The organism is Halorhodospira halochloris, assembly GCF_002356555.2.
GTDB lineage: Bacteria > Pseudomonadota > Gammaproteobacteria > Nitrococcales > Halorhodospiraceae > Halorhodospira > Halorhodospira halochloris.
The window spans coordinates 2,691,967-2,749,637 of the sequence record NZ_AP017372.2; the positions used below are offsets into that span (position 1 = coordinate 2,691,967).

Here is a 57,671-nt window from a genome sequence, read left to right on the forward strand (position 1 = left end):
TACGGCGTTGGTCAAGCCCTGGCCCAGCGGCCCGGTGGTCGTCTCCACCCCCGAGGTGTAGCCGTACTCCGGATGCCCCGGGGTCCTGGAGTGGAGCTGGCGGAAGTTTTTCAGATCATCGACAGAGAGGTCGTAGCCGCTCAAGTGAAGCAGTGAGTAGAGCAGCATCGAACCGTGGCCATTGGAGAGCACGAACCGGTCGCGGTCGATCCAGTCCGGCTGCTGCGGGTTATGGCGCAGAAAATCGCGCCACAGCACCTCAGCGATATCGGCCATGCCCATCGGGGCCCCCGGGTGCCCGGAGTTGGCACGTTGCACCGCATCCATGGATAGTGCGCGAATTCCGTTAGCCAGTTCCCGCCGGTTGTGCTCGGTCGACGCCATGTTCTACCTCCCTCTCTCAAAATTTAGTTGTTCGGCTCACGTGATGCTAGAGAAGCCGCCTTTTATTGTCGTGTTCTGTGGCAACTCTACGGCTGACAATAGATAAGCAAAAGCAAATCGTTTTGATAGTTAGGATAAACTACTACTTAGTAAGCTGCGCAAAAACCCCCGGTAATCGCTCCGGTAGCCGCTCTACTTGATCGACTACGGAGTAGCTGTTGGCACCAAAGATCCTTGCGACGTAGTCATCAGCCTCTCTATCCAAGGTCAAGCAGTAGCTGCTAACGCCACGGACTGCTAAGTCTTCGACAGCCTTTTTGGCATCGTGACGCAGATACTGCGGGTCGCGCACATCAACATCGTGCGGCTCACCGTCGGTGACGATTAGCAGCAGCTTGCGGCTTTGCGGGGCACGAACCAAGTGGGTTCCGGCGTGGCGCATTGCCGCACCCATTCGCGTAGAGTAGCGTCCTTCCATCCCGGCTAGGCGCGCCTTGACGTCGTCATCCCAGGGCTGGGCAAAGTCCTTAAAACGGAAATACTGGATATCGTGACGGCCATCGGAGCAGAAGCCGTGAACCGCAAACGGATCACCGATACCGTCTATAGCCCAACCGAGCAAGGTCGTCGCCTCGCGAGTCAGCTGCACTATGCTCTTATCACTGCCGTTGACCTGCTCATTGGTCGACTCTGATAAATCGAGCAGCAGCAACACCGCCAAATCACGGGTTTTACGAATATAGCGGGTATTGATGCGCGGGTCCGGACTCATTCCCAAGCGCAGATCGACCATTGATCTAACCGCCGCATCTATATCTATTTCATCACCATCTTCCTGCCGGCGCTGGCGAATAAGCCCTTGCGGCTGCATGGCATCAATCAAGTAGCGCAGCCGGCTGGCCACCGGACGGTACTCGCTAAGCACCCCGTCAACCGTTTCGGGATCGCCACGTTTTGGGCGACGCTCGACCACGGCTGTCCAATCCGGGCGATGGAGCTGGATTTGATAGTCCCACTCAGAGTAGTGGAAAGGCGGGCTTACCGGCTCTACCCCCTCCATCTCATTGTAGCTGACCCCATTATCCTCATAGGGAAATAGCTCGGTAGGCAAAACCCAGATCTCCTGGGCATCATCACCGGCTAGTTCACAGTCCACCTCGTTAACAAACTCCATGAGGCTGACATACTTACGAACTTGGCGCTGACTAGCCGGAACATACTCGGCCTCCAACCAAGCGTCGCGGTCTTCGGCAAAGAGGTAGCGATTATCATCGTGATGGGGCACCCCGTAGGCTTCCAAAGCGCGCGCACTGGGCACCTCGTGTTCCGCCTGCCAACGCGCATGCAGCGCCAACCCCAACTCGCGGACCCAGGCCTGCTCTTCAGGCTGCTTGGCGAAGTAGCCTTCAAAGCGCTCGCCGACCCAACGCACCCATGGGTTGTCCGCCGCGCTTTCCGGGGCGATCAAGGCGTGGGCAATGCGCTCCAGCCATAGGACATAGGGATGGACGGCCAATTCATCTTGCCGGCGCTGTTGCTCGCGACTGGTATGACAGCTCTGCCACAATTGTTGCAGGCCGGGAAAACGCTCTAGCGCCAAGCGCTCCACCCGGGCATCCTCCAGGACCCCGATCATCGCCTGCTGGGCGGCACTTAGCCCCTGCGGACTCAGCGGCTCGGCGGTATAGATAAGATGCGCAGCGGCGTGCGCGGCACTAGCCCGATAGAGGTCCTTGCCGGGCAAGCCGTAAAAGTCGTCGTAGGCGTCGGGCAGGTGGATTACCCGCTGCTCGATAAATGGACGGTAGCCCTCGCGGGTCTCGAAATCGCCCGAGGTCGGGCGCATGAAGAAATCCCGCCCCCACAGCGCCCGCAGATAGAAATTGAGCTTGCGTTGATTATCTATAAACAGGGTGCCGCGCCGTTCTTGCTGCAGCATGGCCTGACTGTCCGCCGACTCGAGCGCAAAGTAGGCGCGCTGCTGCCCAAAATCACTGGCATGCGCCTGCGCCCCCCACAGCGCCCAGCGCCGCAAACCGCCCAGGGTCAGCTTGGAGAAGAGCTCATCAAGGTTCTCCAGCATCGGCCGCAGGCCCCGCGGCGCCTTACCCGATAATTGGTGGATGAGGTTAATATACTGCTCTACCAGCTGTGGATCACCCAGTCGCCGGGCTGCGGTCGGCATGCCCGCCAGCATTAGCGCGATGACCTGACCGCTTACCATTGACGCCAAACGCAAGGCGGCGGTCTGGACCGGCATCAGTATGTCCTCGCCAACCTCCTTGACCACCTCCGGCATTGCTTCCAGCCAAGTCCGAACCACATCGCTGCCGCGCCCAAGCTCGGCCAGCGCTCGCGCCCCCTCCAGGTAATTATGCTGACCCAAAGGCGACATTAGGCGCGCAGCCTCAGCGAAATTGCTATCCAGGACATCGCCGATGTGCGGGTCGCACGCCTCCAGGGTCGCGCGATAATCGTCAAGCTTTACCGTCATCGCAGATCCTCCCGACGGTTCCAGGACGCGCCACTCAAAACCCTAATCAAAAGTAGGTAGCAACCGCCTGATCAAGGGTTTCGCGCATATCTGGATCATCGGTAAGTGGGCGCACCAGAGTCATGGTGCAAGCCGCTGCCGGCGCTATACCCTTAGCAATCAGGCTCGCCGCATAGACCAACAGCCGCGTAGAGATCCCTTCATCTAGCCCATGTCCTTTAAGGTTGCGGGCACGATGGGCAATCTGCACCAGTTTATCGGCAGTTTGGGCATCAACCCCGCCTTCGTGGGCAACCACCTCAGCCTCAACTGCAGCTTCTGGATAACTGAAATCGAGAGCCCCGAAACGCTGTTTGGTCGACTGCTTGAGATCTTTCAGCAGCGACTGGTAGCCGGGATTGTATGAGATCACCAAATGAAAATCTTGATGGGCATGCACCAATTCGCCCTTTTTCTCCAGCGGCAGGGTCCGCCGATGGTCGGTTAGCGGGTGGATTACCACGGTAGTATCCTGCCGCGCCTCAACCACCTCATCGAGATAGCAGATAGCCCCAATCCGGGCTGCAGTAGTAAGCGGCCCATCCTGCCAGCGCGTCCCATCAGCATCGAGCAGGTAGCGCCCGATCAGATCGGCAGCGGTCATATCCTCATTGCAGGCGACGGTAATTAGCGGTCGCCCCAACTCATAGGCCATATACTCGACGAACCGGGATTTACCGCACCCGGTTGGGCCTTTAAGCATCACCGGCATGCGCGCGTCATAGGCTGCCCGGTAGAGTTCTAACTCATCGCCAACCGGACGGTAATAAGGGGCTTCGTGTACCCGGTACTGCTCAATATCTTGTTCACTCATCGCCACCCCTCCGATCCTGCAATCTATAGTCAGCCCCCCGGGGCATGATGCGCGCCAACATCTGCCCGGGATTACAGCAGAGTGCATCCAAATGGGTCGGTATGCCGTAAAGCATCCCCGCCGTGGAGGTCGTGGCACCAAGTCTGGCGCCACGACTCCGATCTACATGATGGGCCTACGTCACCCACCCCTGGCGGGGTTACTTGGCTCAAAACAGCCCGACTTCAGGAACTCCCTCAGTCTTGCGGCCCGCGGTAAATCACCATCGCCAGGCCTTGGGTTTGACGTTTCCAGTCGTAGCCAATCAGCTTCACGTGATGCTCCGGGTGCTCCTCATGGCACTTTTTAGCCTCAGCGAGCACCGCTTCCACATCCGTCTCGCCGAACATCGGCAGCTTCCACATGTACCAGAACTGATCCATGGCATTTTCCGGCTCGGTATGCTCTATGGCCGGCTGCCAGCCTTGATCAATGATGTACTTAACCTGATTGCGGATTTCTTCCTCGGAAAACTCTGGCAAGTAGGAGAAGGTCTCGAATTTGCGGCTACTTGGGTCAGAGAGCTTCGACTTATAGTCTTGAATCTCGCTCATGGTTTATCTCCTCAAAATTCACTCAATTCGGCTAATGGCCCATCCGCTGAACTTGGCAGTCTTGCTGCAGGGCATGGGAGCGAAACGTGTAGATTGCGCCCGCCACACCCCTTTTAGACCAGCCCTAGTTAGCGGTGCGCAGTATCCAGCTTATCGACGGTATCGAACTCGAAGGTGACCTCCTTCCAAGTCTCCATTGCCGCCTTAAGTTCGGGGCTCTTCTGAGCTGCTTCGGTCAGGATCTCCTTACCTTCCTTTTCGAGCACTCGGCCCTCGTTACGCGCCTTCAAGCAGGCCTCTAAGGCTACGCGGTTAGCGCAGGCACCGGCCGCGTTACCCCAGGGGTGGCCGAGCGTACCGCCGCCAAACTGGAAGACCGCGTCGTCGCCGAAGATCGACAACAGCGCCGGCATGTGCCATACGTGGATACCGCCGGAGGCAACCGCAAAGGCCCCTGGCATGGCACCGAAATCCTGATCGAAGAACAGGCCGCGGGAGCGGTCTTCCTCGATGTAACGCTCACGGAGCAGGTCTACCCAGCCCAGGGTTGCCGCGCGGTCACCCTCGAGCTTGCCGACCACTGTGCCGGTGTGCAGCTGATCACCGCCCATCAGGCGCAGGATCTTGGTCAGCACACGGAAGTGGATGCCGTGCTTGGGGTTGCGGTCGAGAACGGCGTGCATGGCGCGGTGTATGTGCAGCAGCATGCCGTTGTCGCGGCACCAGTGGGAGAGCCCCTGGTGGGCACAGAATCCGGCTGTGATGTAGTCGTGCATGATGATCGGCGCACCGATCTCCTTAGCGTACTCAGCACGCTTATACATCTCTTCCGGGGTCGGCGCCGTAACGTTGAGATAGTGGCCCTTGCGCTCGCCGGTTTCGGCCTCGGCCTTCTCAATCGCCTCCATGATGTAATCGAAACGCTCACGCCAGCGCAGGAAGGGCTGCGAGTTGACGTTCTCATCGTCCTTGGTGAAATCGAGGCCGCCGCGCAGCGCCTCATAACAGGCGCGGCCGTAGTTTTTCGGCGACAGGCCGAGCTTCGGCTTGAGCGTACCGCCGAGCAGCGGCCGACCGTACTTGTTGAGCTTGTCGCGCTCTGACTTGATGCCGTGCGGCGGGCCTTGGCAGGTCATAACGAAGGCCAAGGGGAAGTGGACGTCCTCGAGGCGCAGCATGCGTACGGCCTTAAAGCCGAAGACGTTACCGACGAGCGAGGTGAAGACGTTGACGATAGAGCCTTCCTCAAACAAGTCGATCGGATAGGCGATGAAGGCATAAAAGGCCTCGTCGTCACCCGGCACGTCCTCGATCTTGTACGCCCGACCCTTGTAGTACTGGATGTCAGTCATCAAGTCGGTCCAAACGTACGTCCAGGTTGCTGTCGACGACTCTGCTGCAACAGCCGCGGCAGCCTCTTCACGATCCACTCCCGGCTGCGGCACTATCTTGAAAACCGCCTGCAGATCGCTGTTTTTGATCTGGTAGTCTGGCTCCCAGTACTCGTCGCGATAGGTCTTTACGCCCGCAGTGTATGTTCTGCTCGCCATTGTTTGCTCCTCAGAGTTGCTACATTAAGATCAAATGCAGTCTATTTATCGTGTGTGAGGAAAGCGCATCCCCACTCTCAACTCGAACAAATCACCCCTTGCGTGATCTACTATAAAAGCATAGCCTTAGAAACACAAAAGAAAAACAAATAGTTTTTGCATGCACCATAAGATTGCATTTATGGCTTGGCCGAGGAGGAGGCAGGAGGATGAACATAACTTTACGTCAACTTAAAGTGTTTGAGTCTGTAGCTCGACACCTGAGCTTCACCCGCGCCGCGGAAGAGCTCTACCTGACCCAGCCTGCTGTTTCTATGCAGATCAAGCAACTTGAGCAGCAGATTGGGTTGCCCCTGTTTGAGCAGATCGGAAAACGCATCTACTTGACTGAGGCGGGCAATGAGGTCCGGCGCTATGCCCAACGTATAGCCACCGAACTGATTGAGCTCAGTGATGGCTTAGAGGCCTTACGCGGACTCAACAGCGGACGCTTGCGGCTCACTGTCGCATCTACCGCGAATTACTTTGCTACTGATCTCTTAGCGACCTTCACCAGACGCCAACCTGGGATTACCTTCCAACTTGAGGTAACCAACCGTGAGGGGGTAATTCGTCGCATCCAAGACAATGAAATGGATCTGGCGGTCATGGGCAAACCGCCGGAGGGTCTCGACGTTGTGGCCGAACCGTTTATGCCCAACCCCCTTGTGGTAATAGCCTCACCTGATCACCCACTTGCCAGCGGCGAGCAGATACCCTTAGAACGGCTACAAGATGAAATCTTTGTGCTCCGTGAAACAGGCTCAGGGACGCGCAATACGGTAGAAAGATTCCTTGAGCAGCGTGGTCTTACGCTGCGCGGCGGACTCCAGATGAGCTCCAATGAGGCCATCAAGCAGTCTGTCCAGGCTGGTCTGGGATTGGGGGTAGTCTCCATCCATACAGTCGCCTTGGAACTCGAACTAGGACGCTTGAGCATCCTCAACGTAGAGGGCTTCCCCTTGGAGCGCCACTGGTACCTGGTACATCGCGCCGGCAAACGTCTATCTCCAGCTGCCGATGCATTCCGCCGCTTTATAATCGAAGAGGCGCATCAGCACTGGCGGCCGCCGCAAAATAATGCAGCTGTAGAACCCCCGCAGCAGAGCCCAGGACTAGCGGCAACGGGCGGCTGACAAGATATTTATCAAAACAATCATGAATCTTTAATTTTCCGCAGCTCCTCTGCAGTCGTAGCTTTCAGTTCGGCTGCGGAGGAGGCATCGGGAATGGAGGAACTAATCTATGCACAACCCCCTTATAGCGCCATCGATATTATCCGCTGACTTTGCTCGCCTCGGCCAAGAGGTAGAGGACGTAGTCAATGCGGGAGCGGACATTATCCACTTTGATGTGATGGACAACCACTACGTGCCCAATCTGACAATTGGCCCCTTGGTGTGTCAGGCACTGCGCGATTACGGCATAAAAGCGCCGATCGACGTCCACCTGATGGTTAAACCAGTAGACCGGATCATTCCCGATTTTGCGGCTGCCGGTGCTGACTGGATCACCTTTCACCCTGAGGCTAGCGAGCACATTGACAGGACCCTGAGCCTAATCCGCGAACATGGTGCCAAAGCTGGCTTGGTCTTTAACCCGGCAACGCCGCTCGACTGCCTGCGTCACGTTGCTGACAAAGTAGACATGGTCCTGCTGATGTCGGTTAACCCCGGATTCCCAGCGCAGAAATTCATACCCTCCGCGCTGGACAAATTACGCCAAGCGCGCCAGATAATCGATGAACTCAACAGTGATATCCGTCTTGAAATAGACGGTGGAGTCAAGGCTGAGAACATTGGTGAGATTGCTGCAGCGGGAGCCGATACCTTCGTCGCCGGGTCGGCGATTTTCGGGGCAGACGACTACGGCGCGGCTATAAAGAAGATGCGTGAAGAGATTGTGGCGGCTCAAAGTAAATAGTTTCACTAACGCCAAAGTATCTTCACCGGCTGCGTTTGGGCCCTAAAGCCGATGGACAAAAACTATAACCGAACAACTCAAAATCAACACAATCTATGAGGTGAACTATGTCAGCGAAACACCCAATAATCGCCGTAACCGGATCATCCGGCGCCGGAACCAGCACAGTAAAGGTCGCTTTCGAGCACATCTTCCGTCGTGAAAAGGTTGATCCAGCGATAATCGAAGGTGATGCCTTTCACCGCTACAACCGCCAGCAGATGCGCGAAGAGCTGGCCAAGGCCGTAGCCGAGGGCCGCAACCTCAGTCACTTCAGCCCTGAGGCCAACCTCTTCGGCGAGCTCGAGGCTTCGTTCCGCAAATATGGTGAGAAGGGCATATGTGATCGCCGCCGCTATTTGCACAATGACGAGGAGGCCGAGCCCTATGGACTCAAGCCAGGGGAATTCACCGACTGGGAGGAGGCCGGTCACGGCTCTGATCTGCTCTTTTACGAAGGGCTGCACGGCGGTGTAGTTACGGAGGAACATAACGTCGCACAGCACGTCGATTTGTTGGTGGGGGTTACGCCGATTGTCAACCTAGAGTGGATTCAAAAGATCCACCGCGATGCCGCCGAACGCGGCTACACCGCAGAGACCATCGTCGATACCATACTTCGACGCATGCCAGATTATGTTAACTACATAACCCCGCAGTTTTCGCGCACCGACATAAACTTCCAACGGGTACCGACCGTGGATACCTCCAACCCGTTTATTGCCCGCGACATACCCACGCTGGATGAGTCATTCACGGTTATTAGATTCCGTAACCCGGAGCGCTTTAGTATCGACTTCCCATACTTGCTGAGCATGATTCCCAACTCGTTCATGTCGCGGCGCAATAGTATAGTTGTGCCCGGCGGCAAGACCGGCTTCGCGATGGAACTCATCCTCACGCCAATTATTCACGACCTGATTGAGAAGAGTCGGGAGCTAGGCGGGGGGCGGAGCTAACTAACTTGGTGAGTGAGCCCAACCACATGAGAGAGACACGCGGATGCCCCGTTTCGAAGGCCTGGCGCCACGGATGGCGCCCCTAGTCCTATGGGGATTACCTTCGACTTCCTTCACAACGGGGCAGCGCGGCTTAAAGGAGGCCTCTTAAGGGCTTTTATGCTGCGCCCTTAGGCCTCGGCTGGTCACTCAAAGCCCTCTAAATCACCTTCCATGTCACCTTCGTCGAAGTCGTCGTCGAAGTCGTCGTCAAAATCATCATCGAAATCGTCATCAAAGCCGTCGTCGAATTGATCATCAGCTGCCGGATCCTGCTGCTCAAAGCCCTCCATCTCTTCCATCTCTTCGAAGTCATTCTCTCCCGGGCAACCGGCTAGCAACAGGCCAACAGACAGAGCTGCTGCTCCAAGCCAAACTACACTCTTACGCATCGCTTCTCTCCTTTCTCCATAAGATTTCACAGTAGGGGTGTTCACCACAACGTGTGCGACAATAAAATCGCGGTTCAGGTTCCCATGTCAACTTACCTCTTGGGCAAAAAGGCACAAGTGGGCATAATCACCTGCAAACCCCTGGTAGCGCAAATGGAGGTAGTCGTGACACGCACTAATATTCCCTACAGCATAGGCGGATACCCTGCCCGGCGCCCTCGCCGAATGCGGCGTAACGAATTCTCCCGGAGGCTAATGCGGGAGACCAAAGTCACTGCAGATGATCTCATCCAGCCGCTATTCGTCCTCGATGGTGAGGGGCGCAGCGAGCCAGTCCCATCTATGCCAGGAATCCAACGACTCTCCATTGACCTGCTGATAGCCGAGGCGCAGACCATTCATCAGCTCGGCATTCCGGCAGTGGCAATTTTCCCGGTTACACCCGCAGATGCCAAATCCGCCGATGCACGAGAGGCTTATAATCCAACTGGCATAGCCCAAAGAGCTGTGCGTGCAATCAAGGACGCCATCCCCGAGCTCGGCGTTATCACCGATGTCGCCCTCGACCCCTTCACCAGCCACGGCCAGGACGGGCTTATCGACGAAACCGGCTATGTCCTCAATGACGAGACAGTCGAGGTGCTGGTACGCCAAGCACTCTCTCACGCCGAGGCAGGCGCCGACGTGGTGGCACCATCCGACATGATGGACGGGCGTGTGGGCGCAATCCGCAATGCGCTCGAAGCGCACAACTATCGTAACGTGCGCATCCTCTCCTACACAGCCAAGTATGCTTCCCATTATTACGGACCATTCCGCGACGCCGTTGGCTCGGCCGGTAACCTTGACTCCGGCCCTTCCGGTCCTGGTAAGGATAGCTATCAGATGGATCCCGCAAACAGCGACGAGGCCATCCATGAAGCGGCTCTAGATATCCAGGAGGGGGCCGACATGTTTATGGTCAAGCCTGGGTTGCCGTACCTGGACATAATCCGCCGCATCAAACAGGAACTCGGCGTGCCCACTTTCGCTTATCAGGTAAGTGGTGAATACTCCATGCTCAAGGCCGCCGGGGAGCGGGGCTGGCTTGATGAACGCAAATGCGTGCTTGAAGCTTTGACTTCTCTGCGCCGAGCCGGGGCGGATGCAATCCTCACCTACCACGCCCGGGCCGCAGCCGACTGGCTTCAGGAAGAGGATTGAGGCGGTGAAAAACTATTTCGCCCGTATCTTTGGCTCCTCACCTGTCGCGCCTCTCCAACGTCACATGGAGGAGGTAGTAGAGTGCGTAGATGTATTGCCCGAACTCTTCCGCGCCTCTACTGCGGGCGAACTCCAACGCATGCGCGATGCTCACCGGCAGATCGTTAGCCGCGAGCATCGCGCCGACCGGATCAAAAAAGAGATACGCTCGCAACTCCCGCCTGACCTTTTTATGCCCTGGGATCGCCGCGATTTTCTCGAACTGCTGCGGGCCCAAGATCGTATCGCCAACAAGAGCAAAGACATCGCTGGCTTGATGATCGGCCGGCAAATGCAGTGGCCTGAAGCATTGGTAGAGCCCACCCTACGCATGCTTGATCAGGGCATGGAGGCCACCCGGCAGGCCATGTTAGCTGTGCGAGAACTGGAAGATCTTGTCGAAACCGGGTTTCGGGGCGCAGAGCTGGAGCTAGTCGAAAGCTTACTGAATAAGCTAGATGACATTGAGGCTGAGACTGATCGTAGCCAGATAGAGCTGCGTTCGGAGTTATTCCAGATTGAGAGGGAACTCTATGCCGTTGATGTTATGTTTCTCTACCAAATAATCGAAGCGATCGGCTCGCTCGCCGATCGCGCCCAGCAGACCGGGGCCCGCTTCCAGATCTTGCTAGCCCGCTAAGCGATGGAATACGCCACAATCTATATCATCCTGGCTGCCAGCCTCGGCCTATTCATGGCCTGGGGTATCGGTGCCAACGATGTCGCCAACGCCATGGCGACATCGGTCGGCTCGCGCGCCCTCACCATCCGTCAAGCAGTAGTGGTTGCAGCGATTTTCGAGTTTGCCGGTGCCGTACTGGCAGGGGGCGCTGTAGCTAGCACCGTGCGCGGTGGGATCATCAAAACCTCAGAGTTAGCCGGCGCCGAACAAACCCTGATATTTGGCATGCTGGCGGCCCTTGCGGCGGCCGGGGTATGGTTGTTGATCGCATCGTGGCGTGGCTGGCCCGTTTCTACAACCCATTCGATCATAGGCGCGCTGGTCGGCTTCGGTATTGCCGGACTGGGCTGGGGGGCTATTTACTGGCCAACCGTAGGTCAAGTGGCGGCCAGCTGGGTGACTTCGCCGCTTATTGCCGGGCTAGTTAGCTTCCTGCTGTTCCGCTCGGTACAGCTGCTAGTTCTTGATCGGGCCACCCCCCTCGAAGCCGCCAAAAGATGGGTGCCCTACTATATCTTCCTGACCGGATTCTTTGTCTCACTCATCACCCTACTCCGCGGCCTTCAGTACATCGGCCTAGAACTTAGCTTTTGGGAAGGATGCGCCCTGTCGATTGTCTTCGGCTTAGCCATGACCCTGCTCGGCAAGGTCATGATAAATCGGCTTAAACTCGACACACGATCCCACCGCCGCTACCAGTATCACAATGTCGAACGCGTATTTGCTGTGCTCATGATCGTCACAGCATGCGCGATGGCCTTTGCCCACGGCTCCAACGACGTTGCCAACGCTATAGGGCCGGTAGCTGCCGTAGTTGCAACTGCCACCAGTGGAGACATTCAAGCAGAGGCGCCGGTGCCACTCTGGCTCCTTGTCATGGGCGCCTTTGGCATAGTAGTTGGACTACTTATGCTCGGCAAACACGTCATCGCCACTGTTGGCCGCAACATTACTCAGCTGACCCCGAGCCGGGGATTTGCCTGTAATTTGGCCACAGCCGGAACTGTAGTGACGGCCTCCGGGGCAGGAATGCCAATCTCGACCACGCACACCCTCGTCGGCGCAGTACTCGGTGTTGGCCTCGCGCGCGGCCTGGCCGCCATAGATCTGCGCGTTGTTGGCACGGTCTTTATGTCGTGGCTGGTTACCCTGCCAGCAGGGGCAATACTAGCGATACTGTTCTTCTATCTCTTCTCCTGGACATTGGGCTAGAGGATTTGGGCTAGGGATGCCCTCCACGGCTCACCCCAAAACCCTCAACGGGCCCCTAGCAGCCCAATGGATTGGAGCATAACCTCGCACTGTAGAGGGCCTGTTAATACTGCCAATTAACCCCGCAAGGCGTCGATTACCGGCTGAGTATCCGGCCTTACTCCGCGCCAGAGGAAGAATGACTCGGCAGCCTGCTCAACCAACATCCCCAAGCCATCAGCGACCTGGCCCGCATGGTGGCGACGCGCCCATTCCATAAAAGGGGTATCCGTGTCGCTATAGACCAGGTCATAACAGGCTCCGCCGTGGCGCAGTAAACCATCGGCCAGGGCAGGCATACTTCCCTGTAAGCCGGCCGCGGTGGTGTTGATAATCAAGTCAAATTGCTGCCCAAGGATATTATCCAGACCACACGCCTTAACCCCGACAAAACGCTGCGCCAACTCATCCGCCCGCTGCGCAGTGCGATTAGCTATAACTACTTCGCTAGGCTCGCCAGCGAGTATATCCGCCAGTACTCCTCGCGCCGCACCACCGGCACCCAGTATCAACACCCGCTGTGCCTCTATAGCGATGCCGAGATTATCGTGCAGATCGCGATAGAGGCCAACACCATCAGTGTTATCGCCCCAAATCAAGCCATCATCATCTAACCGCAAGGTATTAACCGCTTCAGCCACGCGGGCTCGCTCGCTTAATTTGTTGGCAAACTGCCAAGCTTCCTCTTTAAAGGGGACGGTCACATTCAGCCCGAGTCCTCCGCCACAAAAGAAGGCCCTAACGACAGCTGCAAAATTATCTTGTGGCGCCCACAGCCGGCCATAACTGAGCTGCTCTCCGGTCTGTTCGGCAAACATGGCATGAATCTGCGGCGACTTACTGTGTTCTATTGGGTTACCAACGACTGCGTAGTGACCTTGCAATTTTGCTCCTCCTTTGGGGCACCTATAAAAACCGGCCGTATTAAGTGCCTATCGTCTCTAGGAACCTCTAACCCCGGAGCCACTCAACTGCCCCGGTGTGGAGGTCTTGGCGCCAGGGATGGCGCCAAGACCTCCAGGGATGGATTCACGGCGTCCTCCACACCGGGGCAGTTGAGTGGCTCCGGGGGTAGTTTTAGAGGCTCCCTTTGGGGAACTACCTAGTCGTCCTCGCGCGAGCCCACCAGAACGCGCGCCTGGCCAGTTACAACAACTCTATTGCGCACATAGCAGGTGGTATCTAATACGACTTGGCGCGACCCTTCATCAATCTCTTCAACACACGCTTGCGCCTTCACTGTATCACCGATGCGTACCGGCGCTCGAAAGCGCAGTTCCTGACCCAGGTAGATTGCTCCCGGACCTGGCATGCGAGTGCCTAATACGCAGGAGATTAACCCGCCGAGAAAGATCCCGTGTGCGATACGCCCCTTAGCAAAGGTGGTTGACGCAAACTCTTCATTTATATGCACCGGGTTGTTATCCCCCGATAAGCCAGCAAACAGCACCAAATCGGCCTCTGTCACAGTTCGCGTATACGAAGCTGTCATCCCTGGCTCCAGGTCCTCGATGCAGTAGCCTTGCAACTCATGAGGCATGCAACTCTCCTTACCTTTTTAGTAGTTGTGAAAAAATATTTTGCAAAATATCTTGGCAAATTGCGCCGTTGACATCACCCTGTCTATACTAGCGAGCTGTTTTGGCCACCTAACCAAGAACCCTCGACTACCTTCAAGCATAGGAGTCAAAGAATTGAGTAGCCACGAGCTCAAAAATGATCGAATCCTTCGCGCTTTCCAACGCCAGGAAGTAGACCGTACACCACTATGGATGATGCGCCAGGCCGGGCGTTATCTGCCCGAGTATCGCGAGGTGCGCAGCCAGGCGGGTAGCTTCATGGGCCTGTGCCGCAGTCCCGAGCTGGCGGCTCGAGTCACCCTGCAGCCCCTCGAGCGATATGACCTCGATGCTGCAATCCTGTTTTCTGACATTTTAACTGTTCCCGACGCGATGGGGCTGGGGCTCTCCTTCGTGACCGGTGAAGGCCCGGTCTTTGAGCGGCGCATCCAGAGCAATGCGGACATCGATGCCCTCCCCCAACCTAGCGCGCAGAAGGAGCTGCGTTACGTCATGGATGCGGTCCAGGCTTGCCGCCAGGAACTCGCCGGGCGCGTACCGCTTATCGGCTTTACCGGCAGCCCGTGGACCCTGGCTACGTATATGGTAGAGGGCGGATCAAGCAAGACCTTCGCTGCGAGCAAGACCCTAGTCTACGATCAACCTCAGGCCGCACACCGCTTGCTAACCAAGCTCGCTGACGCGGTAGCTGACTATCTTACCGGTCAGGTAGAGGCCGGCGCCCAAGCACTGATGATCTTTGATACCTGGGGCGGGGCCCTGGATCCTGAGCGCTATCGTGACTTCTCGTTAGCCTATATGAGCAGGATCATCGAGTCCCTGCCGCGCGAGGCCGAAGGTCGCCGGGTACCGGTAACAGTATTTACCAAGGGCGGCGGCCAGTGGCTAGAGGAGATCGCCGAGTGTGGTGCGGATGCCGTCGGCCTTGACTGGACGACCTCCATGGCCGATGCCCGCCAGCGGATCGGCCACAAAGTAGCACTCCAAGGCAATATCGATCCGTGTATGCTGCACGCCAATCCTGAATTTATCCGCCAGGAGGTAGCGCGCTGCCTGGCAGAGTTTGGCCACGGCCCAGGTCATATCTTCAACCTGGGGCACGGCATACAACCGGAGACGCCGCCGGAAAATGTAGCTGCTATGGTTGATGCTGTACACGAGTTTTCTCCCCAATACCATGGCAACCAGGCGGCTTCGCCAAAGGCGTAAGCGTGCCAAGAGGCGTACCCTCTCGGCGGGCGTGATTCCGGTACGTTTCGCTGAGGGGGAGCGTCTCTATTTGATGTTAAGGGCCTTCCAATACTGGGACTTTCCTAAAGGCAAAGTCGAACCCGGGGAAGAACCCCTAGATGCGGCCTGCCGCGAGGTACAAGAGGAGGCGGGCATAACCGACCTGGAATTCTGTTGGGGTTATGAATTCTTTGAAACCGGCCCCTACGCCCAGGGCAAAGTGGCTCGCTACTACATCGGCCGCACTGCCACTCAGCGGGTGGTGCTAGGCGTCAACCCTGAGCTGGGTCGCCCTGAACACCACGAACACCGCTGGGTTAGTGCCGCCGAAGCCTTCGACCTCGCCTCACCGCGGGTACAAGAAGTACTCGAGTGGGCGGAGCAGCTGTTGCGCACCGAGCAGCTGCGCGCGGATTAAAGGGCTACGCAACGCTTCGCCCTGCCGCTGCTCTAAAAGCCTCTGACGGTTATCCCCGCATAGAAGGTTCGCTCTGGCGCTGGCTCGTAGTAGGCGCCGTCATCAAGGCTGCCATCACTAGGTGAGGCGGCGTTTATCTTGATGTTGGCGTTATATTCCTCGTCCAGCAGGTTGTTTATACCGACAAACGGCTCTGCCTCATATTCATCGGTTACATACAGCCTTGAGACATGCAGGCCGACCTCGGCATGGGCTGACGAGCTTTGGGTGTTTCTGTCATCGGCGTAGATCTTATCGGCAGCGCGTATATTGGCAGCGTAGCGCCAGTCGTGGGCACCGTGCCAAACCACCTCAAGGTAGCCGTGGGCACGCGGGATGCCGGGGATGTTGTTGCCACTGACCTGCTCCTTTTTCAAATCATCCTCATCCTCATCCTCCCAATCAATCCCAGGAGCCTCAAAGTCACGAAAGATAAACTCCCCCACTGCCAGCGCACTGGTGATCTCCAACCGCTCATGCGGGCGCGCCTCAATCCCTAGCTCTATCCCGCGGCGGCGGGTTTCCCCCGCATTCTCGTATATCTCGGGCGACTCGCCCTGCGGCACTAACTCGTTTTCAACCGTTACCTGAAAGAGGCTCAGATCGTATCTGAGGCGCTCACCAAAGCCACCGCGGACACCAAGCTCATAGGAGCGCGCTTCCTGGGCACTGAGTTCGCTGTCAATACCGCCCTCTTCCTGGTCCCACATCTCCCACAGAGTCGCGGTCTCGAAGGCCGTAGAGGCGTTAGTATAGAGCTGATGTCCCTCGGTCAAGGCGTAACTGGCACCGAGCAGATAACTCGGCTCGGTGTAGCGCTCGCGATCTGTCCCCGAGCCATTCATGCGATCCCTTATACTCATTTGCAGCCAGTCGAGACGGCTACCGCCGACCAGGCGCCAACGTTCAGCCGGTTGCCACTCGGCCTGGGCGTAGCCGGCAACCATCTGCGCCTGCTCAAGCTGATCGTGGGTCTGATCGCCCCGATCCCCTTGCTCATTTCTATAGCGCTGGCGATCGTCATACTGCCACTCGGCCTCGGTGCCTAAAGATATCTCCAGGGGTCGGCCGGCGAATTCGGTTTGGCGGACATGCCGCCCGCCTATGCCGCCAAAATAGCGTTCATAGGTTATTATCCCACCTACCGAGCCACCCCCGACTGCATCAAAAGGCGAACGACGATAGAAATCGCGGCGCTGGAGGAATGCCTGTCCCTCCCAGAGTTCCCCAGCACTAGGCTGCGAACTGAGAATCAAGGCCAGCGACTGCTGCTCAATCTCCTCGCCGGCATCATACTTTTTTGCATCATCACCAGCCTGCTGGCGATCATCGCGTACCTGATCGCGTCTCAATCCGCCCGGATCACGCGCCTCCGGGGCATCCATAATGTTGCCGAGCAAGCGCAGTTGGGCACCGTTATCCAGCCGGCGATCAACCTTAATCCCTAACCGCTGCCGGGTTGCCTCGGCGTGTTCACGATAGCCGTCAAGGGAGACGTTCGAAGCGGTAACTGAACTGCGCCAATCCCCATCCACGCGCCCACCCCAGAGGCGCTGAGCACGCTCGCGGTGACTGCCGAGCAGCACTTGACCAGAGACGAATTGCCCCTCCTCCGGAGGCTCTATAGTGGTAAAGCGAAATACCCCCCCGGAGGCGTTACCGTAGAGCGCCGAGGAGGGGCCACGGAGCACTTCTAGCTGCTCGACAAATACCGGATCGATCGCGTCGAGCTGACTTTGGCCATCGGTTGCAGTTGCCGGTATGCCATCGACCAGCACCCTGATACCCCGGATACCGAACGGCGAGCGCGCCCCAAACCCGCGCACAGATAGGCGCAGATCCTGAGCGAAGTTATAGCGATTTTGCGTGTGAACCCCGGGAACACGATCAAGGCCTTGATCGAGAGCCAAGCCGCGCCCCGTAGCGAAGGCCTCACGTCCTACAGTAGAACCAGCTGCCGGATAATCCTCTAGATCTGAGCTCAACCGCGCCACGGTAGTAGTAACCGGCGGCAATTCGACCTGTTGCTCTCGCTCCTCCTGCTGAGCGACCGCTGTTGCAGTGCAACTCCACCCCAACAGTAGACACCATGGCGCTAAGAGTGAACTAGTTAACCTCCGTCTCCTAGCCACTGAGGCGACAAAAGGATTATTCTGGGCAACAGGCCCGAAACTAGCAGGTACGCCAATGCCTCGGCACATGAAAAACATCCTCTCTCGCTCCCTGGCCACTTTTATTTTGTGCTACGCCCTGGCGGCTACCGCCTTTGGCGATGATAACACCTCAGCTGAACCACAAGCTGCTCCAGCTCAATCTGAACAAGCAAACGGACAGGACGATGCTAACGGGGTCGAGACAGCTCCAGCTGAATTTGATGACAGTCCCTTTGAAGCCCGTGAGCTTCCAGCCGGCGTAGGCGAGGTGATAAGTGACCGCCATACGCTGCGCGCTCGATCGGCAAAAGTCTACCTCCAGGGGCCAGCGGTAATAAGCGAAAAGCGTGAAATCGGCCTGCCGGACGGCAGGGCGCGCTTGGTTGTGCAAAACATCCCCAGAGAAATAGACATCTCGTCAGTGCGGATAGCCTCAGATCATGACCCCGCCCTCATAGGCTCTTCATACACCAGCGGCGATCTCTCTAAGGAGCGTTTGCTTAGGGCCCATACCGGCAACAGTATTTATATCAAGCCAGACAGCAGCGCAAGCGATAAAGATTGGCAACAGGCACAGCTCTTAGGTTTCGACACCGATTACCTAATTGTGGTGTTAGCCGAACGCGCTAAGACCATTCCTCGCCAAGCCGGCATAAAAATAGCCTTCCCCCAGCCATCTGCTGAACTTCACGGCAGTCCAACAGTAGAACTCGACTTGGACAGTCAGCGCGGTGGCTCCAAACCTGTCACCATAAGCTATCTGAGCGGCGGTCTTGAGTGGCAGCCGCACTATCAAATCATTAGATCGACCGAGGATGATCAGTTGCGGGTCAAGGCTTTAGCGAGGGTCGAAAATCAAACAGAAATGGATTTTCGCGCCGTTGATCTGACCTTTGTGAGCGCCGCCAACCCAACTTCGGCAGCAGCAAGTAGCAACCTATCCAGCCAACCAACAACCAAGCCAAGCGGGCTGACCGGTGAAGCGGCAGGTGACGGACGAGCCTATTCCCTTGATGACGGTCAGAAGCTACTTGCTGGGCGCTCTTATAATCTAAAGCTAGACAGCTTTGTGGTAGACGATGGCAATACCTCCTACCAACTGCATGGCAATGCCGCCGCCAACCAACAGTCTGGCCTAGAGATTAAAGCCATCAAGATCGTTAACTGGACCGCCGAGCAAAATCTGCCATCGGGCTTAGCAGATATTTACACAGCTCCCGATTTGCAGTTCAGACAAAGGAGCAAGCTTCCAGATACCGCTAGCGGCGAAGAGGTCAGCATACCGGTTGGCAGCAGCGAGGATGTTACTGCAACACGGAACCTGGCACACCCCTACGACAGACCCATTGACGCAGCGACTGATGAGATAGAGTGGGAAATTGTGGTCAATAATAATGCTAGCGAGCGCAAAGAGGTTACCCTTAAAGAGCAGATCCCCAGTGATCTGCCAGCTGAGTGGGAAATCCTGGAATCATCGCACGAGACAGAACTTGAGACCGCTAATACCGCAATATGGCAGATAGAGCTTGGCGAGGGTGAGCAAAAAACGATAAATTACCGTGCCCGGATCAACCATAAGTAGAGACATTAGGGGAGCATGATGGAACTTAAACAGAACCTCGGCATGATCGATCGTGCGGCACGAGCAGTAGTGGGAATTTTGCTAATCAGTCTCTTTTTTGTCGGCCCCCAAAGTGCTTGGGGCTGGATAGGCCTGATCCCCCTCGCTACCGCTATCGTAGGCAACTGTCCTGCGTATATCCCTCTAGGATTCAACACTTGCAGCGGCAAATAACGGCTGCAAAACCCGCCCACTAGAAGCCAGACCAGGGACGGTCAGCCGCTCAGCCAAATGCTCACACTCCCCCCTCGCATATCCAGCTAAGATGTACGGTTATGGAAGAGTTAAGAAAGACCCTACAGCGTATTGATGGAAAAGGCTACAAGGCCTACCGCGATATTCAGGGCAAACACCAGTTCACCGGTTTTGAGCTCCAGATAGATAAGGTTCAAGCCGATCCCTACGCCAAGCCTTCTCGGCTACGGGCCTTTGTCCCCTGGCAGCGGGCTGCATTGCCCCCAGAATCACAAGCCAGCGCGGCACGGCAACGCGCTACGCGCGACTACCTTGCCCGCAGCTTCGCTCGAGCAAGCGCTGCCAGCGAGGCGATAAATATTGACAGTGGTGCGCAGACGGTTCTCGATCGCAGTGCAGTTCTCTTCAACGAGCACGGCATTGAACTGCGTTTTACTGTTCACCTGCCGGCTCGCGGGCGCACTATACTCGGCCGCCAGGCTGCGGATATCCTGTGCAGCCGTTTGCCTAAAATCGTCCATCATGCAACCAATGCCGATAAGCTTGATTTGTCTGACCTGGAGAGACACTGCGCCGCGGTAGAAGACCAGGCTGCATTGCGTGCTGACCTTAAAAAAAGGGGATTAGTGGCATTCATTGGCGACGGAGCGACTCTGCCGCGTCGCTCCGGCATCGACGATCGCCCCTTAAGTGATGCGATCCCGTTCACAAGTCCAGAATCACTCCGTGTCTCGCTCAACACCCCGAACGCAGGTGAAGTAACGGGGATGGGCATACCGCAGGGCATCACCCTGATTGTAGGGGGAGGTTTTCACGGCAAATCGACACTGCTCAACGCTATCGAACTGGGCATATATGATCACTTGCCAGGCGACGGACGTGAGCGCGTCGTTGCCCTGGAGAGCGCCACCAAGGTTCGGGCTGAGGACGGCCGCGCCGTCCACAGGGTAGATCTTTCCCCTTATATTCGCGAGTTACCATTCAGCAAATCGACCAGCTCGTTTTCTACTGAGCTAGCTTCCGGCTCCACTAGCCAAGCCGCCGCCCTCCAGGAATCACTCGAGGCCGGTGCCGATGCCTTGCTTGTCGATGAAGACACCTCTGCGACCAACTTCATGATTCGCGACAAGCGCATGCAGGCACTGGTCGAACGGGAGGCGGAGCCGATTACCCCGTTCGTCGACCGGATCCGGGAGTTGCGCGACCAACTAGGCACGTCTACTCTGCTGGTCATGGGCGGCTCGGGTGACTACCTCGACCTCGCCGACACAGTAATCCAGATGCACAATTACTCGCCACTCGATGTAACCAAGCGAGCCCAAGAGATAGCGCAACAGTACCGCACTGGCAGGGACTCAGAGGCGGTCGAACCATTGTGGCGATCAGCTACGCGCCGCCTCGATTGCCGCTCCCTGCAGCCAGAAACTAAACCGGGCAAGCAGAAGATACAGGCGCGTGGGCGTGATGCCTTGGTGTTTGGCAAAGAGACTATCGATTTGCGGTCGGTGGAGCAGATAGCTGACCCCGCACAGGTGCGGGCAATAGGGCTTATCCTCGCCCGCATGGCCGGTATCAACCAAAAACTCGAACAACCACCTCAGTGGTTAGCAGACGAATTGGAGCGTAGCTGGGAAGAGCTATCCGCAAGACCTGAAGGAGACTTGGCCCGGCCCCGTAGTATAGAAGTTATGGCGGCATTGAACCGACTGCGCAACGCGCAATTTATCGAGGACTAGATCTAGCAACTGCTAACGAATGAGATTTGGAGGAGAATCGAAAAACTTCCCCTGGGCCAATTGGTTGTTCCGATGTGTAGGACGCCGAACCCCTCCCTGGAGGCTTCATGGCGCCATCCCTGGCGCCAAGAGCCCCACATCGGAACAACCAATTGGCCCAGGGGAAGCTTTTCGAGAGGCCCTCTAGCAGATCCCATAGACAGGCAAGGACAAACAATCAATGCATATTCTAGTAGTTGGTGCCCACGGCCAAATCGGCAGCCTGCTGGTAGAGAGGCTCGCACCTAGTCGCCACGAGGTTCGCGCCATGGTCCGCTACCCTGATCAACAGCCTGCCTTAGCGGCCCGCGGGGCATCTGAGACAGTAGTTGCCGACCTAGAAAGAGATTGCCGTGAAGCCGTACGCGGAGTAGAGGGGGTAATATTTACCGCAGGATCAGGCCCCCTTACTGGGGCTGATAAGACTGACAGTGTCGACCGCCGGGGCGCTAAGCGTATCATCAGCGCCGCTGAAGATGCCGGGGTAAGGCGTTTTATCATGGTTTCCGCCATGCGCACAGAGTGCCCAGAACAAGCGCCCGAAAAGTTACGCTACTATCTTGATGCAAAACGCGAGGCGGATGAGCATCTACGCAACAGCTCTTTGGATTGGACTATAGTTCGCCCAGGGAGGCTGCTCGATACACCCGGCAAAGGGCGTATCAAATTCGGCGAAGATCTCGACTATGGTGAGATACCCCGGTCTGATGTGGCTGCTCTACTCGGCGCGCTGATCGATGTTCCAGCCAGTAGTCGGCGCATACTCGACGCAGTCACCGGTGAGACACCCATAAAGCAAGCAATCCGCGAACTTACCCAGAGCGCAGAGTAAAAAAGCCCCCGCTCAGATCGCGCGCCGATCAGACCGGGGGCCTTGCCGAGCCGATACTGCCCTAGCTGTGGGATAAGTGGCTCAAGGCAGCATCACTTAGCAGCTGCCTACATGCGCCACAGATCCATAAACTCATGGACCGGCATCCGCTCTAGCGCCTCCTGCTCAGCAACTGCTTCAGCAATCGCGCCAGCCTGGCGCGGCGCAAAACGATCGGCAAGGGCGGCATGGAATTTATCCTTAAGCACCGGAATGCCCTCATCGCGCCGGCGACGGTGGCCGATCGGATACTCAACGGCTATGCGGTCGGTAGCCGATCCATCTTTGAAATGGACCTGCACAGCGTTACCGATTGAGCGCTTTTCCGGATCCATGTAGTCACGCGAGAAATCCTTATTCTCAGTGACCTCCATCTTGTCGCGCAGCTGATCAATGCGCGGGTCGACAGCCACAGCATCTTCATAGTCGGCAGCGGTCAAACGGCCGAAGATGAGGGGTATAGCTACCATGTACTGGATGCAGTGATCCCGGTCAGCTGGATTGTCGAGCGGACCGGTCTTATCGATTATCCGCACCCCGGCTTCTTGAGTTTCAATAACAATCTTATCTATCTGATCAAGCTTCGGCGCAACTTGCTCGTGCAGCGCCATCGCCGCCTCAACCGCCGTCTGGGCGTGGAACTCGGCAGGGAAGGAGATCTTAAACAAGACGTGTTCCATGACATAGCTGGCGTAATCCTGCGAGCGCTTGATCTGCTCACCCTTGAACAGCACATCTTGGAAACCCCAGCCCTTAGCACTGAGCGCCGAGGGGTAGCCCATCTCGCCAGTTTGGCTCATCAGCGCCAGGCGTACGCCACGGGCCGAGGCATCACCAGCCGCCCAGCTCTTACGTGAGCCGGTATTAGGCGCATGCCGATAGGTACGCAGGGCCCCACCATCTATCCAGGCATTAGACACAGCATTGATGACATCCTCGCGCGAACCGCCGAGCAAATGGGTGGTCACCGCGGTGGTTGCCAATCTGACTAGGAGCACGTGATCGAGGCCAACGCGGTTGAAGCTATTCTCCAGCGCCAAAACACCTTGGATCTCGTGGGCCTTAATCGCCGCTGTCAACACATCGCGCATAGTCAACGGCTGCTTGCCCAATGCTAAGCGCCGGCGGCTCTCATAATCGGCCGCGGCCAAGATGCCACCAAGGTTATCCGAGGGGTGACCCCACTCAGCTGCCAACCAGGTATCATTGAAATCCAACCAGCGGATCATGGCCCCAATATTGAAGGCGCCCATAACCGGGTCGAGACGATAGGCGGTGCCCGGAACCACCACCCCATCGCGCATCTCAGCCCCCGGCACGACCGGACCTAGCAGCTTAGTACAGGCTGGATAATCAAGCGCCATCATGGCGCAGGCGAGGCTGTCCATCAGGCAATAACGCGCAGTCTCATAGGCCTCAGCCGACTCAATAGCCTTATCGGCTACATAGTCGGCGATTGCCACCAACTCCTGATCCGGGTCCGGCCGCTTGGCATCACGAATATTACTTCCCATTTACATCTCCAGATTTACTCAACTTAACCTATTTCTTACTTGCAACAGTCAAACTAGCGTTGATCGATCGGTGGCACCTCACGCAATTCATAACCAGTATAGTCTGCGCTTGGCCGGATGATCCGATTCTTGGCCCGCTGCTCCATTACGTGTGCTGCCCAACCACTATGCCGTGACATGACGAATATCGGTGTAAACAGCTTAGTCGGGATACCCATGAAGCGATATGCCGATGCATGGTAGAAATCGGCATTAGCAAACAGCTTCTTCTCATCCCACATCATCTGCTCTACGGCCTCGGAGACCGGGAACAGAGTATCGTCACCGACTTCCTTGGCCAGACTCCGTGACCATTCCTTAATCACCGCATTGCGTGGGTCAACTTCACGGTAGACAGCGTGCCCGAAGCCCATGACCTTTTCCTTGCGATCCAGCATAGCCTTGAGCTCACGCCGCGCCTCCTCCGGGCTTGACCACTGCTCAAGCATCGCCATAGCCGCCTCGTTAGCACCCCCATGAAGTGGCCCGCGCAAGGTGCCAATAGCGCCCGTTATCGCCGAATGCATGTCTGACAGTGTTGAGGCACAAACCCTAGCGTTAAATGTCGAGGCATTGAACTCGTGCTCAGCGTAGAGGATCAACGAGATATGCATTACATTCTCATGCAACTCGTTCGGCTTCTCGCCGCGCAACAGGTGCAGAAAGTGGCCACCTATAGAATCGTCATCTGTTGCCGTATCAATGCGCACACCATCATGGCTGTAGCGATACCAATAGGTAATTATCGACGGGAAGACGGCAAGCAGTCGGTCTGCGACCTCCATCTGCTCAGAAAAGTCCTCTTCTGTCTCAAGCGTGCCAAGCATTGAGCAGCCGGTACGCATGACATCCATGGGATGAGCATCGCGCGGGATCTGTTCCAGGACACTCTTTACCGGCTGCGGTAATTCACGCTTACTCATCAGGCGCTTTTTGTACTCATCGAGCTGAGTACGATTAGGCAACTCGCCATACAGCAGCAGATAGGCAACCTCTTCGAATTGGCACTTCTCCGCCAAATCACGGACATCGTAGCCACGATAGGTTAGCCCCGTGCCTTCTTGACCGACCGTGCACAGAGCAGTCTCACCGGCCGACTGGCCCCGCAGGCCGGCACCGCCAACTTTCTTTTCGGTCATCTTTGCTTTCCTCCGTTTGCGGCCCGCATCAGCACGGGCATTGCAATGTAAAACCAGGTCTGCACTACTTAAAAAAAACTACTATTAGCGATTCCCGAACAGTTCATCTAGTTTACGTTCATAATCGTGATAACCGAGCACTTCGTACAACTCATCCCGGGTCTGCATCTGATCAATAACATTCTGCTGCGTACCATCCCGGCGGATCGCCGAGTAGACAGACTCCGCGGCACGGCTCATAGCACGGAAGGCCGAAAGTGGGTAGAGAACAAGCCCGGCCCCGGCGTCACGCAACTCGGCCACGGTGAAGTATGGTGTCTTACCAAACTCGGTGATATTTGCCAGCACCGGGACATTGAGACGCTCCGTAAAGGCTTGGACATCTTCAATGGTGTGCATGGCCTCCGCAAAGACCATATCGGCCCCAGCCTCAACATAAGCCTCAGCCCTCTCAATCGCTGCCTCTAACCCCTCTGAGGCCCGCGCATCGGTTCGCGCCATGATCACCAGACTCTCATCAGTGCGCCCATCAATTGCCGCTTTGAGACGATCAACCATCTCCGCAGTAGAGACCAACTCCTTGCCCGGGCGGTGACCACAGCGCTTAGTCTGGACCTGATCCTCAATGTGTACCGCGCCGGCTCCAGCCCGAGTAAGCTCGCGGATGGTACGTGCTACCGAGAAGGCGCCGCCAAAGCCGGTATCGATATCTACCAGCACCGGCACTTCAGTGACATCGGTTATTCGCCGAACATCTTCGACCACATCCGGGAGCTGGGTAATGCCTAAATCGGGCAGCCCGTAAGAGGCATTCGCAACCCCTGCCCCCGAAACATAAAGAGCCTGAAAACCAGCACGCTCAGCGAGCAAGGCCGAATAGGCATTGATTGTGCCTACAACCTGCAGCGGACGCTCCGCTTCGACCGCCTCGCGAAACCGCTGTCCGGCAGTAGCTTTTTGACTCATTACGCACTCCTCGCTGTAAATAAAACCATAGCTTAATAACTAGTTTACTCGTCGCTAACGTGCACCAAGATTCGGCCACGCACCTTGCGCTCAAGCAGCTCTTGGGATGCCACACGCAGCCCGTCCAAACCGATCTCCGAACTGATTATCGCCTCCGGGTCACTCGGGCGCAGATCATCGCCGAGCCGTCGCCATGACTCCATAAGCTGCTCACGCGGACAATTCGGGGTACTCACACCGATTAAGCTTACTCCACGGAGAATAAAGGGCATCACGGTGGTCTCAAGTTTGATCCCACCGGCAAGGCCTATAGCCGCGACATTGCCATACTCCTGGACGTGAGCCAGTAAACCGGAAAGCAGTTCGCCACCGACAGTATCTACCACTCCGGCAAAACGCGCCTTATCCAAGGGGCGGCTGCCAAGCTCAAGGGCATCCGGGGTTACCACCTCACTCGCCCCAAGTTTACGCAGATAATCGCCTGCATCAGGTTTACCTGAGACAGCGAGCACGTTGTAACCGGCGCTACTGAAAAGGTCGACCGCCAGGCTACCTACCCCACCAGAGGCTCCGGTAACCACCACATCGCCCCGCTCAGGTCTCTGCCCCGCCGCTTCCATGCGGATCAATGCCAGTGCCACGGTAAAGCCGGCTGTGCCCAGCGCCATAGCCTGACGAGGGGTATATGCACTTGGCAGCGGCACCACCCAATCAGCGGGGACTTGTACATATTCGGCAAATCCGCCGTCATGAACCTCGCCCATGCCACAGCCGGTTACCAGCACCTTATCTCCCGGCGAAAACTGGCCACAGCGATCTGACACAACCTCGCCGGCCACGTCTATCCCAGGCGTCAGGGGGAACTGGCGAGCAATTTTGCCCTTGCCGGTAACGGCCAGGGCATCTTTGTAATTGAGGCCTGAATAGGCGGCCTTGATGAGCACATCACCCTCAGGCAAGTCACCGGCTTGCAAGGTATTTACGCCGCCTTCTGCCTCACCGCCCTGATATGGTATTCGCCACGCTTTAAAAGAATTCATTTCACCTACTCCTAGCTTGAACGCGAGTTTACACCAGCCTAATGAAAGGTCCCAAATCTTTTCTATATCAACACCTTATATGCCTGGCTAGCATTATATTAAGCAATACAAGAACAGCCTTAATTATTGTTTTTTTAGATGGCAGGCTGAGCCCTTCACTAAGAAGGCGCCTCTAATCTCCGCCCTGAGGGAACCTGACTGCCCCACAAAGGGGTCTCCACTTGCAGTCCCGCGACCTCACAGCTACCATACTCTCGCAAGTGAACGCCTGCGGTTAATCGCCTTTTGTTGTGACTGGCGAGACGCAGCCAGGGTAACCATCCCTTCCCTACGTGGACAGTAAGCATATGAATCTAGACCCCAAGAGCCTTGTCGAATCACTTACCACTAAGCGCCACAAAGCCAGGCAAGCGCTGGGTATTCTGCTGCTGATATTGACCGTTGTGGTTAGTGCGCCACAGTCAGCATCACTATTCGTCGTGGGCACTATTCTCGCGGGTATAGGCATCATGATCCGCCTCTGGGGCGCCGGGCACCTAAAAAAGGACAAAGAACTCGCTCAGGATGGTCCTTACGCCTTTGTCCGTCATCCGCTCTACGTCGGTAATACGCTGATCATAACTGGTTACCTAGCAGCCGCCCAGATTTGGTGGTTGGTGCCGATAGCTATAGCATTTGGCTTGCTCTATTACCCCCCTGCCATCCGAAAAGAAGACGCAAAACTGCGTAAAAGATTCCCTGAACAGTGGGAGGCGTGGGGAACCAAGACCCATGCGCTTATACCCAAGCTCCAGCCAGAAGGCGAGCTCAACATCCATAACTGGTCATTCAGTCAAAGCTTGCGCGCCAACGGTGAACCGATAATCGCGGCATTCTTGATTCTTGGCCTCGTGGTGATGGGTAGCAGAATCTTCGGCTAAACATGCCATCTCAAGATACATACCCAGAGCTGAAGACCCAAGACGTTCTTGATCTGCTCAACACAGAGGGCATTGGGCAACGAGCTCGCGGCGCTAACCAATCCAAGGTTTACCTATTCCCTGACAATTCTCCCCCGGTGGCCATAAAAACCCCCACTGGCAAAGGCCTCTGGCGCTGGGTATCGAGATTTATAATACAGCGCGAGCATGAGATCTACCGTATACTGGAGATGGTCCCTCGCGTACCTCACTGCTACGGCCTCTTCCAAGGTCAATATTTAGTTATAGAATATCAGCCAGGCGGCAAGACCCGGCGTGAAGCAACCTCCGTAGCCCCCGGGACCACCAGCCCTAGCGAACCCGTAGCAGGGCTGAGAAAAACAATTGCCACGATGCACCGCTGCGGCATCGCCCACGCCGACCTGAAGCGTCCTGATAACGTCATCCATACCCCCGATAACCGTTTGGTGGTTATAGACTTCGGCACAGCCCTGAAGCGACGCACAGCCCGTGGAGGACCACTCTGGCGCTGGGCTGCACAGCAGGACTGGAACGCTTGGGCACACTACGGCTGGGGCAAAGACCCACAGTTGATGCCGCCAGCGGTCGCCCGACTCTATCAACGAACCTTCTTGGAGCGCATAGCAAAAACGCTGCGTCGCGCCTATAAAAGGGTTAGAGGTATAGACTGAATTGCTTCACCAACTCCCCGAATCCTTACAAGATCTAGCCGCCGCTAACATTGCCAAGATGGAGGCAGCCGGGGCTATCCCTGATGAGCCGAGAATCACATCAACCATACCTTTAGTTGCCGCAGCTAGCGACTTTGTCACTAACTCATGCAGCGAAAACGACAGCAACCTGTTACACGACTTATGCACTAGCAAACAGCTATTTGAGCCATCCACACGTGAGCAACTCCGCGCTCGCCTCCAGGAGAAGCTAGACAAAGTCAGCAGCGAAGAACAACTCCTTGCTGAGCTGCGTCAATACCGCCGCCGTGAGGCTGTGCGCATTGCCTATCGCTCTCTTGCCGGCTGGGCAGATTTGGAAGAGACGCTGGATGAGACTAGTGAGATGGCCGAGGCGGCGATCGATCTTGCTCTTCATTGGCTGTATACAAGCCTAACCAAACGCTGGGGCGTACCACGTGACGAGCACGGCAACGCGCAGCAAATGGTCGTTTTAGGCATGGGCAAACTTGGTGGCCATGAACTAAATTTTTCCTCAGACCTTGATCTGATTTTCGCCTTCCCTCAACAAGGTGAGACTGACGGCAAACGTCCCCGAAGTAACGACGAGTTCTTCGTCAAATTAGGTCGCCAACTAATCGGCGCATTAGACGCTGTTACGGTGGATGGCCGCGCTTTTCGAATCGATATGCGACTGCGCCCTAATGGCGATGCCGGCCCCCTCGCACTACCTTTTTCGGCCATCGAGACTTACTACGAAAGTCAGGGGCGTGAGTGGGAAAGATACGCTATGATCAAAGCCCGCTGCGTAGGTGGCGACTATACCGCCGGCGATGCACTGACCCGTGACCTACGCCCCTTCGTCTATCGTCGCTACCTCGACTATGGCGCCTTGGAGCAACTGCGCGAAACCAAAGAGATGATAGTCAACGAGGTGCGCAGAAGGGGCGCTGAGGAAAATCTCAAAACGGGCGAAGGGGGGATTCGCGAAGTAGAGTTCGTTGCCCAAGCTTTTCAGCTAATCCGCGGTGGTCGAGACGCCAATTTGCGCTCTAGGCGCTTGATGAAGACACTCTACTATCTGCGCGACCAAGGCATCTTAACGCCGCGCAGTGCGGATGAGCTGATTGAAGCTTATCGCTTTCTGCGACGCGCTGAAAATGCCGTACAGATGCTAGCTGATGAGCAATCGCACACCGTCCCACAAGATCCGGTATTGCGCGCTAGAGTTGCATTAGGAGCAGGTTTTACTGATGTGCACAACTTCGAAGAAAAACTCGAGCACCTGCGTGCCCAAGTTCACGACCATTTTGAGCAGGTCTTCTCATCCCCGCAAGTTGAAAACGCCCCAGAAGTACAACCGAGCACTGCTACGCTGATCTGGAATGAGTCTCCTAGTAACGAAGAAACGATCACACGATTACAGGAAATTGGCTTCGAGCATCCGGAGCTACTAGCTGAGCGACTACGGCACTTTCATGATGGCTCCACCGTGCGCTCGTTATCGACACGCGGGCGCAAGCGTCTCGATTGCCTTATGCCGCTGCTTATCGGCGCCTGCGCTCAGGCGCGCCGACCTACCCGGGCTCTAGAACGAACCCTTGACCTAGTCGATACTGTAGCACGGCGAACTGCTTACCTCGCCTTGCTAGCTGAACACCCCATGGCCCTTTCCCAGCTTGTACAGCTATGTGACGGATCGGCCTGGGTAGCCCGCTTCATAACTGCTCACCCGCTACTGCTTGACGAATTACTTGACCCGCGCAGTCTCTACGAACCTCTCGGCCGGGCATCACTCGAAGAAGACCTTGACTATCGTCTCTCTCAAGTGGAAAGCATGGACCTTGAGCAGCAGATGGAAGTGGTGAGACAGTTCAAACAGGCCCAGCAACTCAAAGTAGCAGCTGCCGATGTCAGCGGCGCAGCCCCGCTAATGGTGGTGAGTGACTACTTGACTAATATTGCTGAGGTGACGTTGCATAGGACTATAGAACTTTGCTATCAACACCTAACTCGCAAGCACGGCCACCCGCGCTGTGGCGAAGGCAATAATCAGCGCCTAGCTCACTATGCTGTTGTCGCCTATGGCAAGTTCGGCGGGCTTGAACTCGGTTACAACTCAGATCTAGATCTAGTCTTTATTCATGACAGCTGTGGTCAAGCAGCAGTAACAGACGGCCAGCGCCCTTTGGATAATCAAGCTTTCTTTAGTCGTCTGGCGCAACGAGTCATACACTTTCTAAACACCCCTACCCCTGGCGGCATAGTATATGAGATAGATACCAGGCTTAGGCCTTCAGGCAAGGCCGGCCTTATGAGCACCAGCATTGAGGCGTTTTATGCTTATCAATTACATAATGCCTGGACCTGGGAGCATCAAGCGCTGGTCCGCGCCCGCCCAGTCGCCGGCGATGAGCAGCTTTGTCAAAGGTTTAATAAGATCCGCAGCGAAGTACTAGGTTTGCAGCGCGACAGCGCACAGCTTAAAGAACAGGTGAGCAGTATGCGCGAGCGTCAGCGTCGCGAAAAAGGTTCGAGTGACAGACGCTTATTCGACATAAAAAACGACCACGGCGGCATCAGCGACATTGAGTTTATAGTGCAGTACCTTGTCCTTGTTAGCGCTCACGACCACCCTGAGGTGGTGCGCTATACAGATAAGATTCGCCTGCTCCGTGCCCTTGCCGACGCCGAACAACTTAGCTCCGTCGATGCACATCGCTTAGCCAATGCCTATCGCTCTTACCGGCGCCGACTCCATCAACTAGCCCTCCAAGACGAAGAGATGGCTGTCGAGTGCGAGGAGCTTCAGCCGCAGCGAGAAGCGGTTACCGAGCTCTGGCAACGCATTTTCAATAACAACCAAGATCACTAGAGGGACTAAACCCTCCTGGGTTCATCGAGCTGCCCCGGTGTGGAGGTATTGGGGCCAGGGATGGCGCCATGAAGCCTCGAGGGATGTATTCACGGCGTCCTCCACACCGGGCAGCGGATGGTTTTTTGAGGTGCCCATATGGCCCGCATAAGCAAGTACAGTAGCTCCAATTTGCCATGCTCGGCAATTAACGCTTAATGTGGCAAACTACGGGTTTGCCCTAATCCAGTTGGGCAGGGCTGGCTAGCTGACAGGGTATAGTTTTTTGTGCACCGAGAGCCAGCAGCGTCTCTGCCAATGAGTTGAATGATTAACATGGAGAATGGAGCGGCCATGTCCAATTTCGCCGACCGTGATGGTTATATCTGGTTTGATGGAGAGTTGCTTCCCTGGAGGGATGCGCAGGTCCACTGCCTGACCCATACGCTTCACTACGGCATGGGGGTATTCGAAGGGCTAAGGGCTTATGCAACCGAGCTAGGGCCAGCCATATTCCGTCTGGAGGAGCACACCAAAAGATTATTCAACTCTGCCAAGATCCTTGGCATGGAGATCCGCCACACCCCGGAGCAGATTAATCAAGCCTGTATTGATGCGGTTCGTGCCAACAACCTTTCCAGCGCCTATATACGTCCCATGTCATTTTACGGCTCGGAGGGAATGGGACTCCACGCCGACTCGTTAAAGACCCACACCATTGTCGCTGCTTGGGAGTGGGGGGCTTATCTCGGAGCTGAAAACCGCGAACGCGGCATCCGCGTTCAGACATCATCATTCACTCGGCACCACGTTAACATCGCTATGTGCCGAGCCAAGGCTAACGGTAACTACATGAACTCAATGCTGGCTGTACAAGAAGCCGCTCGTGCAGGGTTTGATGAAGCGCTGCTATTAGACGTTGATGGTTTTGTCTGTGAGGGATCGGGGGAAAACTTTTTCATGGTGCGTAACGATGTTTTATACACGCCCACGTTAACATCAGCCCTTGAAGGCATAACCCGTGACACCATTATACAGCTAGCTGCAGAAGAGGGGATTGAGGTTCAGGAGCGTAGGATAACCCGTGACGAGGTATATATCTGCGATGAGGCCTTCTTCACCGGAACAGCGGCTGAGGTTACGCCAATCCGTGAACTTGATGGCAGGAGTATTGGCGGCGGCAAGCGAGGACCGGTGACCGAAAAACTCCAGCAGAGGTACTTCGATATTGTTGAGGGACGTGACCCAAGCCACAGCTATTGGTTGAAGGTGGTTGATTGATAATCAGCCATCGAGATAGACGCAAAAATCCAAACCCAACGTTCCACACTTTAAGGCCTATTCACTTTGAACAGGACCAAAATAGCCCAGGATTGCGGTACCAGTAACCGCCGGATAAGACTGACCATGGCGTGCGATTGGGATTAGCGTTGAGCTAGTTCAATAGGCTCGTTCTCTGCGCGGCACATAGGAGATAAGAAATCGACCCTTAGGGCGATTTGAGCCGAAGCTCTGGAAACCGCCAATTCGCTTTGCTAGACGCCGCGCCTGCTCATTGTCGAGCTGCTTATACTCAATCGAATATACCGCCAGCAGCGCCCCAGTGCGCCCAACACCGTGAACACAGTGAATCACCACTGGATAGTTACCAGGATCATCCATGATTTCAAGGAAACTATTGACCACGTCTTCGGTGGGAACCTGCGGTGAAGGCAAGTGAACATGCTTTATTCCCGCCTGCTTGAGCGCAACACGCTCAGCCTCAGCACGGTCATGCTTGCGACGTAGATCAATGACGGTGCGGATATTTTGCGCAAGACACAAACACGCCATCCGCTCGGGGGGCATTTCAGTCGAGCGGTATAAGACATCAGGGCAAACAGGCACTAAGCGATAGTAGCCAAAAGTATTTACAAAAGCTTGCCAGCCATTGAGAAAACCGCCTTCAACCACGTCCAGTACAGCCTGCAGCCAACTCGTCCTACCACTCACATAAACCTCCATCTGGTGTTAACATATCCCATGATTCGGTTACGATATAGCAAGGTCGCCTCCTGCTCAACTATTTCAGACGCTCTTATTTTTTTTAATTATTTCTGCCACAAGATAGGGAGTATAGGGCACATGCCATACCAACATGTCCACCTCGAAGGGACTGCCCAAACAGACTCAGTAGATCCAGACCTGCACGCGGCCATAAAGCAAGCCACCCCACAACAAAAAAAACATGTTTTTACAATTAAGCATGGTGATCGACAGCTAGTTGTTAAATATCCGGAGGACAAACGAGGCTATTTCAAGGCTTTTGGCGAACGACTTTATTTCTCGCTGCTGACTAACCACAACATACCTATTTCAGCTTTTCAACTTAAGCCGCCCAAAGAACGCACGCACTTTGAAGCGGCAAGAATAAGCGAACTAAAAAAACTAAATATAAATGTTCCCGAGGTTGTTGCAGTCACGGCTGATTACATCGTGCTTGAACATTGTGGCACCAGGCTTGAAGACTTTATCCGCTATGGTTATGCCTCCGCTAATAAGATTGAACGCCTGGTGTGTAATGCTGCGGAGCAACTAGCCCATATGCACTCTAACCAGGCATGGCACGGAGCGCCACAAGTAAGAAACATTATGATACTAGACAATGGCAATGTTGCATTTATTGACTTTGAGGAAAACTTAGAGGGGCTCCCGCATCTGATGCGCGAGACGTACGACATACTGCAGTTTATCGGCGCACTTATTGTACCTCGCTACGACTCACAGCCTCTCATTGACTTAACAGAAGCTGCTGTCGAAAGGTATATAGCAATACGAGGCCCTGAACCTCTATTACAGCTAAAAACTTACTATAAATATTTGTCCACAGCAAAAAAACTGATCAAACCCTTTGGCTCAAGGGTGGGCAGAGATGCAACACGCATAATAGTACTTTGCGAAATGCTTGAGTCGCTCCTCAAAAGAGAAGGAGTGTTATAAGCCCATGCATTTTTGGAGCACAGCAACCCCAAACCAAATGCACATCGAGATTGCTCGACGCCTTCTGCTTGAAGGCACCGTCCCTCAGGATGCTGAGCTAATAACAGATCGCAAATCAACTGTCTATCGTATAGAAATTGAGCGAAGCGCCTACTATGTAAAACATTACTGTGCGACAGATACAAAAGAGCGTATTAAGCGCATGCTACGCTCCCCGCGTCGTAATATAGACCTGTGGGAAAGACTCAAAGCAATTGGAATACTCTCGCCGGAACCTTTACTTGTTGCTAAACAGGGCAAAAGATTCGTATTAATAACTCCAGAAGTCAGGCTCCCCAGTATACGTCAGCACTCGGCCAAACAGGGAACCTTAGGCGTTGTGGCAATGCACGCCCTTGGAAGGACCTGGGGAATATTGCATACCAATGGCCTTATGCACGTAGATCCCAGCCCAAGCAATATACTTTTAACAAACGGGCAATCAGAGCAGCCCATGGGCCTGTTAGACCTTGATTCGCTGTATTATGTTGGCTTGATTCCGAACTGGTTGGCAAGACAGCGGCTGAGTCAGCTATTCTCCCGATTTAGTGCAGACTCTTTAAAGCAGTGCGGAGCCCTTCCACCCCCCACAGGATTCCAAGCCTTCTGGCAAGGTTACCAGACAGTTACAAAACAGCCCGCCTTTCAGCACGCGATTGCTGTTATCAACAGGCTTGAGAAGAGCACCGCGTACAAACGTGCTCGTAGTCACCGCGAGCAGCTTTTAGCAGCGACGGCGGAGTGGCGCCGGCATATCTGCTCTCACGGAATAAGCAACAGCTCTAGTCACAACTAGAAAGATCAGCGATCAGGAGCTTCCAAAAACACCCCTAGCCATTTTCGCTATACTGCATTCTATATAGCTCGGCATATCTTCCCTCCCTATCCAGCAGTTCGCTATGACTACCTTGCTCAACAACCTCGCCATCTTCCAAAAACAGGATCTGATCTGCATTTTCAACCGTAGAGAGCCTATGCGCTATAACAATGCTAGTCCTATCTGCCATTAATCTTTCGAGCGCAGCGTGGACGTTATACTCAGACTCATTATCTAGGGCGGAAGTAGCCTCATCCAAAAGCAATATAGGTGCATCTTTAAGTATAGCACGCGCAATTGCAAGCCTCTGCCTTTGCCCTCCAGAGAGCATTACGCCATCCTGGCCTATCTGCGTATCAAATCCGTGCGGGAGATTCTCAATAAACTCTAGCGCATTAGCTGCGGCTGCCGCTCTGCGGACTTGCTCCCGCGAAATATCATCAACTGCCCCTACCGCGATATTCTCGGCAACTGAAGTGTTAAATAGTGTGACATTCTGATCAACCAAGGCTATTTGTTTGCGTAAGTCGGCCAGTTTATATTCGAATAGAGGCACGCCATCCAACTCAATAACGCCACTGGTAGGCTCATAAAACCGCGGAATCAGGCTTATTAACGTTGACTTACCGCCACCTGAGGGACCGGTAAGGGCAACTGTCTGACCAGGCTTCGCTTCAAAGCTAATTCCCTTTAAGACTTCACGATCAGCATCGTAAGAGAATTTAACCTGATCAAATACTATATGTCCATCTGCACGCCCTATTCGCTTTGAGCCATCGTCTGGCTCAGGTTTAATATCTACTATCTCAAATATGCTTCGTGCAGCGGTCAAACCGTTCTGCATAGTAGCGTTGAGCTTCACTAGATCACGTAGTGGACGATTCAGCATGGTCATAGCAACAATAAATGATGCTATTTGACCTACAGAAATCGCTTCAACAATCTCATCAACGGTGACTAAGAATATCACAATAGCTAAAGCCACTGAGATAATTAAGCGTATAGCCGGAACCGCGGCAAACTTAGTTGCCGCAAATTTCATAAACTGCCGCCGATTTTTTTCATTGTAACTATCGAAACGTTTCCTTTCGCGCTCATTCTGCCCAAAGAGCTTTATTTCCTGGTTAGCAGTTACAGTCTCTTCGGCGATAGCTCCTATGCCGCCAACAGCACCATGAATACGTTCGCTTAACTTTCTAAAACGTTTATTGATATAAGCAATCACCCCCCCTACAAATGGCAGCACCAGACCGGCAATCAGCATCAGCCATGGTGATAAGTAAATCATATAGCCTAGAATACCAATAACCCTGACTGCATCCTTGAACAAAGTCACGATGGCTTTCACGACCGCGCCTGCGGTTTTCTCGGCCTGATAAGTTAGTTTAGATACAAGCCGCCCTGATGAGAACTGATCAAAGGCAGACTCGGGCATGTTTAACAGTCGGCTGTGAGCATCCAGGCGCAGATTTTTGATCAACTGACGGGAGAGCCAACCGCTCAAGTAGTGAGAGAAGAAGTATGCTATGCCCTGCACGACCAGCAGCAGCAAAAAAACTAGGGCAAACATCCTGATGACGGCAGTATCGCGCTCCACCAAACCGTCATCCAGAAACGGTTGAACTGAAGCTATTATCCCGACTTGAGTGGCTCCGAAAGCCAGCATTGCCATAATCGCAAGCAAGCCGACCTTCCAATGCGGCAGCACATAGCTCGCAAAAAGCCTTTTAAAGACCGGCCAGGACCGCTTAGCAGCAACGGCCGAGTTGTCGTCACCTTCCTGATCGGCCTGTGTCACGTCTTGCGATAAGCTCCCCGACTTGGAGGCGTTACTAATATCTTCCGAAGTTGGCTGCTCGGATGCTGATTTACTCAAGGCTTACACCTTTTAACTGGACTCAAGCGAACAAATAGCGGGCGGCTTGGTGGCGTCCAAAAACTCACCCTGGAGCCACTCAACTACCCCGGCGTGGAGGACGCCGTGAATCCATCCCTGGAGGCTTCATGGCGCCATCCCTGGCGCCAAGACCTCCACACCGGGGTAATTGAGTGGCTCCAGGGTGGGGTTTTGGAGGTTCACTATAGTCCCCAAATCAGTTTGCGGCATATACCCTCTGCACTACATATTGCGTAATCTGCTCCAAACACTCTTCGACAGCAAGGCCATCCGTCTTCACTGCCAACTCAGGATTGTTGGGCGGCTCATAGGGATCATCAATCCCTGTCATCCCCGAAATTTCCCCGCTGCTTGCCATAGCGTATAAGCTCTTCGGGTCTCTTTGCTGACAACTCTGCAAGGATGCATCCACAAAGACTTCTACGAAATTCTCGGTTCCAATCAGCTGACGAACCCTATCCCTATCCTCGCGGTAGGGTGAAATAAAGGCTGTAATCGCGATGATCCCCGCATCGACAAATAACTTGCAGACCTCACCAATGCGCCTTATGTTCTCTTTGCGGCCGTGGACTGACAAATCGAGATCACTGTTCAAACCGTGACGGATGTTGTCACCATCAAGCAAAAAAGTATGATAGCCCTGCCGGTGCAGTTGGACCTCAAGCGCATTAGCCAATGTCGATTTGCCTGCCCCGGATAGGCCTGTAAACCACACTACTAACGGATTCTGGCTTTTAAGCTTGGCACGGTCGACAGCTGGGACATGATTTTCATGCCAAATAAAGATATCGTTCATAAGCTCACGGCGATTAGCACTCAGGCAAGCTAACCTTACACAAATCAACGGAGTCATCCAAGCCGACTTATGCCCTGGGAAGCCTGGCTAACAGCCGTAGTATTAATCACGTTGCTGACTATCTTGATCGGCACCAGAGCCGCTCCGGATATGGTCTTCTTGGCAGCTTTGGCGGTTTTGCTGGTTAGCGGTGTAATAGAGCCCCAGCAGGCCTTTAGCGGACTAGCTAATCCTGGAGTGCTCACGGTCGCTGTGCTCTACGTCGTTGTCGCCGGAATCCGGGAAACGGGTGGCATTCAGTGGATCAGTCAACGTCTGCTCGGCAAGCCCCGCTCGCTGCTGGCTGCTCAGCAGCGGGTAACTATACCGGTTGCTGGCTTCTCAGCATTTCTGAATAACACGCCCGTAGTGGCCATGTTAATCCCGGCAATCAGCGACTGGGCACGCAAAAATAATCTGTCTGAATCAAAGCTCCTCTTACCTCTATCATACGCCGCCATGCTCGGCGGTACCTGCACCCTAATCGGCACCAGCACCAACCTGGTTGTAAATGGCGCCTTGGAAAAACGCCTTGGCGAAGGGTTGATGTTATTTGAAATAGCCCTGGTTGGCGTGCCTGTGCTGATCGTCGGCCTGCTGTTTATGTTCATCACCGGACATTGGTTGCTCCCTGATCGCCGCCCAGCAGTAGAAACCTTAGATAACCCGCGCGAATACACGGTAGAAATGCTCGTCGAGCCCTCCGGTCCGCTTGTCGGTCGCACTATAGAGGCTGCCGGCCTACGCAACCTGCCTGGCTGTTATCTGATGGAGATTGAACGTAGCAGAGACATACTGCCAGCAGTATCACCACGAGAGAAACTACAGGCCAATGATCGTCTAGTGTTCGTTGGGGTAGTAGATTCAGTAGTCGAACTGCAAAAGATCAGGGGCCTCAAACCGGCAACTGAACAAGTCTTCAAGCTCGATGGCAAACGCTCAGATCGAAGCTTGGTGGAAGCGGTAGTAGCCGAGACATCGCCGGTGGCCAATCTCACGGTTCGTGATGGCCGCTTTCGCACCAGATACAACGCCGTGGTCATCGCCGTTGCACGCAACGGTGAGCGGGTTAGTGGCAAGATTGGCGACATCACTCTGCGTCCAGGCGACACCTTGCTGCTCGAAGCTGGTGAAGATTTTATTGAGCGTCAGCGCAACTCACGCGACTTTTTGCTAGTGCGCAGCATTGAAGGGTCAGTAACGCCGCGCCATGAACGTGCCTGGTTGGCTCTCACCATCCTCGGTGGGATGCTAGTTACGGTGGGATTAGGCTGGCTGTCGATGCTAGAGGGTGCTCTAGCAGCCGGAGCAATGCTGATAATTACCCGCTGTCTGAGCGTCAATTCAGCCCGCCAGGCCATCGATTGGTCGGTGATACTAACCATAGCCGCCGCTTTTGGGATTGGTGCGGCCATGGATACAACCGGACTTGCTCAGACCATAGCCGGCTCACTATTACAACTAGCCGGTGATGGACCTTGGCTAAACCTAATGATTATCTACTTTGTTACCGCCCTATTCACCGCGGTCATTACCAACAATGCCGCCGCTGTGTTGATGGTTCCCATAGCGGCATCTGTTGCCGATGACCTCGGCGTCAGCCTCATACCCTTTGCCGTAGCCATAATGCTTGCCGCCTCGGCAAGCTTCGCCACCCCAATGGGTTACCAGACCAACTTGATGGTCTACGGCCCCGGCGGTTACCACTTCACGGATTACCTGCGCGCCGGGCTGCCTCTAAATATCGTTACAGCGGCAGTCGCGCTTGCCATCATCCCCTGGGCATGGGGCTTTAATTAGCCAACTAGCCTTTGCCGAGCAGGGCTTTGGCTGCCGCACGAATATCATCTTCCTCTATGCCCAGCTCGCGTATCTCCTCTTTTACCCGTTGCTGCTTTTGCTCCGGGGCGACCGGGGCGAGTAGCAGACGACCCTTGTGGGTCAGGACCACTTCGAAATAATCAACATCCGAATAGTGGCCTGCGATCTCCGGTGGCAGCTTTACCTCGTTCCACTCCGTCTTGCGGGCCAACATCTTACGGGCCATAGCTCTAAGCCCTCATATAGTTATGACATCTCAATTCTAGCAGTATCGTTACCCAACTCGTACAATTGGGTACCTCAGATTGCCAAAAGACATCAAGGGATAATAACCCATGCAGATCAGCGAGGCGCGCCTTACCCACCTTAAAGAACTCGAGGCGGAGAGCATCCACATTATCCGTGAGGTCACGGCAGAGTTCGAAAACCCAGTCATGCTCTACTCCATCGGCAAAGATTCGTCGGTAATGCTGCGCCTAGCATTAAAGGCATTCTATCCAGGCAAGCCACCTTTCCCCTTAATGCATGTCGACACAACCTGGAAATTCAAGGAGATGATCGACTTCCGCGACCGTATGGCTGCGCAAGCGGGAATGGAGTTGATCGTACATATCAACCAGGAAGGCCTAGAACAAGGGATATCCCCATTTACCCACGGCTCGCGCATTCATACCGACGTCATGAAGACCCAGTCGCTCAAACAGGCGATGGAAAAGTACCGGTTCGACGCAGCCTTCGGCGGTGCGCGGCGCGATGAGGAAAAGTCACGTGCCAAAGAGCGAGTCTACTCCTTCCGTGATCGCCACCACCGCTGGGACCCCAAAGGCCAACGCCCGGAGCTGTGGCGACTCTACAACGGCCGCGTCCACAAAGGCGAGAGCATGCGCATCTTTCCGCTGTCCAACTGGACAGAACTGGACGTCTGGCAATACATCTACCTTGAGGATATCCCCATAGTCCCCCTCTATTACGCTGCCGAGCGACCAGTTGTAGAACGTGATGGTGCACTGATCATGGTTGATGATGAGCGCATGCCCCTTGAGCCGGGAGAACAACCCCGTAACACCAAGGTCCGTTTCCGCACCTTAGGCTGCTACCCGCTAACCGGCGCCATCCGCTCAGACGCAGATACGCTGCCCGAGATAATCCAAGAGATGCTGCTCACGCGCACCTCTGAACGCCAGGGTCGGGTCATTGACCACGACGCATCGGGATCCATGGAAGAGAAGAAAAAAGAGGGGTACTTCTAAGATGTCCCACGCCTCTGAGCTTATCGAAACTGATATCGAAACCTATCTCAAGCAGCACGAGCAAAAAGACCTGCTGCGCTTTATCACTTGCGGATCGGTAGACGACGGCAAAAGCACCTTTATCGGTCGTCTGCTCCACGACTCAGCCCTGGTCTACGAAGATCAATTGGCAGCAGTGCAGCGTGACTCTAGCCGCTATGGAACTACCGGCGATGAGGTCGATCTAGCGCTGTTGGTAGACGGACTTCAGTCGGAGCGCGAACAGGGCATCACCATCGATGTGGCTTACCGTTATTTCTCGACCGACCGGCGCAAGTTCATTATTGCCGACACCCCGGGACATGAGCAGTACACCCGCAACATGGCAACCGGCGCCTCTACCGCGCAGCTAGCGGTAATCTTGGTCGATGCCCGCAGCGGAATACAGGTTCAAACCCGCCGTCACAGCTACATCTGTTCGCTACTCGGCATCCGCCATGTACTATTGGCGGTCAACAAGATGGATCTGGTCGATTGGGACCAAACCACCTTTGAAGCCATCCGCACCGACTATGAAAGCTTCGCTAGGCGCTTAGGTATACCCAACGTGCGCTGTGTCCCCCTTTCAGCGCTCAAGGGCGATAACGTCGTCAGGCGCAGTAATAACCTCCACTGGTACGACGGCCCGACATTCATGGAGCTGCTTGAGACGATTGAGGTCAAGGCCGACCGCAACTTGGACGATCTGCGTTTGCCCATCCAGACGGTGATACGCCCCAGCCACGAATTTCGCGGCTTTGCCGGAACCTTGGCAGCCGGCATAGCGCGCCCGGGGGACCCGGTTGTCGCGCTCCCAGCAGGTACTCAGAGCCACATAGAGCGCATCGTCACCCACGATGGTGATCTTGACTACGCCTTTGCGCCGCAGTCGGTAACAATCACCCTGACCGATGAGATAGATGTCTCACGCGGCATGCTCCTGAGCAGCCCGAAACGCCCGGCAACCGTTGCTGATGCCCTTGATGCTCGGGTGGTATGGATGGCCGAACAACCTTTGCTGCCAGGTAGGCAATACGACATCAAACTTGCCACCGCGACTGTCCCCGCAGTCATCGAACAAATCCACCACCGGATTGATGTCAACACCCTGGAGAACTGCCCCACTGACAGCTTGGAACTGAATGAGATCGGGCTGTGCCGAGTACAACTCTCCGCCCCGGTTGCCTTTGACCCTTACGATGAGATTGCCGATACCGGGGCATTCATAATCATCGACCGCATCTCGTTACACACCGTCGGTGCCGGCATGGCTACTCGGCAGGCGACAGAGACACCGGGCACAGAAAAAGATGTGCCGCGGCGTCAACCGCTGCTCACCAAAACCCAGCGCGCCGGGCAAAAAGGCCAACGGCCGTGCACCATCTGGCTTACCGGCTTGTCTGGCTCCGGCAAGTCGACCCTTGCCAACGCCCTGGAGCAAGCCCTGTTCCGGCGGGGTTATCACAGTTACTTGATAGATGCCGGCAATATTCGCCATGGCCTAAGCCACGACCTTGGATTCAGCCGCGATGCCCGTGCCGAGAACATACGCCGTATCGCCGAGACGGCAACCATGTTTGTTGATGCCGGCCTTATAGTCGTCTGCGCCAGCCTCTCGCCCTACCGGGATGACCGGGAAATGGTCCGCGAGCGACTCGAACCAGGCGAAATGATTGAGGTCCACGTCGATGCCCCCGTAGAGCTATGCCGAGAACGCGACTCGGACGACATCTATTCGCGCGCCGATGCCGGTGAGATCCACGGCCTACCCGGAGTGGACATAACCTACGAGGCTCCCGCAAAGCCCGAGGTTCACATCGACTCCAGCGCGATCGATGTTGATGAATCGGTAGAAAAAATCCTTCAGGTGCTCAAGGAGAAAGGCGTCATTCGCTTATGATGCCTTGAGCTAACCGATGAAGATTCTCTACCTATTCGACACCACCGACCGTGCTGAAAGCGAAAGCGTAATAGAAATGGCCCAGCACGGCGTCGAACCGACCATCTGCTGTCGGCCTGATGCCCCTATGCGCAAGCGTTTCGAGCAGGCAGGACTGGAGGTCATACCGCTGCCTTTGCGCTCTAAACTTGATCTGCAATCTATTCGCATACTGCGCCAACTGCGCCGCTCACGACAGTTCGATATAGTCCATGCCTACTACAAGATCGCTCTAACCAATTACAATTTGGCAGCGGTCGGGTTGCCGCGAGTCCCTGTAATCGCTTACCGGGGCATCATCGGCAATCTCAGCTACTGGGATCCGTTCTCGTGGCTATCCTTTCTCGATCCACGCATTGAGCGGATAGTCTGCGTTTGCGAGGCAATTAGGCAGTATTTCCTCGGCAAACCCTTTTTTCTAGGCTTGCGCCTCTTCTCGCCTGAGCAAGTAGTGACTATCCACAAGGGCCACCAGCCGCAATGGTATCAGCAGCCTGAGCCGCAACTACCCGATGATCTGCAGGTGCCCAATGAGGCGCTAGTGATTGGCTGTGTTTCACGGATGAAAAAGCGCAAAGGCATAATCGAGTTGATCAACGCCTTTGAGCAAATACCCGCCGAGTTCAACGCTTATCTCTTATTGGTTGGCCCTATAGAGGATAAGATCATTGAGCAAAGCGTAAGGCGCAGCAGTGCTGCCGCGCGAATCCGGCTAACCGGTTATCGCACTGATGCACCTAAGATTGCCGGGGCATTTGACATCAAGACCCTGCCCTCGCTGCGGCGCGAAGGGTTGCCTCGCGCCGTCATAGAGGCCATGGCCCAGGGCATTCCTGCGGTTGTCTCGGATTCTGGCGGCAACCCGGATCTGGTTATTGACGGACAGAGTGGCCGGGTAGTCCCGGCCGGGGATACTGAAGCACTGCGAGTGGCCCTCACTGAGCTGATCGCCAACCCCGAGTTGCGTCAGCAAATGGGCAAAGCTGCGGCGCAGAGGATCAAGGAGGATTTCACCGTGGAGAAGACAGTAACCCAGACGCTAAAGCTTTATCGCGAACTTGCCCCTGCCGCTAGTTAGCCGCCGGATGCTCAGGGTGCTTGATCTGCAGCATGCGCCGCGTTGCTTCAGCCTCACGCGGGCGGCCTAGATTCTCTAGAGCCTCAGCTTGCAAGGCCAGAGCATCAGCCGCTTCCTGCTGCCCGGGATACTGCTCGGCCACCCATGCAGCGCGCTCAGCAGCTTGAACAAAATCGCCTTCATCCATCTTGAGTTGCGCCTTGCGTAGCTCTTCGGCAGCTAGGTCGGCACGCAGGCTATTCATCTGTCGCAGGGCGTCCTCTACCCGCTCACCCTCCGGAAATCGTTCAACCAGCTGACGGTAAAAGGCAAAGGCTTGGCGCGCGTAATCGGTATTCGGCGGGATATCTTCCTCATCCCACCGGGCGTGGGCGGCGGCAGCCCGCAGATAGAGCGCATAGGCTACATCTTCGCTGGCGGCATCCGGGCGTTCCTCGGCGTACTGCCTGACCAGCTCTATAGACTCTTCATAACGACCCAGACGATAGCTGACATAGGCCTTCTCCAGCGCCGCTTGACGCCCGTGCGGGGTGTTTTGATAATTCTCACGCAACTTCACGAGATGGGCTAGGCCGTCCTCCAACTCCCCGGCATCTATCACCGCCATCGCCTCGCCAAAGATCTCCCTGGCCTGCTGCTGATGAGCACCACGCTCGCCCAGGGAAGCGCAGCCACTGATGAAAATAACTACTGCTAAAAGCGCAAGGAAGGAGTAACCTAGGCGAGTGTCGATGATGTTTTTCATTGCAACTCTCATTCGGTGAACACTGTGCGCCAGCCTAAAAGTTTTCCAGTTTATCGGCTATACCGAGCCCGGGCAGTCCTACCCATATGTTTCCTGTTAGCTACGCTCGCGCTGGGCTTACCTGGCCAGGCCAATACCGCAAATAGCTCCGCCGACTGGGAAGCTCGTCCGAGTGGAGTAACGTTGAACTTTGAACGCGCCGATATCAAGTCGGTTATCGCCATGGTTGCCGAGCGCACAGGTCGCAATTTTATCGTCGACCCGCGGGTACGAGGTGAGATAACCATAATCTCCCAGAATCCGATTGACGAAGAACAACTGTACCAGGTATTCCTATCAGCATTGCAAATTCACGGCTTTTCAGCAGTACCGGTTGATGGGGCAACACGGATAATCCCCAAAAACCTTGCTAAACGTGACCATTCCCCGGTAGCCGATGATCAGACACCGGGACAGGGCTATGAGTTCGTCACCCGGGTCCTGCAGATTGAGCACGTCGAGGCCGCTGAGATGGTCCCGCTACTGCGCCCTTTGATTTCCGATGAAGCACAACTGGCCGCATACACCAAGACCAACACCCTGATTGTCTCCGAGGCAGCCGGCAACATTGCCCGTATAAAACAACTCATCTCGCGCATAGATCGTGACACTACCGGCGTTACCGAGGTCGTCTCCGTAGACCACGCCAAAGCCAGTGAAATAGTATCACTAATCAATGATATTGAACCGCAAGAGCGTGCTGGGCGCAGGCTATTGATTACCGCTGATGAGAGAAGCAACAGCGTGCTCATCGCTGGCGACCCCACCCGGCGTAGTAATGTCAAGGCCTTGATCGCCCGCCTAGACGAGCAGCTGCGCGACGAAGATGGCATCGCCGTCCACTATCTGCGCTACGCCGACGCCGAAGGCCTCCTGCCCATACTCGAGGGGCTCTCCGAGGGGTTATTGCGCGATACCGATAGTGCCGCGCAGATCACCATCCATGCCCACGAAAGCACCAACTCATTAATCATAAATGGCGCACCCGATGCGGTAGCGGAGCTGCGTTCAGTTATCAACCGGCTTGACGTGCGCCGTGCGCAAGTACTGGTCGAGGCGATAATTGCCGAGGTCTCGGCCGAGCGAGCCCAGCAACTTGGCATCCAGTGGGGTGCCTTGGGCAGCAGTTCCGTAGGCCTGATAAACTTCGGCGCAGCCGGCTCTGGTTCTGTCACCAACATCGCGGCAGCGGCTAGTGCCAATCGCGTACCCGACCTGGATGGCCTAACTACCGGTATCACCGACCGAAAAGGGGAGCTGGGCATCCTGCTGCGCGCCTTGGCCAGCGAGGCTGATACCAACATCCTCTCAACCCCATCGATCCTAACCATGGACAACGAAGAAGCCCAGATTGTTGTTGGCCAGAATGTGCCCTTCGTTACCGGCCGGGCAATCGAACAATCGGGCCAAGCCTTCTCCTCAATCCAGCGCCAGGACGTCGGCGTTCAACTGCGTGTCCGACCACAAATTAACGAAGGCGACGCCCTCAAGCTTGAGCTGGAGAAAGAGGTCTCCTCGGTTGCGGGCCGTCCAGAGGGGGCCGAGGATCTGGTCACCAGCATGCGTTCGATAAAAACCACCGCTATGGTGGATGATGGTCAAATCATCGTCCTTGGTGGCCTGATCGATGAGCAAGCCCAGACTCAAAGCCAGCAAGTCCCTGGCCTTGGCAGCATACCTTTTCTGGGCAGGCTGTTCCGCTACGAACGCTCTCAGGCGGAGAAGCAAAACCTGATGGTCTTTTTGCGCCCCCGCATAGTAGAGAACCGCAACGATGCTCGCGCTGTCACAAGCCCAAAATACACCTTGTTGCGCAATCGCCAACTAGCAATGCGTGAACGCGGCCTGCGTTTTCTTGATGGCGACGACATCCCGGTGCTCAAGCCCGCCAGCGATCTGATGCAGCTACCGCCGGCGTTCGAGGACCGGGTCAGTGCGCACCGCACGCAGAACAGCCGCGCGCAACTCGGTGCGCCGCCGCGCGATGCCGGACTGTTCTAAATGCTAGCGAACTGAGCTAAGATGCCTGCGTTTGAGTACCAAGCCCTAGACGCCAACGGCCGCACCCGCAACGGTGTCTTGGAGGGAGATAGTGCCCGCCAAATCCGCTCCAAGCTCCGCGAGCAATCTATGGTGCCGCTCGCCGTAGAGCAGGTAGGCGACCGCGAGCAGCAGAGCGGGGCAGAGGGTGGGATTAGCCTGCGCCTGCCACGCCGCGGAGTCAAAGCGGGTGATCTCGCCCTCATAACCCGGCAGATGGCTACACTAGTGCGCTCTGGCCTACCGTTGGAGGAGGTGCTGCTCACCGTTTCACGGCAGACCGAACGCAAGCGGCTAAAAAGCGTCATGCTCAGCGTTCGCACCAAGGTAACCGAGGGCTACGGGTTATCCAGCGCATTAGCCGATTTCCCGCACATTTTTCCCGACGTCTATCGCACCTCGGTAGCGGCAGGCGAGCAATCGGGCTACCTCGACGTCGTCCTTGAGAGGCTCGCAGAATACGCGGAAAAGCGCCAACAGATGCGCCAAAAGGTCCAGCTAGCCCTTTTCTACCCGCTCCTGCTGACCGTAATGGCCGTCCTGGTCACAATCGCACTGCTCGGCTATATAGTCCCAGAGGTAGTGCAGGTCTTCGACAACATCGGCCAGGAGCTCCCTCCCCTGACCATAGGATTGATCGCTCTTAGCGAGGCGGTTCAAGACTATGGGCCGTACGCCGGCCTAGCCACCGGCGGGGCCATTCTCGTTGGCAGCCAGCTGCTGCGGCGCCCGGGGCCGCGGCGCACCTACGACCTACTCTTACTGCGCACCCCGTTGCTCAACCGTTTAGTGCGCGGCACCAATACCGCCCGATTCGCTCGGACGTTAGCTATAGTGAGCGCATCAGGTGTCCCTATTCTCGAAGCGCTGCGCATCTCCAGCCAGGTAGTCGGCAATGTCGCCATGCGCGAGGCAATCGAAGATGCTGCGCGCCAAGTAAGGGAGGGCGGCTCACTGGCAAAATCCTTGGAGAGCAGCGGCTACTTCCCACCGATGACAGTACATCTGATAGCCAGCGGCGAATCCGGAGGTAACTTGACCGAGATGCTTGGCCGTGCCGCCGAGAGCCAGGAACAGGAGATGGAAACCACTACGAGCGTATTAGTGGGACTATTTGAGCCGGCACTTATCCTGATTATGGGAGCAGTAGTATTGACTATTGTCATGGCAATACTTTTGCCTATATTTGAGATCAACCAACTTGTCCAATGAAGCGAGAACAGTAAGCGCCATGTCTAGAAGATCACACAGCGGTTTTACCCTGATTGAGATAATGGTAGTGGTCGTAATCCTCGGGATATTGGCAGGGATTGTCGTGCCGCGCATCATGGATCGGCCCGACAGCGCCCGAGTAGAGGCCGCTAAACAGGACATTCGCTCTATAGAATCAGCGCTCAATCTCTATCGGCTGGACAACAACCACTACCCCAGCACTGACCAAGGCCTAGAAGCCTTAGTTGAAGAGCCTACCGGCAGCCCCGAACCGCGCAACTGGCAAGGCTACCTTGACCGGGTCCCAACCGACCCGTGGGGCAACGAATATCAATACTTGAACCCCGGCGAACATGGCGATATCGACATCTATAGCCTAGGCGCCGATGGCGAACCCGGAGGTGAGGGGGTAGATGCCGAGATCGGCAACTGGGAGATCGACTAAACCGGCAAACGCCGGCTTTACCTTAATCGAACTGCTCGCGGTAATAGCGATTATGGCTGTGCTGACCGGCTTGGTGGTGCTATCAACCGGCGACGGCGGCCGCGAGCGGGAGATTCGCCAGGAGGCGGAGCGGCTAAGCGCCTTAATCCACTTAGCCCGCGAGGAGGTAATGCTTGGTGCCAGCGAGGTTGGCGTAGCCTTTACCCGCCACGGCTACCACTTTCAACGCCAGCAGCTAGTCAACGAGCAGACTCTGGAATGGCGTGATATTACTGCTGACGGCCAACTGCGTTCGCGCTCTCTGATCGATCAAGATCTCGAGCTTGAACTTAGCGTAGAAGGCCGCCGAGTCCGCCTCGAGACCGACCCCGAGCACCCCGACCCGAATGTCTTTCTCGAGGGCAGCGGCGAGATCACGCAATTCGAGCTGACCATTTCCGATACTCGCGAGCGTGATCGCGGGGTGCGCATCAGTGGCGAGATGGACGGCACAATAAGCCTGGAGCGGATTAACTGATGCGCCAGCGCGGCTTTACCCTGATGGAGGTCTTGGTAGCCGTTGCAGTACTTGCCACTGCCCTCGCCGCTGCCATCCGTGTCGGCAGTCAGGCCGGCAGCAACACGGTTGAATTGCGCGAACGCGCCTATGCTGGCTGGGTAGCTGAGAATCAACTGGCCCGCATCCAGTCTGGTATCGACCCCTTGGACGGCCCTACCCAGAGGAGTGGGGCAACACAGATGGCGGGGATGGAGTGGGACTGGGAGTTAAATGCAGCGCAAGCCGCCCCGCCATTGCCGGTTAATCTCGATTTGCCCGGGTTACTGGAGATTGAAATCGAAGTCTTTCGCGAGGGAGATACCGAGCAGCCGGTAGCTGTGCGTAGTCTCTGGTATCAAGTCCCCCGCCAGCTGCAGGAGGAGGATGGCGATGAATAACCTGCAACCGGACCCCACAGCGAGAGTTGCACGGCCAAACATGCTGTATGCAGGTGCTAAGGGAACACCTGGGCGCCATGGGGGATTCACCCTGCTTGAGCTATTAGTAGCTGTTGCAATCTTCGCCCTAGTATCGGCCATGGCCTACGGCGGCTTGCAAACCGTACTCGAGACCCGCAATCGGGTCCAGGCTGAAGGGCAACGCCTCGGCGAACTACAGCTTGCCTTCGGAGTAATGAGACGCGACTTCACGCAACACTTACAGCGCGACTGGTATGATGACTGGGGAGACTCGAGACCATCTATCGGCTACGACCCACTTGATGCCGAGCCACGGCTTGAACTAATTAACACTAGTGGGCGGATCGGCACCCAACGCAGTGATTTGCGCAGGATTGGTTATGAATTGGATGATGGCATACTCTACCGCCTAAATTGGAATATACTCGATGGTGGCGGCCCTGAACCACAGTCACGGGCACGCATTGCCGGATCAAGCGACGAGGAGAGCCGCGCTCACATAGCTGAAATCTTCTATACCTTTTACCATCGGGCAGCAGGGGGCGATGCACGAGCCAGCGGCAATACCAATGGTACTGAAATCGAGCAGTTACAGCGTTGGCCTCCCGACGAGGCCCTAGGCGAAATAGGTGAACTGGTGGCCGTTGAGGTTACTTTAGAGCTCGGCACCGGCGAAGAGATAAGCCGCCTCTTCCCGGTTAGGGCATCCGCACAAGAGGCAGAGACAGATGCAGACGCGGATTGAGCAGCTAAAAAACCTGGCAACACCAGAAAAAGGCGGGCCTTGGGCTCGCCGGCTGGGCGCCATGCTCCTTTTTATTGCCATCATACTCATCGCCAACAGCGCTGCTCAAACCACTTGGCAGTTCATTGAGCCCATGGTTCAAGACGCCCCTAGTGAGGGTATACCAGCCTCCTCTGCAGCCTCCGCAACCGCCGCCCGAGAACAGCAAAACGGCCAGATCGACCAAAGGTCACTGAGCGCAATAGCCGATTACTATCTCTTCGGCCGCCCCCCTGAGCAAAGAGAGGAACAGCGCCGAGAAATCCCCACCGATGCCCCGGAGACCCGCCTTGACCTATCCTTGAAAGGCATCCTGGCCAGTGGAGGTGAAGGCCAGGGCGCAGCAATAATTGATGCTGGTGACGGCCAAAAGGTCTTTATCGCCGGTGCTGAACTACCTGGAGATGCTGTCCTAGAGCGGGTTCAGCACGACCGGGTCATTCTCTCGCGTGACGGTAACTTTGAGATGCTTCGCCTTGACCGCGAGACTCTAGAAATCGAAGAGCACGCCGCCCCTGCAATGAGTAGCGCAGATTTGGAGTCCTCCTTCGTTGAACGTGGGGAAGGCGGCCGCACGACCAGTGAACATATTGATTACGACGATCTGTCCGATTACTCGCCACCAGATAATGGCGCTACAGCCGACGACAGAGCAGACGAATCAGCTACCGACACGGATCACGTCACCGCAACTTTCGAGCGAGGCGAAGTCGAGTCTCTGCGCAACGAGTTACGTGATAATCCAAGCAAGATAGCCGACCTGATACAAATCCGCCCGGTACTCAGCGGCGGTTCGATCCGCGGCTTTCGCATTAGTCCGCGCAACGAACGTGCTGAGGCCTATTTCGAACGCGCCGGTTTGCGTTCGAATGACCTAATCCTTGAGGTTAACGGGGTATCCGCAGCCAATCACCACGAGATGCAGCAGATGGCCGAAGAGCTGGAAAACACCTCACAAGTGCGTTTGCGAATCGAGCGCAACGGCACTGAACAAGATCTGACCTTAAGGATCGACTGATGGAAGAGATCCCGTTCGCCTTTGCCCGCCGTAACGGCCTACTCCCTTTGGAGGCTGGCGAGGAGCAGGTGCGGGTGGCTTATCGCGGTGGGGTAAAGCCTAGCGCTATTGCTGAATTGCGCCGCCGCTTACAGCGCCCCCTGACCCTGGAGCGCGTCGATAACGAGCGCTTCGAGTCACTACTGCGCGAGGTCTACGAGCGCTCTTCCGGCGAAGCGGCTCAGGCCATGGAGGGCATCGGTGAAGACATGGACCTACAGCGGGTCGCCAGTGAACTCGCCGAGCCGCAAGATCTTATGGAGACCGAGGACGACGCCCCGGTTATCCGTCTGATCAACGCCCTGCTGACCGAGGCAATCAAGGAGGAGGCTTCGGATATCCATATCGAGACCTTCGAAAGCCGCCTAGTGGTCCGCTTCCGGGTCGATGGGGTGCTGCGCGAAGTGCTGGAACCGCCGCCGGGGCTAGCCCCGCTACTGATATCGCGGGTCAAGGTCATGGCCAGGCTCGATATTGCCGAAAAACGCCTGCCCCAGGATGGGCGGATTTCGCTGCGCATCGCCGGTCGGCCGGTCGACGTGCGCGTCTCGACTCTACCGGTGGGTCAAGGCGAGAGGGTGGTTCTGCGCCTACTCGATAAACAGGCCGGCAGGTTGGATCTCACCCATCTCGGCATGGACAGCGATACACTAGCTCGCTTACAGCGCATCATCCACCGCCCGCACGGTATCTTACTGGTCACCGGCCCTACCGGTTCGGGTAAGACCACTACCCTGTATGCCGCATTGGCAGCAATCAATGATCGCCAGCGCAACATCATGACGGTGGAGGACCCGATTGAATACTACATCGATGGCGTCAACCAGACCCAGATCAATACCAAGATCGATATGACCTTTGCCCGCGGGCTGCGCGCCATCCTGCGCCAGGACCCCGATGTCGTTATGGTCGGCGAGATCCGCGACGCCGAGACCATGGAGATCGGTATCCAGGCCTCTTTGACCGGACACCTAGTCCTCTCGACGCTGCATACCAACACCGCAATCGGCGCCGTAACCCGCTTACGCGACATGGGCATTGAGCCGTTCTTACTCGCCTCTAGCCTGATCGGGGTAATGGCGCAGCGCTTAGTCCGGCTGCTCTGCCCTCACTGCCGGAAGCCTTATACGGCGAGCGAGGCCGATCTTGCCAAGCTCGGTGTGAAGCGTTCTGGAACCGGCGAGCAATCCACTATAACTCTTTATGACGCGGTTGGCTGCGAGGCCTGCAACCACCTCGGCTTTCGTGGCCGGACCGGGATCTACGATGTCATTGAGATCGATGCCAACCTCAGGCAAATGATCCACGATGGTACCGGCGAGCACGAGTTGGAGAGGTACGCCCGCGAAAGCGCCCCGTCGATGAGCCAAGATGGCGCTCGGCGGGTGTTGCAGGGGGATACCACCCTAGCCGAGGTTTTGCGAGTCACTCAAGCCGAATAGGAGTGCCCTCCAAAACTTCCCTTGAGCCTATTGGCTGCCCGGCGTGGAGGCTTTGGCGCCAAGGATGGCGCTGAGTAGCCTCCAGAGATGGATTTACGGCGTCCTCCACTCCGGGGCAGCAAAATGGCTAGGTGGGTGGTTTAGAGGCTCGAGTAGAATCCAGCCTATCGTGGAAGCACTCGCCCCAACCGAAAACCTACGTCCGGGCTCCCTCCACCCCTATAGGAGTGTTTCTCTTCACCCGGCTGTGGCCCGGTGGAATAACTGGGACCTACGATGCCGACGTGAGGAAAGCGCAAATCTGGAGCCCTGCACAATTCGCTGACATTTCCTCCCAAGTTTGCCGCACCGATTGATGCCTCTGGAGATTCGGTTACTTTACGTACACCGCCATGGAGATTTTCCACGCAATCTTCTCCGCATTCAGGGTTATTCCCCCAAACATATTCTTGTTGTCCACCACAAGTGGAGACATATTGCATTACTGAGCAGTCAATAGTATCAAGTTCGACACCTGTTTGCTGAGTCATCCACTCGGAAAACTCCAGTGCTCCCTCCCATCTCACACAACGTATAGGATATTTGCCACCTTTCTCGGACTCACTTAACCTCTCTAAACAATTCTCATCTAAGTAGTTATCCATTTCTACATGCTGATCGTTGGCAAATGCTTCAAAAAGATCCCAACTAACCTCATGAGTCATCAATTCTATGTTGTCCTCAGCTCCCTCGTAATGGGTACTTCCACGCACCCTCACCGTCTCTATTTGGTGATTTTCTCCTCCAACTGTAAATTCATAGACTTCTCCGCCCAACTTCAGTTGGCCACAAACATCTTCGGGTTCAACCACAAAATCGAATGCAGCGACTACGCCGAGATTTTGACCGTCACTATAAGGTATGATTTTCACTTGGTCATAAACTGTATGTAGCTGATCAACCCGAACATCTTGCTCTAGGCCGGTTTGACCAAGGGTTCTATCTATAGTCCCTCCCGTTTCAACAGCCAGCGACTCTATCTCCCCCAGAATGTGCCTCGTAGTAAAATTTATCAACATAACATCGGCTACATCCATGGTTTCCAACTCCCTTTTGAAAACCATTCTATTTTTTACGCCTTCACTCGCTAACTGTTGTTGTTTATCTGACAGGTGTCTTGCCATACAGCTTAGATTGTTGCAGTCCGGAAAGGCCTCAGCCAACTCTCTACCTCTTTGTTGTGCAGACTCCATCTGCTGATTTATTTTTTCTAGTAACTCGGCAATATCATGTTGCTTCTTATTTATCTTTTCAGATTTGGCATCGAGATCACCGAAGTTGTTTTTGGCTTCAAACACCTTCTCCACACAATCCGATTGGCTTGAAAACACGCGTTCAAGCTCTTCTCTTAAACTATCTTCAGATGATTCAAGTAAGTTTTTTACCCTAATAGACCCGGTTCTGCCCTCAGTATCCTTCGTACGTTGTCCGTCATTAACAGCAGCACCGGACAAAGATGCCTGTTCATCACTCCTATCTGGCTGGCGAAAAGGGAAAAACTCAAATTCACCTAAAAAAAGATATCCGAGTTCACCCTCGCTAAACTCGTGACACTCATCGCGGTCCGTTACCCTAGATCCCAACGACCCGAAAGTAACTTCACGTATAGTTTCATCGTATTCCCATTCCGCACCGTGTTCAACCAAAGTCGATACGGCGTCTATATCTGTTGTTCCGTACTCCTCAACTATGCCGAAGGTAATCTTTTCCCGAAAACTCTGTAGCAGTTCTTGTCTAGCCTTTCGATCCCCTTTATAAACACTCAGCACCGGTACTTCTATAGACAAGTCATGGTGCGGCTGTAGTTCTCTTGCAAAGACATGCTGGGCTAACGCATCAGGATCAACCTTCTGATCTGGCTCAACTTCTAAAGATTCTTGTAAATAATCAATATGGCTGGCAAGCTCATTCAAGCTATCAACTCCAGCATCTACTTCAGCCTCCAGCTGTTCTTCGCTTAATCTTCTCTTCAGCTTCTCGGCCTCACCCTTAGACAAGAACTGCATTGAATCAACCTGATCTAATATTTCTACCGATGTCAATCTCTCTTGAACGCGTGACGCATCATCTAAATACTCTAAATCAACGACCAAGTGATTCTGGGAGCTATATACACACGTCGCTACTAGTGTAAAGCTGATGAGGAAACTTATTTGCAGAAAAGACTGGCGACTCCTAAGATTAGCAATTTGACGTCGCTTGTTATGTCGCTGACGAGGAATGAATTGCTTAAGCCGCCTCATAATCCCATAAAACGCATTATTGATAGCATACAAGCTGTCTGGATAACCAGGTTGCGTCACCCTAAAATAATCCAGCGTAGTTTCCGATTTTATACCCTTACTCATAGATCTCATCTCTGATCTTCTCCAGCTTTTCTCTATACTCCTCTGGATATCGATCTAGATTCGTGGTTGACAGCTCATGCCTAAGTCTTTCTAAGTCACTATCCAGCAGCAAGTCGATCTGCTCACTAACGGGATCTGCAGAATACTTATAAGTCAACACATCAGTCTCATCATTTTTTTGCATTGGTTGCCAGTAGAATTCAAAATCTCGATATTCCGACTGCACTCTGAACTCATTGCCATCCCCATCATAATCTTTTCCACTTCCGCTTATAGTCAAGCTATACCTAGCTGGGGAATCAATCATATAAACGCCTATCGGGCGAATCATGACAATCAATTCATTTAAGGGATCATTCCAAAAATAATCCGCACTTGGGGCCAGAATGCGCTCTAGCCCTGCTTGCTCAACACTTAATTCAACACTCATCACCTCGCTGAGGCTAGCAACCGGAATCCTGAATATCACAGGTTCTGCAAGCTCGGAAACCGCAACTTGTATCTTTGAGCTATCTTCATGTAGTTCTATATCGTGAAGTGGATCAACAGCATCTACAAACTCTCGTGCATCCTGCAAGCGGGCATATTCACGCTCCGTCAACTCTTCCTTTAGCGGATCCTCTTCTGGCTCTCTATCGAAAAGGCCACAGGATGACGCCAGGAGAATAAAAGTTAATGATACAGTAACTATGTATAGAGACATTAATTTATTCTTAAAAACGCGCATAATCGCCCTCAATCACACCTAGCTCGGCTTGGTGCCTAAGCAACTCAGTAATGGCAATTACGATAGATTGATAACTATCATCCTCGATGTCGAACGCACCTACCATACTGCCCCCTTCAATCTCTTCACTGGTCTCAACATCTATCGTTGTGTGCCCTCCCTCAACACCGAACCTACGCTCCTGCAATACATGAGCTACAGTGCAGTTATTTTCCTCCAGCCAGGCGGCTGTGGCCTGTAATTCTTCCCACTTACTCTCATCGCCTTGGATAATCCTTAGCTCATCGCTACCACCCTCATAGTACCTCAGCTCATCCCTTAGTCTTTCTTCTAACCTACTGGAATCAATTAAGATCTCAGGCTCCAGGTAGACGCAGGCCACTTCACTCGCTTGTACTACTGTTGGTATTGATGTAACTAATACTAGCACCAAAGAGCAGAATGTCTTGGTAATAAGGTGGCTTATTGATGATTTCATATTTTTTATCTCTTTAATCTTCAGCAGGGATCAATTCATTAGCGCTCAGGTAGTATGAATTATTAATCATAGAATCATGCCTAAGATATTCTTTGTGCGTAATCAAAAGAAGCGCTTTACTGCTGCCCTCTATATGCTCTTTCACTCTTGACCAAACTTGCTGTTCAGCATCGAAATTAAAAGATCGTAATAGCTCATCAGCGAATATGTAATCGACATCTAGCATCATACATCGAGCTATTGAGACAATTTCCTTCTGCCCATTTGAAAGCGCCTCTAGAGGTTTACGCTCTAGCTCCCCTAACGTCAAAAACCCCATAGGGTTGTTATCAACCTCTGCCCCGAAATCCAGCAGTTCCCGGACATAATTATAGCGCTTCATAACAGTTTTTTTGTTAATTTTGGCAAAGAGAGCTGGCAACATTACATTGTCTCTTATACTCAACCCCTCAAGAAAGAAGAATGTTGAGTGTATCATCGAGATATGGTTCGATCTCAGCTTATTAGCCTGATGGCACGATTTAACAGGTCCGCTCGGCCATGATACCTCACCATAACTAGGCGCCATCAAATATGACAACATTTTCATAAAAACAGTCTTTCCAGACCCAGAGGGACCACAAATCACAACCCTTTGTGAAGGAGCAAGACGAAAATCTACGTCTTTTTTGTAAAGGGTATCACCGCCTTTACCAAAGTACACATTAACACCATTAGCAAGTATACCCATGGGTAACTCCCTATGACCTCTCAAGCTGCCGGAACATAAACCACTCCGTCACTGATAATATAATCAGCAAAGCAATCAGATATAAAGCCGCTAATAACAATGAAAAAGTTTGGTATGGCAGCTCTGGGAAGTAGTAGGACTGCAGCAAATGATTCAATGCATAATGCGCTACAGCGTGTCCAAGTGCAGAAACGACGAAACTCACTAGCATGGCAACCGCAATTGCACTGCTAAACAAGCACCACCTAAAACCATTAAGCTTCAAAAAGTAGATTTGCTTCCCGTATGCATCATAAAACTTTTTGAGCCCTACAAACATCATGAATATCATTAGTGCGGCGACAGAAGCTATTAATGCATATATTCCAGTATTTATGTCTCGTGCATGCCTGTCAGCTGCACCGACCATTTCGCTTCTACTGTAAAGGTTTACACCATTTAGAGCGATATCTTGAGCTACAGAATCATA

At 54.8% G+C, this 57,671-nt stretch carries 53 protein-coding genes (2 of these 53 only partly in view); 30 read left to right on the forward strand and 23 right to left on the reverse strand.

The genetic code is table 11. The features are described from left to right. The 5 genes from tkt to HH1059_RS12355 form a co-directional block, all read right to left on the reverse strand. Window positions 1-384: the start of a transketolase gene (gene tkt / locus HH1059_RS12335; RefSeq protein WP_096406526.1), read on the reverse strand. It extends 1,620 nt beyond the left edge of the window; 384 of the gene's 2,004 nt are visible here — the first part of the coding sequence; it begins with the start codon at window positions 382-384; the stop codon falls past the left edge of the window. A gap of 142 nt (window positions 385-526) precedes the next feature. Further along, window positions 527-2,878: a nitric oxide reductase activation protein NorD gene (locus tag HH1059_RS12340; RefSeq protein ID WP_096406529.1), complete on the reverse strand. Its 2,352-nt coding sequence runs from the start codon at window positions 2,876-2,878 to the stop codon at window positions 527-529. A gap of 46 nt (window positions 2,879-2,924) precedes the next feature. Further along, window positions 2,925-3,731, reverse strand: a complete 807-nt coding sequence (locus HH1059_RS12345) for a CbbQ/NirQ/NorQ/GpvN family protein (RefSeq protein ID WP_096406532.1) — start codon at window positions 3,729-3,731, stop codon at window positions 2,925-2,927. A 236-nt stretch (window positions 3,732-3,967) separates the two neighbouring features. Then, on the reverse strand, window positions 3,968-4,324 hold the full coding sequence (locus tag HH1059_RS12350) for a ribulose bisphosphate carboxylase small subunit (protein WP_096406534.1): 357 nt from the start codon (window positions 4,322-4,324) through the stop codon (window positions 3,968-3,970). A gap of 128 nt (window positions 4,325-4,452) precedes the next feature. Next, the gene (locus HH1059_RS12355) at window positions 4,453-5,874 is read right to left on the reverse strand and encodes a form I ribulose bisphosphate carboxylase large subunit (protein WP_096406537.1); all 1,422 of its coding nucleotides are present in this window, start codon (window positions 5,872-5,874) and stop codon (window positions 4,453-4,455) included. A 209-nt stretch (window positions 5,875-6,083) separates the two neighbouring features. Between HH1059_RS12355 and HH1059_RS12360 the strand changes: the two genes are divergently transcribed. The 3 genes from HH1059_RS12360 (at window position 6,084) to HH1059_RS12370 (ending at window position 8,834) form a co-directional block, all read left to right on the forward strand. Next, window positions 6,084-7,049: a LysR family transcriptional regulator gene (locus tag HH1059_RS12360; protein ID WP_096406541.1), complete on the forward strand. Its 966-nt coding sequence runs from the start codon at window positions 6,084-6,086 to the stop codon at window positions 7,047-7,049. A 109-nt stretch (window positions 7,050-7,158) separates the two neighbouring features. Further along, on the forward strand, window positions 7,159-7,836 hold the full coding sequence (gene rpe, locus HH1059_RS12365) for a ribulose-phosphate 3-epimerase (RefSeq protein WP_096406544.1): 678 nt from the start codon (window positions 7,159-7,161) through the stop codon (window positions 7,834-7,836). Window positions 7,837-7,943: 107 nt separating this feature from the next. After that, window positions 7,944-8,834, forward strand: a complete 891-nt coding sequence (locus tag HH1059_RS12370) for a phosphoribulokinase (protein ID WP_096406546.1) — start codon at window positions 7,944-7,946, stop codon at window positions 8,832-8,834. 185 nt (window positions 8,835-9,019) lie between these two features. On the opposite strand, the gene HH1059_RS12375 is transcribed toward HH1059_RS12370, so the two are convergent. Beyond that, on the reverse strand, window positions 9,020-9,265 hold the full coding sequence (locus HH1059_RS12375; protein WP_096406549.1) for a hypothetical protein: 246 nt from the start codon (window positions 9,263-9,265) through the stop codon (window positions 9,020-9,022). A gap of 153 nt (window positions 9,266-9,418) precedes the next feature. On the opposite strand from HH1059_RS12375, the gene hemB reads away from it, so the two are divergent. Genes hemB through HH1059_RS12390 form a run of 3 tightly spaced genes read left to right on the forward strand, consistent with a single transcriptional unit; the run spans window position 9,419 to window position 12,401 of the window. Then, a complete protein-coding gene (gene hemB, locus HH1059_RS12380; protein WP_096410250.1) occupies window positions 9,419-10,468 on the forward strand; it encodes a porphobilinogen synthase in 1,050 nt (349 codons plus the stop codon). Between the two features lie 4 nt (window positions 10,469-10,472). After that, entirely contained in the window at window positions 10,473-11,147 is a 675-nt protein-coding gene (locus tag HH1059_RS12385; protein WP_096406551.1) for a TIGR00153 family protein, read from the forward strand. Window positions 11,148-11,150: 3 nt separating this feature from the next. Continuing rightward, window positions 11,151-12,401, forward strand: coding sequence for an inorganic phosphate transporter (locus tag HH1059_RS12390; protein ID WP_096406554.1), 1,251 nt, complete (start codon window positions 11,151-11,153; stop codon window positions 12,399-12,401). Window positions 12,402-12,517: 116 nt separating this feature from the next. Here HH1059_RS12390 and aroE read toward each other — a convergent pair whose 3' ends face one another. Continuing rightward, the gene (aroE, locus tag HH1059_RS12395; protein ID WP_096406556.1) at window positions 12,518-13,324 is read right to left on the reverse strand and encodes a shikimate dehydrogenase; all 807 of its coding nucleotides are present in this window, start codon (window positions 13,322-13,324) and stop codon (window positions 12,518-12,520) included. Window positions 13,325-13,542: 218 nt separating this feature from the next. Then, window positions 13,543-13,980: a MaoC family dehydratase gene (locus HH1059_RS12400; RefSeq protein ID WP_096406559.1), complete on the reverse strand. Its 438-nt coding sequence runs from the start codon at window positions 13,978-13,980 to the stop codon at window positions 13,543-13,545. A 154-nt stretch (window positions 13,981-14,134) separates the two neighbouring features. Here HH1059_RS12400 and hemE point away from each other — a divergent pair, with 154 nt between their 5' ends. Together hemE and HH1059_RS12410 are read left to right on the forward strand one after the other, a co-directional pair. Continuing rightward, complete coding sequence (gene hemE / locus HH1059_RS12405) at window positions 14,135-15,229, forward strand: uroporphyrinogen decarboxylase (protein ID WP_096406562.1); 1,095 nt, start codon at window positions 14,135-14,137, stop codon at window positions 15,227-15,229. After that, on the forward strand, window positions 15,198-15,668 hold the full coding sequence (locus HH1059_RS12410) for an NUDIX domain-containing protein (RefSeq protein ID WP_096406564.1): 471 nt from the start codon (window positions 15,198-15,200) through the stop codon (window positions 15,666-15,668). Before hemE ends, HH1059_RS12410 begins: the two co-directional genes overlap by 32 nt. Before the next feature lie 32 nt (window positions 15,669-15,700). On the opposite strand, the gene HH1059_RS12415 is transcribed toward HH1059_RS12410, so the two are convergent. Continuing rightward, entirely contained in the window at window positions 15,701-17,785 is a 2,085-nt protein-coding gene (locus HH1059_RS12415; RefSeq protein WP_162549548.1) for a TonB-dependent receptor family protein, read from the reverse strand. 109 nt (window positions 17,786-17,894) lie between these two features. On the opposite strand from HH1059_RS12415, the gene HH1059_RS12420 reads away from it, so the two are divergent. From HH1059_RS12420 to HH1059_RS12435, 4 genes are all read left to right on the forward strand, one after another. Further along, complete coding sequence (locus tag HH1059_RS12420) at window positions 17,895-19,442, forward strand: DUF4139 domain-containing protein (RefSeq protein ID WP_096406569.1); 1,548 nt, start codon at window positions 17,895-17,897, stop codon at window positions 19,440-19,442. A gap of 18 nt (window positions 19,443-19,460) precedes the next feature. Continuing rightward, entirely contained in the window at window positions 19,461-19,655 is a 195-nt protein-coding gene (locus HH1059_RS12425; protein WP_096406572.1) for a YgaP family membrane protein, read from the forward strand. A gap of 101 nt (window positions 19,656-19,756) precedes the next feature. After that, complete coding sequence (locus HH1059_RS12430; protein ID WP_096406575.1) at window positions 19,757-21,412, forward strand: ABC-ATPase domain-containing protein; 1,656 nt, start codon at window positions 19,757-19,759, stop codon at window positions 21,410-21,412. Window positions 21,413-21,632: 220 nt separating this feature from the next. Then, window positions 21,633-22,283 carry an SDR family oxidoreductase gene (locus HH1059_RS12435; protein WP_096406577.1) on the forward strand — a complete coding sequence of 217 codons (651 nt, stop codon included), beginning with the start codon at window positions 21,633-21,635 and terminating at the stop codon, window positions 22,281-22,283. 107 nt (window positions 22,284-22,390) lie between these two features. Here HH1059_RS12435 and HH1059_RS12440 read toward each other — a convergent pair whose 3' ends face one another. The 4 genes from HH1059_RS12440 to HH1059_RS12455 all read right to left on the reverse strand — a co-directional run bounded on the left by HH1059_RS12440 (window position 22,391) and on the right by HH1059_RS12455 (window position 27,020). Continuing rightward, complete coding sequence (locus HH1059_RS12440; RefSeq protein ID WP_096406579.1) at window positions 22,391-23,836, reverse strand: bifunctional 2-methylcitrate dehydratase/aconitate hydratase; 1,446 nt, start codon at window positions 23,834-23,836, stop codon at window positions 22,391-22,393. A gap of 53 nt (window positions 23,837-23,889) precedes the next feature. Continuing rightward, entirely contained in the window at window positions 23,890-25,014 is a 1,125-nt protein-coding gene (prpC, locus tag HH1059_RS12445) for a bifunctional 2-methylcitrate synthase/citrate synthase (RefSeq protein ID WP_096406582.1), read from the reverse strand. A gap of 84 nt (window positions 25,015-25,098) precedes the next feature. Beyond that, on the reverse strand, window positions 25,099-25,980 hold the full coding sequence (gene prpB / locus HH1059_RS12450) for a methylisocitrate lyase (RefSeq protein ID WP_096406584.1): 882 nt from the start codon (window positions 25,978-25,980) through the stop codon (window positions 25,099-25,101). A 44-nt stretch (window positions 25,981-26,024) separates the two neighbouring features. After that, the gene (locus HH1059_RS12455; RefSeq protein WP_096406587.1) at window positions 26,025-27,020 is read right to left on the reverse strand and encodes a YhdH/YhfP family quinone oxidoreductase; all 996 of its coding nucleotides are present in this window, start codon (window positions 27,018-27,020) and stop codon (window positions 26,025-26,027) included. 347 nt (window positions 27,021-27,367) lie between these two features. Here HH1059_RS12455 and HH1059_RS12460 point away from each other — a divergent pair, with 347 nt between their 5' ends. The 4 genes from HH1059_RS12460 to HH1059_RS12475 all read left to right on the forward strand — a co-directional run bounded on the left by HH1059_RS12460 (window position 27,368) and on the right by HH1059_RS12475 (window position 32,767). Then, window positions 27,368-27,940, forward strand: a complete 573-nt coding sequence (locus HH1059_RS12460; protein ID WP_096406589.1) for a methyltransferase family protein — start codon at window positions 27,368-27,370, stop codon at window positions 27,938-27,940. Between the two features lie 2 nt (window positions 27,941-27,942). After that, window positions 27,943-28,632, forward strand: a complete 690-nt coding sequence (locus HH1059_RS12465) for an RIO1 family regulatory kinase/ATPase domain-containing protein (protein WP_096406592.1) — start codon at window positions 27,943-27,945, stop codon at window positions 28,630-28,632. Window position 28,633: 1 nt separating this feature from the next. Next, the gene (gene glnE, locus HH1059_RS12470) at window positions 28,634-31,507 is read left to right on the forward strand and encodes a bifunctional [glutamate--ammonia ligase]-adenylyl-L-tyrosine phosphorylase/[glutamate--ammonia-ligase] adenylyltransferase (protein ID WP_231901959.1); all 2,874 of its coding nucleotides are present in this window, start codon (window positions 28,634-28,636) and stop codon (window positions 31,505-31,507) included. 333 nt (window positions 31,508-31,840) lie between these two features. Beyond that, the gene (locus tag HH1059_RS12475) at window positions 31,841-32,767 is read left to right on the forward strand and encodes a branched-chain amino acid transaminase (protein WP_096406594.1); all 927 of its coding nucleotides are present in this window, start codon (window positions 31,841-31,843) and stop codon (window positions 32,765-32,767) included. A 159-nt stretch (window positions 32,768-32,926) separates the two neighbouring features. Here HH1059_RS12475 and HH1059_RS12480 read toward each other — a convergent pair whose 3' ends face one another. Continuing rightward, window positions 32,927-33,478: a dual specificity protein phosphatase family protein gene (locus HH1059_RS12480; protein ID WP_162549549.1), complete on the reverse strand. Its 552-nt coding sequence runs from the start codon at window positions 33,476-33,478 to the stop codon at window positions 32,927-32,929. A 132-nt stretch (window positions 33,479-33,610) separates the two neighbouring features. On the opposite strand from HH1059_RS12480, the gene HH1059_RS12485 reads away from it, so the two are divergent. After that, a complete protein-coding gene (locus HH1059_RS12485; RefSeq protein WP_096406599.1) occupies window positions 33,611-34,465 on the forward strand; it encodes a BUD32 family EKC/KEOPS complex subunit in 855 nt (284 codons plus the stop codon). A 37-nt stretch (window positions 34,466-34,502) separates the two neighbouring features. After that, window positions 34,503-35,300, forward strand: a complete 798-nt coding sequence (locus HH1059_RS12490; RefSeq protein ID WP_162549550.1) for a lipopolysaccharide kinase InaA family protein — start codon at window positions 34,503-34,505, stop codon at window positions 35,298-35,300. Window positions 35,301-35,334: 34 nt separating this feature from the next. Here HH1059_RS12490 and msbA read toward each other — a convergent pair whose 3' ends face one another. Continuing rightward, window positions 35,335-37,197 (reverse strand): lipid A export permease/ATP-binding protein MsbA, encoded by a 1,863-nt coding sequence (msbA, locus tag HH1059_RS12495; RefSeq protein WP_207148147.1) that lies wholly within the window; start codon window positions 37,195-37,197, stop codon window positions 35,335-35,337. A gap of 217 nt (window positions 37,198-37,414) precedes the next feature. After that, on the reverse strand, window positions 37,415-38,014 hold the full coding sequence (gene cysC, locus HH1059_RS12500; protein WP_096406604.1) for an adenylyl-sulfate kinase: 600 nt from the start codon (window positions 38,012-38,014) through the stop codon (window positions 37,415-37,417). Between the two features lie 69 nt (window positions 38,015-38,083). On the opposite strand from cysC, the gene HH1059_RS12505 reads away from it, so the two are divergent. After that, window positions 38,084-39,853 carry an SLC13 family permease gene (locus HH1059_RS12505; RefSeq protein WP_096406607.1) on the forward strand — a complete coding sequence of 590 codons (1,770 nt, stop codon included), beginning with the start codon at window positions 38,084-38,086 and terminating at the stop codon, window positions 39,851-39,853. Window positions 39,854-39,857: 4 nt separating this feature from the next. On the opposite strand, the gene HH1059_RS12510 is transcribed toward HH1059_RS12505, so the two are convergent. Next, the gene (locus tag HH1059_RS12510) at window positions 39,858-40,100 is read right to left on the reverse strand and encodes an AbrB family transcriptional regulator (protein ID WP_109962901.1); all 243 of its coding nucleotides are present in this window, start codon (window positions 40,098-40,100) and stop codon (window positions 39,858-39,860) included. A gap of 109 nt (window positions 40,101-40,209) precedes the next feature. Between HH1059_RS12510 and cysD the strand changes: the two genes are divergently transcribed. From cysD to HH1059_RS12525, 3 genes are read left to right on the forward strand one after another with little or no spacing between them, the layout of a single operon-like run. Beyond that, complete coding sequence (gene cysD, locus HH1059_RS12515) at window positions 40,210-41,124, forward strand: sulfate adenylyltransferase subunit CysD (RefSeq protein WP_179948765.1); 915 nt, start codon at window positions 40,210-40,212, stop codon at window positions 41,122-41,124. A 1-nt stretch (window position 41,125) separates the two neighbouring features. Next, the gene (gene cysN, locus HH1059_RS12520; protein WP_096406612.1) at window positions 41,126-43,042 is read left to right on the forward strand and encodes a sulfate adenylyltransferase subunit CysN; all 1,917 of its coding nucleotides are present in this window, start codon (window positions 41,126-41,128) and stop codon (window positions 43,040-43,042) included. A gap of 16 nt (window positions 43,043-43,058) precedes the next feature. Beyond that, window positions 43,059-44,159 (forward strand): glycosyltransferase, encoded by a 1,101-nt coding sequence (locus HH1059_RS12525; protein WP_096406614.1) that lies wholly within the window; start codon window positions 43,059-43,061, stop codon window positions 44,157-44,159. Here the strand turns inward: HH1059_RS12525 and HH1059_RS12530 are convergent. After that, a complete protein-coding gene (locus HH1059_RS12530; protein WP_162549552.1) occupies window positions 44,152-44,904 on the reverse strand; it encodes an outer membrane protein assembly factor BamD in 753 nt (250 codons plus the stop codon). The two genes, HH1059_RS12525 and HH1059_RS12530, sit on opposite strands and share 8 nt — an antisense overlap. 183 nt (window positions 44,905-45,087) lie before the next feature. On the opposite strand from HH1059_RS12530, the gene gspD reads away from it, so the two are divergent. The 8 genes from gspD to gspE are packed head-to-tail and all read left to right on the forward strand — an operon-like array spanning window position 45,088 to window position 52,880. Continuing rightward, the gene (gene gspD / locus HH1059_RS12535) at window positions 45,088-46,944 is read left to right on the forward strand and encodes a type II secretion system secretin GspD (RefSeq protein ID WP_231901960.1); all 1,857 of its coding nucleotides are present in this window, start codon (window positions 45,088-45,090) and stop codon (window positions 46,942-46,944) included. Between the two features lie 21 nt (window positions 46,945-46,965). Further along, a complete protein-coding gene (gene gspF, locus HH1059_RS12540) occupies window positions 46,966-48,195 on the forward strand; it encodes a type II secretion system inner membrane protein GspF (protein ID WP_096406622.1) in 1,230 nt (409 codons plus the stop codon). A gap of 19 nt (window positions 48,196-48,214) precedes the next feature. After that, complete coding sequence (gene gspG, locus HH1059_RS12545; RefSeq protein WP_096406625.1) at window positions 48,215-48,640, forward strand: type II secretion system major pseudopilin GspG; 426 nt, start codon at window positions 48,215-48,217, stop codon at window positions 48,638-48,640. Continuing rightward, window positions 48,609-49,157 carry a type II secretion system minor pseudopilin GspH gene (gspH, locus tag HH1059_RS12550; RefSeq protein ID WP_096406627.1) on the forward strand — a complete coding sequence of 183 codons (549 nt, stop codon included), beginning with the start codon at window positions 48,609-48,611 and terminating at the stop codon, window positions 49,155-49,157. The genes gspG and gspH overlap by 32 nt, the downstream gene beginning before the upstream one ends. Continuing rightward, window positions 49,157-49,576: a type II secretion system minor pseudopilin GspI gene (gene gspI / locus HH1059_RS12555; protein WP_096406630.1), complete on the forward strand. Its 420-nt coding sequence runs from the start codon at window positions 49,157-49,159 to the stop codon at window positions 49,574-49,576. The genes gspH and gspI overlap by 1 nt, the downstream gene beginning before the upstream one ends. Continuing rightward, complete coding sequence (gene gspJ, locus HH1059_RS12560) at window positions 49,569-50,342, forward strand: type II secretion system minor pseudopilin GspJ (protein ID WP_162549553.1); 774 nt, start codon at window positions 49,569-49,571, stop codon at window positions 50,340-50,342. Before gspI ends, gspJ begins: the two co-directional genes overlap by 8 nt. Then, complete coding sequence (gene gspC, locus HH1059_RS12565; RefSeq protein WP_096406635.1) at window positions 50,326-51,399, forward strand: type II secretion system protein GspC; 1,074 nt, start codon at window positions 50,326-50,328, stop codon at window positions 51,397-51,399. The genes gspJ and gspC overlap by 17 nt, the downstream gene beginning before the upstream one ends. Beyond that, window positions 51,399-52,880, forward strand: coding sequence for a type II secretion system ATPase GspE (gene gspE, locus HH1059_RS12570; RefSeq protein ID WP_096406638.1), 1,482 nt, complete (start codon window positions 51,399-51,401; stop codon window positions 52,878-52,880). Before gspC ends, gspE begins: the two co-directional genes overlap by 1 nt. Window positions 52,881-53,044: 164 nt before the next feature. On the opposite strand, the gene HH1059_RS12575 is transcribed toward gspE, so the two are convergent. The 5 genes in view from HH1059_RS12575 to HH1059_RS12595 are tightly spaced (at most 13 nt apart) and all read right to left on the reverse strand, a layout consistent with a single transcriptional unit that may run on beyond the window. Then, on the reverse strand, window positions 53,045-55,267 hold the full coding sequence (locus HH1059_RS12575; RefSeq protein WP_096406640.1) for an SUMF1/EgtB/PvdO family nonheme iron enzyme: 2,223 nt from the start codon (window positions 55,265-55,267) through the stop codon (window positions 53,045-53,047). Continuing rightward, window positions 55,260-55,994, reverse strand: a complete 735-nt coding sequence (locus tag HH1059_RS12580) for a hypothetical protein (protein WP_096406643.1) — start codon at window positions 55,992-55,994, stop codon at window positions 55,260-55,262. The genes HH1059_RS12575 and HH1059_RS12580 overlap by 8 nt, the downstream gene beginning before the upstream one ends. Beyond that, window positions 55,981-56,472, reverse strand: a complete 492-nt coding sequence (locus HH1059_RS12585; RefSeq protein ID WP_096406645.1) for a hypothetical protein — start codon at window positions 56,470-56,472, stop codon at window positions 55,981-55,983. Before HH1059_RS12585 ends, HH1059_RS12580 begins: the two co-directional genes overlap by 14 nt. Window positions 56,473-56,485: 13 nt before the next feature. After that, on the reverse strand, window positions 56,486-57,202 hold the full coding sequence (locus HH1059_RS12590) for an ATP-binding cassette domain-containing protein (RefSeq protein ID WP_096406648.1): 717 nt from the start codon (window positions 57,200-57,202) through the stop codon (window positions 56,486-56,488). A 10-nt stretch (window positions 57,203-57,212) separates the two neighbouring features. Next, window positions 57,213-57,671, reverse strand: partial view of a hypothetical protein gene (locus tag HH1059_RS12595; RefSeq protein ID WP_096406651.1) — the 3' portion only. It continues 1,032 nt past the right edge of the window; 459 of the gene's 1,491 nt are visible here — the last part of the coding sequence; its start codon lies beyond the right edge, outside the window; it ends in the stop codon at window positions 57,213-57,215.

Excerpts from the sequence above, each read along its gene's own strand:
- HH1059_RS12360 (WP_096406541.1), top strand. The coding sequence starts at position 6,084 with ATGAACATAACTTTACGTCAACTTAAAGTGTTTGAGTCTGTAGCTCGA.
- HH1059_RS12585 (WP_096406645.1), bottom strand. The coding sequence starts at position 56,472 with ATGAAATCATCAATAAGCCACCTTATTACCAAGACATTCTGCTCTTTG.
- HH1059_RS12505 (WP_096406607.1), top strand. The coding sequence starts at position 38,084 with ATGCCCTGGGAAGCCTGGCTAACAGCCGTAGTATTAATCACGTTGCTG.
- HH1059_RS12575 (WP_096406640.1), bottom strand. The coding sequence starts at position 55,267 with ATGAGTAAGGGTATAAAATCGGAAACTACGCTGGATTATTTTAGGGTG.
- prpC (WP_096406582.1), bottom strand. The coding sequence starts at position 25,014 with ATGACCGAAAAGAAAGTTGGCGGTGCCGGCCTGCGGGGCCAGTCGGCC.
- HH1059_RS12530 (WP_162549552.1), bottom strand. The coding sequence starts at position 44,904 with ATGAAAAACATCATCGACACTCGCCTAGGTTACTCCTTCCTTGCGCTT.
- HH1059_RS12370 (WP_096406546.1), top strand. The coding sequence starts at position 7,944 with ATGTCAGCGAAACACCCAATAATCGCCGTAACCGGATCATCCGGCGCC.
- cysC (WP_096406604.1), bottom strand. The coding sequence starts at position 38,014 with ATGAACGATATCTTTATTTGGCATGAAAATCATGTCCCAGCTGTCGAC.
- HH1059_RS12435 (WP_096406577.1), top strand. The coding sequence starts at position 21,633 with ATGCATATTCTAGTAGTTGGTGCCCACGGCCAAATCGGCAGCCTGCTG.
- rpe (WP_096406544.1), top strand. The coding sequence starts at position 7,159 with ATGCACAACCCCCTTATAGCGCCATCGATATTATCCGCTGACTTTGCT.
- cysN (WP_096406612.1), top strand. The coding sequence starts at position 41,126 with ATGTCCCACGCCTCTGAGCTTATCGAAACTGATATCGAAACCTATCTC.
- HH1059_RS12340 (WP_096406529.1), bottom strand. The coding sequence starts at position 2,878 with ATGACGGTAAAGCTTGACGATTATCGCGCGACCCTGGAGGCGTGCGAC.
- gspJ (WP_162549553.1), top strand. The coding sequence starts at position 49,569 with ATGAATAACCTGCAACCGGACCCCACAGCGAGAGTTGCACGGCCAAAC.
- gspG (WP_096406625.1), top strand. The coding sequence starts at position 48,215 with ATGTCTAGAAGATCACACAGCGGTTTTACCCTGATTGAGATAATGGTA.
- hemB (WP_096410250.1), top strand. The coding sequence starts at position 9,419 with ATGGAGGTAGTCGTGACACGCACTAATATTCCCTACAGCATAGGCGGA.
- HH1059_RS12350 (WP_096406534.1), bottom strand. The coding sequence starts at position 4,324 with ATGAGCGAGATTCAAGACTATAAGTCGAAGCTCTCTGACCCAAGTAGC.
- cysD (WP_179948765.1), top strand. The coding sequence starts at position 40,210 with ATGCAGATCAGCGAGGCGCGCCTTACCCACCTTAAAGAACTCGAGGCG.
- HH1059_RS12485 (WP_096406599.1), top strand. The coding sequence starts at position 33,611 with ATGCCATACCAACATGTCCACCTCGAAGGGACTGCCCAAACAGACTCA.
- HH1059_RS12410 (WP_096406564.1), top strand. The coding sequence starts at position 15,198 with ATGGCAACCAGGCGGCTTCGCCAAAGGCGTAAGCGTGCCAAGAGGCGT.
- HH1059_RS12425 (WP_096406572.1), top strand. The coding sequence starts at position 19,461 with ATGGAACTTAAACAGAACCTCGGCATGATCGATCGTGCGGCACGAGCA.
- HH1059_RS12465 (WP_096406592.1), top strand. The coding sequence starts at position 27,943 with ATGCCATCTCAAGATACATACCCAGAGCTGAAGACCCAAGACGTTCTT.
- HH1059_RS12375 (WP_096406549.1), bottom strand. The coding sequence starts at position 9,265 with ATGCGTAAGAGTGTAGTTTGGCTTGGAGCAGCAGCTCTGTCTGTTGGC.
- HH1059_RS12355 (WP_096406537.1), bottom strand. The coding sequence starts at position 5,874 with ATGGCGAGCAGAACATACACTGCGGGCGTAAAGACCTATCGCGACGAG.
- gspC (WP_096406635.1), top strand. The coding sequence starts at position 50,326 with ATGCAGACGCGGATTGAGCAGCTAAAAAACCTGGCAACACCAGAAAAA.
- gspI (WP_096406630.1), top strand. The coding sequence starts at position 49,157 with ATGCGCCAGCGCGGCTTTACCCTGATGGAGGTCTTGGTAGCCGTTGCA.
- gspF (WP_096406622.1), top strand. The coding sequence starts at position 46,966 with ATGCCTGCGTTTGAGTACCAAGCCCTAGACGCCAACGGCCGCACCCGC.
- prpB (WP_096406584.1), bottom strand. The coding sequence starts at position 25,980 with ATGAGTCAAAAAGCTACTGCCGGACAGCGGTTTCGCGAGGCGGTCGAA.
- HH1059_RS12440 (WP_096406579.1), bottom strand. The coding sequence starts at position 23,836 with ATGGGAAGTAATATTCGTGATGCCAAGCGGCCGGACCCGGATCAGGAG.
- HH1059_RS12590 (WP_096406648.1), bottom strand. The coding sequence starts at position 57,202 with ATGGGTATACTTGCTAATGGTGTTAATGTGTACTTTGGTAAAGGCGGT.
- HH1059_RS12400 (WP_096406559.1), bottom strand. The coding sequence starts at position 13,980 with ATGCCTCATGAGTTGCAAGGCTACTGCATCGAGGACCTGGAGCCAGGG.
- HH1059_RS12390 (WP_096406554.1), top strand. The coding sequence starts at position 11,151 with ATGGAATACGCCACAATCTATATCATCCTGGCTGCCAGCCTCGGCCTA.
- HH1059_RS12475 (WP_096406594.1), top strand. The coding sequence starts at position 31,841 with ATGTCCAATTTCGCCGACCGTGATGGTTATATCTGGTTTGATGGAGAG.
- HH1059_RS12345 (WP_096406532.1), bottom strand. The coding sequence starts at position 3,731 with ATGAGTGAACAAGATATTGAGCAGTACCGGGTACACGAAGCCCCTTAT.
- HH1059_RS12430 (WP_096406575.1), top strand. The coding sequence starts at position 19,757 with ATGGAAGAGTTAAGAAAGACCCTACAGCGTATTGATGGAAAAGGCTAC.
- HH1059_RS12525 (WP_096406614.1), top strand. The coding sequence starts at position 43,059 with ATGAAGATTCTCTACCTATTCGACACCACCGACCGTGCTGAAAGCGAA.
- HH1059_RS12490 (WP_162549550.1), top strand. The coding sequence starts at position 34,503 with ATGCACATCGAGATTGCTCGACGCCTTCTGCTTGAAGGCACCGTCCCT.
- HH1059_RS12460 (WP_096406589.1), top strand. The coding sequence starts at position 27,368 with ATGAATCTAGACCCCAAGAGCCTTGTCGAATCACTTACCACTAAGCGC.
- HH1059_RS12420 (WP_096406569.1), top strand. The coding sequence starts at position 17,895 with ATGCCTCGGCACATGAAAAACATCCTCTCTCGCTCCCTGGCCACTTTT.
- HH1059_RS12580 (WP_096406643.1), bottom strand. The coding sequence starts at position 55,994 with ATGCGCGTTTTTAAGAATAAATTAATGTCTCTATACATAGTTACTGTA.
- HH1059_RS12455 (WP_096406587.1), bottom strand. The coding sequence starts at position 27,020 with ATGAATTCTTTTAAAGCGTGGCGAATACCATATCAGGGCGGTGAGGCA.
- gspH (WP_096406627.1), top strand. The coding sequence starts at position 48,609 with ATGCCGAGATCGGCAACTGGGAGATCGACTAAACCGGCAAACGCCGGC.
- gspE (WP_096406638.1), top strand. The coding sequence starts at position 51,399 with ATGGAAGAGATCCCGTTCGCCTTTGCCCGCCGTAACGGCCTACTCCCT.
- HH1059_RS12510 (WP_109962901.1), bottom strand. The coding sequence starts at position 40,100 with ATGGCCCGTAAGATGTTGGCCCGCAAGACGGAGTGGAACGAGGTAAAG.